We start from the raw sequence: 56,221 nt of genomic DNA, 5'->3' as shown, positions 1-56,221 counted from the left end.
GGTAGCGGCACGACGAGCGGGCCGACTGGGCGACGGCTACTTCCCAGCGCGCGGCTACTCGAGCGAGCTGCGTGACACCCTGTGGCGCGCAGCCGAGACGGCGGGCCGAGATCCTGAACAGATCGAGATCACCGTGAGCATGCCCGACAGTGAGGCCGAGCTCGAAGCGCTGGCATCACTTGGAGTTGATCGTGTCGCAGTACCCGTGACGAGCGAAGCCGGCCTCAAGCAACAGATCGACGGCGCGCACGATCTTCCGAAATGGCAGCGAATCATCGAGAAATACCAGGATTTGTAATCCGCTTCCAATGAGGCCCGATACATCCGGGTCTTGACTAGACATGACACTGATGTCATTGTCATCTCACGAGGCAGCGGCACCCGTGTTCGACATCACACGGCGTCGACCGAAATCACCAGAAGGGCCCTGGAATGAGCGTGAAGTACGCAGTCACCAACCCCGCCACGGGACAGATCGAAAGCACCTTCCCCACCGCAACCGACAACGAGATCGCCGACGTTCTCGCTCGAACGGGTGCGGCGTACGCCTCGTGGCGGCAGGTCCCGGTCGAGGAGCGCGCCGCCGTCCTGGGGCGCGTGAGTGACCTGTACCTCGAACGACAGGACGAGCTCGCGCTGTTGATCACCCGCGAGATGGGCAAGCCCCTCAGCCAGGCGCTCTGGGAACTCGGCCTCGTGGCCGACATCTATCGGTACTACGCCGATCAAGGTCCTGGTTTCCTGCTCGAGACCGAGTTCAACCCGAAGGATGGCGGTCACGCGGTCATCCGCAAGGAGTCCATGGGTTCACTCCTGGGAATCATGCCCTGGAACTTCCCCTACTACCAAGTGTGCCGTTTCGCCGGACCGAACCTTGTCGCCGGCAACGCCATCGTCATCAAGCATGCACCTCAGTGTCCGGAGTCCTCCAAGGCAATAGAGGAGATCTTCCACGACGCAGGTCTCCCCGCCGACGCGTACATCAACGTCTTCGCGTCGAACGAACAGGTTGCGACGATGATCGCCGATCCTCGGATAGCCGGTGTCTCCGTGACCGGCAGCGAACGGGCGGGCTCCGCCGTCGCCGAGGTCGCCGGACGGCACCTGAAGAAGGTCATCCTGGAACTCGGAGGGTCCGATCCGTTCGTCGTCCTCGACTCGGACGACCTGGCCAAGACGGTCCAGGACGCCGTGCTCGGGCGGATCATGAACGCAGGCCAGGCATGTACGTCATCCAAGCGGATGATCGTGGTTGACGACCTCTACGACGAGTTCGTCGCACAACTGGCCAAGTCCTTCGACGCGGTCGAGGTGGGCGACCCCACCAGCCCGGACACCGAGTTCGGGCCGATGTCGTCACAGGGCGCCGTCGACTCGCTCATGTCGCAGATCGACGACGCGATCGCGCACGGTGCGGAGGTGCGAGCAGGCGGCGGCCGGGTCGAGGGCCCGGGTTGTTTCGTCAGGCCGACGGTGCTGACCGGCATCACCCCCGCGATGCGCGCCTACCGTGAGGAGCTCTTCGGGCCGGTCGCCCTGGTCTTCCGCGTCGCTGACGCCGACGAGGCCGCCCAACTGGCCAACGGCACCGAGTTCGGACTCGGCGCCTCGGTCTACAGCAGCGATCCCGCCAAGGCCGCGGCATTCGCAGCGCGCCTGGACACCGGGATGGTGTGGATCAACAGCCCCGAGAGTTCCGCGGCGGACCTTCCGTTCGGTGGAACCAAACGATCGGGGATCGGGCGTGAGCTCGGTTCACTGGGAATCGACGAGTTCGTCAACAAGAAGACCATCTACACGCCTGCGGCCACACCCCTTGACTAAACATGACACGCGCGTCATTGTCGATGCAGCACACTCGTTGAAGCACTGAAAAGGAAGCCCCTCATGCCAAGAGTCGACGGCAAGGTCTGCATCGTCACGGGAGCGGCGTCCGGCATCGGTGCGGCCACCCGAAGCGTCCTGCAGGACGAAGGCGCGACGGTCATCGGATTCGATCGTCAGACCGGCGAGCACCCCGATGACCTCCTCTGGACCGTGGACATCAGTGACCAGGACGCGGTCTCAGCGGCAGTCGAACGCGTCGCCGACGCCCACGGTCACATCGACGTGCTCGTCAACAACGCCGGCATCCCCGGACCGAAGAAGCCGTCGCACGAAGTCACCCTCGAGGAGTTCGAGCACGTCTTCGGTGTCAACGTTCGCGGCACGTGGCTGTGCACCAAGTACGTCGTTCCCCACATGCTCGCAGCGGGGCGCGGCAGCATCGTCAACATGTCGTCCATGTACGGCCTCGTGGGGAATTCGCTGATTCCGACCTACCACGCGACCAAGGGCGCGATCCGACTGATGACCAAGGCCGACGCTGCGACGTATGCCGCCGGCGGGATCCGGGTCAACTCGGTGCATCCCGGCTCCATCGACACCGGATCGAAGGCATCCGTCCGGGCCGACACCTCCGAGAAGGCTCAGGAATACAACCGCCGAGTCCTCTCCTCGATCCCGGTCGGTCACCGTGGCGAGCCGAAGGACATTGCGTATGGCGTGCTCTATCTCGCCTCCGACGAATCCCGTTACATGACCGGCTCCGAGCTGGTCATCGACGGCGGATACACGGCGGTGTGAGCGATGGACAACCTGTATCCCCCGGACGAGGGCATCTACCGCCAGACGCTCGGCCACTATCCGACGGGTGTCGCGGTCGTCACCGCGATGAAGCCCGATGGGACGCCGACCGGTATGACGGTCGGATCCTTCACCTCCGTGTCGCTGGACCCACCGCTGATCGCGTTCCTGCCCTCGAAGACCTCCAGCTCCTGGGCGGCACTGCGCGAGTGCGGTGACACCTTCGGCGTCAACATCCTCGCTGCCGACCAGGAAGTCGTGTGCCGCCGCATCGCCTCCTCGGGCAACGACAAGTTCAACGCGGTCGCCTGGCACGAATCTCCGCTCGGGCTACCGATTCTCGACGGTTGCGTGGCGTATCTGGAGTGCCGGGTCTCCGAGGTCCGCGACGCAGGCGACCACGACCTGGTGCTCGGTGAGGTCGTGCAGATGGGTGTGCAGCGTCCCACCGAGTCACTGCTGTTCTTCCGTGGCGGTTACGGCTCGTTCCGGCCACGGTCGCTGGCGATCGGCACGCCGCAACTGTTCGAACAACTCCGCTTCGTCGATGCCGCCCGGCCGATCATCGAACGCCTCGCCTCCGACAGCGGGCACGAGATCACGGCACTCGTCCTGCACGAGGGCGACCTCATCACCACCGCAGCGGCGAACGACGGGTCACACATGTCACGGCTCCGCGTCGGGCGCCGGACGCCGTTCCTGCCGCCGGTCGGCGCGGTGCACGCGGCATACAGCCCGGAGAGCGTCCGCAACTACTGGCTGTCCCAACTCCCCAAGGACGCGACCGACGAGGCGCAGCGCGCCGAGCGGATGCTGGACACGATCCGCGAGCGCGGATTCGGCTTCACCGTCGGGCACACGGTCGGCAGGGCGATCGAGTCGATGGGCCAACGCAGGTCCCGGGACCCCAGCCCGGAGGCGCTACGCGAGTTCCGCGAGGTGATCCGTCGCGCTAGCGCCAACTACAACATCGAATTCCTCAGCCCGCAAAGGGAACACGAGTTCCACGCGGCGACCGCACCGGTCTTCCATCCGCAGCACGGACTCGCCTTCACGCTGACGTTGTGGGGCCACGGCGGTTCGGTGTCCTACGACACGATGCGGGCCACCATCGACCAGTTGGTGCACACCGCACGCGTGTGCTCCGATGCCCTGTCGTATGTCGACAGCGAGAGCTGACCGGAGCCTGTTGGCTCCGGCCGGCTCCGCCGGGTCACCAGGGACTGACGGTGATGTTCGATCGACCGCCGTCGACCGCGATGTCCTCCGCGGTGAGGAAGCCCGCGGCAGGCGACGCCAGGTAACCCACCAGGGATGCGATGTCCTCGGGCTCGCCGAGCCGGCCCACCGGGATCAACTTCTCCCATCGCTCGCGCACGGCGTCGTCCTCCCACGAGTCGCGGTTGATGCCGGTGCGGACCACGCCCGGGTTGACACAGTTGACAGTGATGCCGAGCGGCGCGAGCTCGCAGGCGATCTGCCGGGTCAGTGCCGTCACACCGCCCTTGGACGCGCTGTACGCCGGGTAGTGGTAGCCGCGGGTCGCCGCCCCCGACGCGATGTTGATGATGCGCCGCTGCGCCGTGTCGCTGCCGTCCCGCAGGTGCGGCAGCGCCGCCTGGATCACCTGGAAGGTTCCCTTCAGGTTGACGTCGACCACGCGGTCCCAGATGTCCGACGTCGTGTCGTCGGCGTCCGCGCGCACCAGGATGCCGGCCCCGTTCACGACGACGTCGAGCCCACCACCCCATGCCACGACCGACTCGACGACCGCGCGCACCGCGTCGGCGTCGACGACGTCGCAGGTCGCCGTCATCACCATGGCGTCCCCGACCGACCCTGCGACCGTCGCGAGTCCATCCGCGTCACGGTCCACTGCGGCGACGGCGAGCCCGTCGTTGCACAGCTGCCGTACGACGGCAGCACCGATGCCTGAAGCGGCACCGGTCACGAGCGCGACGCGACGTCGCTGATCAGGAGTAGATCCTTGAATTGTCATTGCTGTGAATCCTTTCCAGTTGCGGTGCGATGCACCAGGGTGAGTCAGGAGATGGTGTCGTGATCGATCTGCAGGAGCTTTCGGACCGCGCCGAGATAGCCGACGTGCTCGCCCGCTATCAGCACGCCTGCGACCGGGGCGATCGCGAGCTGATGCGCGACTGCTACCACGACGACGCCGTCGACAACCACGGGCGGGCCAACGGGCCGGTCGACGAGGTGATGGCGTTCCTCGGTAAATACAGCGCGGATCTGCGCAGCACCTACCACTTCATGGGTCCGCCGCACATCGTCCTGGGCGCGGAGGGCGACGCCGACAAGGCGTTCGCGGAGACCTACTGCCTCTATCGCCGGGAGCTGTTCGACCCGGACGCAGAGATCCTGATGCAGGGCCTGCGCTACTTCGACGTCTTCGAGCGCCGGGACGATGTATGGCGCATCGCCCATCGGACGGTGCTGCTGGACTGGGAGCAGCGCGGGAACGGCGCACCGGGTGTGTCGGCGCCGGAGAGCTGGACCCGTGGGGCGCGGCGTGACGCCGACGTCGCGTGGCCGCTGACCGAGCACCTCGCGAACGCCCAAGGCCTGCGCCACTGAGTGACGCAGGCCTTGGGTGAGTCCCGTCGGCGGATTCGGGTCACAGAACGGCGATCGCATTGCCGGGTGACCCGAGTCCGCCGACGAGGGCCAGCGGGACCGCGTCAAAGACGAAGTCACGACGCCCCTGCCGGGCCAGGCCCTCCCGCAGCGTCTCGAAGTCGAACAGCTCCCCGAGGGGGATGCCGAGCATCGCGAGCACCCGCCGGTGCAGGCTGCCCACCGCTGGATCGCCGGGCGTGGCCTCGACGGCCGGGTTGTCCGCCGCGATCGCGGAAATGTGCCAGTCCCAGAGGAGTTCGGCGATTGCTTCGTCGGCTCGCAGCCCGGCCGAGAAGAGACCGGACTGCTTCTGGGCAATGTCCGCCTTCGCGTCACTGTCGAGTGCTCGGTACGCGGCGAGCCAGCCCGTGCGGATGCACAGGACGTCGCCGGCACGCACCTCGACACCTTGCGCCTCGGCGGCCGCGCGCACCTCGTCCGCGGTGATCGGGCGCTCGGCGAGCGGGTCGTAGTCGGCCCCGCGCAGATGCGCTTCGAGGTCGATCAGCACCCCGCGGCCGACGATCCCGGTGCTGCCCCAGTGGTGGATGCTCAGCCGCTGGTTGCCGGTGCCCGGCTCGTCGGTGACCCCTCCGTAGAAGCCGTGCTGCCGCACGCGGTGGTGCCGGAAACCATCCCACTGCGTCGAGCCCTGCGGGAAGAAGTTGTCCAGGCGGTCGTCATACATGCTGCCGAACTTCTTGATCACGTGCTCGAAGGGTTGCCGCCGGAAGAGCGGTGGGTCGGGCTCGTTGAGCGCGAGACTCAACGAGATCCGTTCACCGGTCTGGACATTCGTCATCGCATCGCGGACCCGTGCTGGTGTCAGCAGGTTGAGCGCGCCGAAGTTGTCGTCGTCACCGAAGACGCCCCACGAATGGTTGGAGCCGATGTCCTCCAGCCGCGGTAGGTCCTGGTATGCCGGCAGGCCGGCCTCGTCAGTAGTGGGCACCCGCAACTCCTACAGGTCGGTGTCGCCGCGCAGCAAGCGCATTGCGATCGTCCGGCGTTGGATCTCGGCGGTGCCGTCGGGGATGCGCAGCGCACGGGCATGCCGCCAGGCCTCCTCGATCCGCAGCTCGTTGGTCAGGCCCATCCCGCCGTGCACCTGGATCGCCTTGTCGGTGACCCGGCCCAGCATCTCGGTGCACAGCGCCTTGGTGATGGACGTCTCCTTGATGCTCTTCTTGCCGCTCTCGACCATCCACGCCGTGCGGGCCACGGTCGACTTGGCGGAGTAGATGTCCATCGCCATCTCGGCGAGCATCATCTGCACCGACTGGTGCTGGCCGATCGGCTTGTCGAAGGTTTCCCGCTGATTGGCGTAGGCGACCGACTGGGCCAGCGCCCAGCGCGCGGTGCCGATGCACAGGGCCGACATCGACAGGCGCCCGCGACTGATGCCGAGCAGCGCCAGCGCCAGGCCGTTGTGCACCTCGCCGATGATGTGCTCGTCCGGGACGCGCAGGTTCTCCAGCGTGAGGATGCCGATGTTCGTGCCACTGTGGCCGAGGATCGGGATCACACCGCTGCAGTCGAAGCCCTCCCACGAGGTGTCGACGAAGAACGCGGTGATGCCGCCGCGCCGTGCCTTGTTGGCCTCCGGATCGGTGACCGCGAAGAGCACGCAGTAGTCGGCGTACGGAGCGTTGGAGATCCACTGCTTGGTGCCGTTGATGACCCACTCGTCACCGTCGCGAACGGCCTTGGTGCGGATGCGTTGCACGTCGGAGCCGGCACCCGGCTCCGACAGGCCGAAGCAGAAGGTCTTCTCGCCGGACCCGATGCCGTCGACGTACTTCGCACGGACCTGCGGCTGCAGGTGCAACAGCAGCGGACTGAGGCCGTTGGTGAACACCGACGGCACGACGTTCTCGTGGATCAGCGGCCGGCTCGGGCCGACGTGGTTGGTCAGTTCCTCCTGCACGTGCACCAGTGCGGTCGGCGACAGGCCACCGCCGCCGAGGTCGGGGTCGCCGAACATCGTGTAGAAGCCGGCCTTCGCCGATTCGACGCGTACCTGCTTGCGCAGCTCGAGCACTTCGGGGCGGTAGCGGCCGGTTTCGTCATACCGGGTGCGCTCGCTGCCGAGCAGGTCCGCGTTCTTCTCCTCGAGCGGGATGACATAGCGGTCGATGAACTCGTTGAGTCCTTTGGCCGCTTCCTGGGCCTCTTCGGGGACTTCGAAGTCCACGGGGGCCTCCTTTCGTTCGCACCCGTCGGGGCGCAGTTCTCCGTCAGTGGGGGTCCGAACCGGGCATGCCGGGATTGCGGTACCGCCCGAATGAGGCGGTACCGCAATCAGTTTCGGATCAATCGATGAGTGGTCGACGGACCGTGCGGTCCGGCGTCAGAGTTGCGGGCGGACCTTCTCGGCGAAGTCGGTCATGGAGCGCAGCACCTGCTCCTGCGGCTGGCTGCCGGCGTCGAACCACGCGACCAGGCCGCCGAGGCCGGTGTGGCTGTGGAAGTCGGCGAGCTCCTGCGCGACGTCGTCGGCCGAGCCCAGGATGAGCGCCTTGCGCTCGATGTACTCGTCGAAGGTCAGCTCGTCGATGCCCAGACCGACCTTGGCCCGGTTGGTCAGGATGCCGACGTACCACATGTAGCCGTCGTGGTACTCCTTGATCGCCTGCTCCCGGTTGTCGGAGACGTGGATCGCCTTCAGCTGCGACGAGCGCGCGATGTTCTCGTCGATCGAGTCGAACGAGTGGCCGGCGGCCCGGCCCTCCTCGCGATAGACCTCCACCAGGCGGCTCACGTCGTCCCGCGTCGGCCGCTGGCCGAGCACGAAGGCGAAGCCGCGGCGGGCGGCCATCCGCAGCGACTCCTCGCTGGCGGAAACCATGACGAACACCGGCGGGGTGGGCTTCTGGTAGACCTCGGGGAACAACTCGATCTCGTCGGCGACGTCACCCGGGCCGGGCACCTGGTAGTGCTTGCCCTTGAACTTCACCTTGCCCGTCGTCCAGGCCTGCATGACGACCTCGAAGACCTCTTCGTACCGCTCGTCACGCTCGGACTCCGGGATGCTGTACGCCTGGAACTCCAGGCGGTCGTACGCCTTGCCGATGCCGAAGTTGAGGCGGCCGTTGCTCAGCTGGTCGACGTAGGCGTACTCCTCGGCCAACCGCAGCGGGTGGTGCATCGGCAGCCGCGAGACGCCGGAGCCGAGGCGGATGCGGGTGGTGGAGGCGGCCGCCGCGGCGAGCAGCAGCTGCGCCGAGGTCATGATGCCGTAGCGGCGGCCGTTGTGCTCGGCGACCCAAGCTTCTTCGAAGCCGAGCTTGTCGGCCACCTGGATCTGCTCGATGGCCTTCTGGACCACCTCGTGGTGGGTGTTCCACGGCGGAACGTTCGAGAGGCTGAAAATGCCGTAGTGCGGCTTCGAGAGGTCGGTCATGTCAACTCCAGTCATTGGTGAGGAGCACGGGTCGAGCGACCCAGCTGCGGCGAGCCCCTTGGATCGGGTGCTGTTTGAGAAGTCGCTCTTGACTAAACATGACACGCGCGTCATTGTCAATGGCGAACACTATTTTTCGCACTCCGCGATCCCGCCGTCCGCGGCGGCCATTCGTTGGTGCCCAAGAGCATTCGATCCGGCCCAACCTCAGCGACCCGAACCACCAAGGAGACACCCAATGGTCAACGTTCCCACCGTTGCCGGCAGCCAGGACAACACCGCCCTCGGTCGCGTCCTGATGCACGAGCACGTCTTCGTTCTCAACCAGGAGTACGAGGTGAACTACCCGGAGAGCTGGGACCACGCCGTCCGGATCGACGACGCGGTCGCCAAACTCGACGCACTCAAGGCGGCCGGCATCGACACCATCGTCGACCTGACCGTGCTGGGCCTCGGCCGCGACATCCGACGGGTCCGCGAGGTCGCCGAACGCACCGAGGTCAACATCATCGCGGCGACCGGCTTCTACACCTTCACCGAGCTGCCCACCTACCTACGGCTGCGCGGCCCGGGGCGCCTGGTCGACGTCGAGGAGCCGATGGTCGACATGTTCGTCCGTGACCTGACCGAAGGCATCGCGGGCACCGGGATCCGGGCCGCGATCCTGAAGTGCGCCACCGACGAGCCCGGCGTGACACCCGACGTCGAGCGCGTGCTGCGCTCCGTCGCACGTGCACATGTCGAGACCGGTGCCCCGATCTCCACGCACACCGACCCGCACAGCGAACGCGGCCTGGAACAGCAGCAGATCTTCGCCGAAGAGGGCGTGGACCTGGGCCGGGTGATCATCGGGCACAGCGGTGACACCGACGACCTGGACTACCTGCAACGCGTCCTGGACAACGGTTCCTACCTCGGCATGGACCGTTTCGGCCTGGACAGCCGGCTCGACTTCGACCGCCGGGTCAAGACCGTGGTCGACCTGATCGAGCGCGGCTACGGCAACCGGCTCGTCCTCTCCCACGACACGTCCTGCCACAGCAGCAACTTCCCCGCGGACTACCGGGCGAAGAACCTGCCCAACTGGCGGTTCGGCCACATCAGCGAGGACGTGCTCCCGGCACTGCGCTCCGCGGGGGTCACCGAGGAGCAGATCGACGCGATGCTCGTCGACACCCCGCGGGCGATCTTCGCCGCCGCCCCGCAGGTATGACGCACCGCCGCAACTCGCATCCGCCACAGACCGAAGGAAGATCCATGTCAGCAGTCCGCACCGAGCAGCACGGCGTCGTCGCCGAGGTCGTGCTCAACCGCCCCGAGAAGCTCAACGCCTTCAACGACGACCTCTTCGACGCCTACGAGCGCACCCTGGCCGACCTCGCGACCGACGACAGCGTCTCCGTCGTCATCGTCCGCGGTGAGGGGCGGGCGTTCAGCGTCGGCTGGGACGTCGGCAAGCAACCCTCCGCGGACCGGGAGGACAGCGGCTACCACCAGCGGATCGCGCACGCTGATTGGTTGCGCCTTCGGCCCCAACTTCGGGCGTTCACAGCAGTTTTCGAGTTTCCGAAGCCCGTTGTCGCCGCCGTTCACGGCTTCTGCATGGGCGGTGCGACCCTCATCCCCAACTGTTCGGACCTCGCAGTGGTCGGCAACGACACCAAGATCGGCTGGCCCGTGCTGCCGATCGGCGGCGGCATGCTCGGCCCGGTCTCGTCATACGCGATCGGCTCCAAGAAGGCCCGTGAGCTCTCCTACACGGCGGGCAGTTTCATGATGGGCCCGGAGGCCGCCCAGCGTGGTTTCGCCAACTACTCGGTGCCCGAGCAGGACGTGCTCAGCAAGGCACGCGAGCTGGCGTACGAGGTCTCCAAGACCCCGCGCGACATGCTCGAGATCAAGAAGCGTGCTGCGAACGACGTCCTGAACCGCCAGGGCTTCCGCGACACCCTGGAGGTGTGCGCGACCTGGGACGCCCTCATCCACACCTCGGCCGGCAACGAGCACATGTCACAGACCCTCGCCGAGCTCGGTATCAAGGCAGCCCGCCAGTGGTATGCCGAGGGTGGTTCCATCCCCCAACCCGCCGAAGCAGCGGCCGGCTCCAGCATCGACTGACCACCCACCAAGGAGAACACCACCACCATGGACCGCCAGCTCATCGCCGTCGTCGGTGCCTCGCCGCGCAACTTCTGGACAACGTGCGCCATTCACAACCTGACCACCCTCAACCCCGACCTGCACGTCGTTCCCGTGACGCCCAATCACGCGGAGATCCAAGGGCTCGCGACCGTGCCCGACGTCTCCGCTCTCCCCGGCACCCCGCGCGCCGCGATCATCGCCATCCGACGCGAGGCAGCGGTCGAGGCGGTGCGCACACTCACCGCAGCCGGGACCCGTGACATCGTCTGTGTCACCGACGGATTCGTCGAACGAGGTGATGAGACCGGCGCGCAGCTGCAGCAGGAGCTCATCGACATCGTCAGCGGAACCCAGACCCGGCTCTGGGGTCCCAACTGCGTCGGTTTCGCCGACTTCGCGGACAAGATCTGCGCCGTCGCGGAGCCGATCTGGCTGGAGTCGAAGGCCGGCCCCGTCTCGATCGTCTCGCAAAGCGGCGCGCTGCTGTCGGCGTTCGTCGCGGCGGCCGCACAGGAGGGCCTCGGTCTCGACTTCTGCGTGTCGACGGGCAACGGCGCGGTCAACGCCGTCCCCGAGGCGCTGCAGATCGCGCTGCAGCGGGACACCACCAAGGTCGTCTGCGCCTACATCGAGGGCGTGCGCGGCGACCAGGTCGAGCGTCTCGCGGCTGCGTTCCGCACGGCGCGGGAGCTCGGCAAGCAGATCATCGTGCTCAAGTCCGGCGTGTCCGAACGCGGCCAGAAGGCCGTCATGTCCCACACCGCGAGCATCGCCGGCACGGACTCGGTCTTCTCCGAGCTGCTGCGCGAGCACGGGGTGCTGCGCGCCGACGGCGTCGACGAGTTCGTGCGCCTTGCCACGCTGGTGCTGCTGGGCGTCAAGGAGGGCCGGGACCGCGCGGTCTCCGTGCTCGGTGGCTCCGGTGGCGCGGCTGCGCTCAGCAGCGACCTGTCCGATCGGTACGGCGTGAAACTGACGACCTTCGCCGACACCACGATCGAGCGGATCCGCGCGCTGGCCGGGCCGGGTTCGCTGATCGACAACCCGCTCGATGTGATCGGTGTCAAACGACGTGAGGGCGACGAGAGCGTCAACGGCTGCGTCTTCTCCGACCCCAACACCGGGCTGGTCCTCATGCCGTGGAGCGTGCAGTTCCCCTCCGAGACCGTCCACGAGTCGGTGCACACCTGGAACTGGGGCGACCTCGCGCGCCTGTCGACCGAGCACGAGATGCCGCTGATCATCACCGCGATGGCTCCCGTGCCGGACACCGACTTCACCCGCAGGTACCGGGAGGAGCATCCGCACGTCGCCGTCCTTGACAACCTGCACCTGACGTTCGCCGCCCTCGGCAAACTCTTCCCGGCACCGGCGCGCGAGAAGTCGTCGTCCGCCACCGCGGCCCCCGAGGCGGGTGTGCTGAGCGAAGCCGACTCGCGTGAGCTCGTCACCGCCGCCGGCGTTCCTGTCGTGGGTGGGGCACGCGTCGCCGCCGGTGAGGACCCGGCGGAAGCGACCGCAGGGCTCAAGCCGCCGTTCGCGGTCAAGGTCATCGCTCCGGTGAGCCACAAGGCGAAGATCGGCGGGGTGCTCCTCGGCGTTGCCGGGCACGCGGGACTGCCTGCAGCTATCGCACAGATCACCGAGAACGTCGTCCAGGCAGGGCTTTCCGCGGATCAGGTGGAAGGCTGTCTGGTCGAGGAGATGGTCTTCGGCCGGGAGATCCTGGTCGGGCTGAACACCGACCCGGTGCTCGGCCGCTACGTGGTCGTCGGTCTGGGTGGATCGGCGACCGAGATCGCGAACCGTTCGACCACTCGACGCCTCCCGCTGGCCGCCGGCGAGGCCGAGCGACTGCTCGCCGCCGTCGGCGTCGTCGACCATCCCAGGGCCGTCTCGGTCGTCGAGTCCGTGTGCACGGCATTCTGCGACGACTCGTTCGAGAAGTACCAGACCGTCGAGATCAACCCGCTCATCGTCGGCGTCGACGACTGCTGGGCCGCCGACGCCGTCGTCACCGTCGCACCCTGAGCAGAGGAGACACCGAGATGTCAGTTACCGAAGCCGCCCTGATCGAGGGCAAGGCATTCATCGGCGGAGCGTGGCGCGACGCCGACTCGGGTGCACGCATCGACGTCACCGATCCGGCAACCGGCGAACTCGTCGGCACGGTGCCGGACATGGGCCGCGACGAGTGCCGTGCGGCGATCCGCGCCGCGGCGGATGCCCTACCCGCCTGGTCGGCCCTCACCGCGAAGGAGCGGGCCACCTTCCTGATGCGGATGTATGACGCCATGACCGCTCGCGCGGACGAGCTGGCCGAACTGCTCACCCGGGAGCAGGGAAAGCCGCTCGCGGAGGCACGGGCCGAGGTGATCAGCGGCGCGACCTTCCTGGAGTACTACGCGGAGGAGGCCCGCCGGGTCAACGGTGAGATCCTCGCGCCGGACGCGCACGGCCGGCGGTTGATGGTGCTGCGCCAGCCGATCGGCGTCGTCGCTGCGATCACGCCGTGGAACTTCCCGAGCTCGATGATCATGCGCAAGATCGCGCCGGCGCTGGCGGCGGGCTGCACCGTGGTGGTGAAACCCGCTGAATTGACACCGTTTTCGGCCTTGGCGTTCGGCAGCATCGCCGAGCAGGCCGGTCTGCCGGCAGGTGTGCTCAACATCGTCACCGGACAGCCGGCACCCATCGGTGAGGAGATAACCTCCAACCCGACGGTCCGCAAGCTGTCCTTCACGGGCTCGACAGCCGTCGGCAAGCTGCTGAGCCGGCAGAGCGCCGACACGGTCAAGCGGGTCACGATGGAGCTGGGCGGCAATGCACCGTTCATCGTGTTCGCCGATGCCGATCTGGACCTCGCGGTGAAAGCCGCGGTGGGCGCGAAGTTCCGCAACGCCGGCCAGACCTGCATCTCGGCCAACCGGATCTATGTCGAGGCCACGGTCCACGACGAGTTCGTCCGCCGGCTGAAGCAGGCCGCCGAGCAGCTCGTGGTGGGCAACGGCCTCGAACCCGGCACCGACGTCGGGCCACTCATCGATGACCGTGCGGTCGCCAAGGTCGAGACGTTGCTCCGGGACGCCGCGGCGAACGGGGCAACCATCGAGACGGGTGGCACCCGGGCAGCTGCCGGCGGCCGCTTCTTCTCCCCCACCATCGTCACGAACGCCCCCGCAACGGCCGACATCGCGTGCACGGAGATCTTCGGACCCGTCGCCTCGATCTACCCGTTCACGACCGAGGACGAGGTCGTGGCGAACGCCAATGCGACGCCGTACGGGCTCTCGGCATACGTCTTCACGGAGGACTACCGACGCGGCTGGCGGGTCGGCGAGGCCCTGGAGTTCGGCATGATCGGCGTGAACGACGTCGCCATCGCGACACCGGTCGCGCCGTTCGGCGGGGTCAAGGAGTCCGGTTCGGGGCGTGAGGGATCCGCTCACGGCATCGACGACTACACCGAGCTGAAGTTGCTCGTCATCGGTGGCCTTCGCTGATCGACGGGCTCGGCGGGACGGTCTGGCGGCCGGTCGGAAAACTGCTCCGGCCGGCCGCCGTTCCGTAGTTGCCCTATGTGGTTGAACTCGTGCAACCGCAACGATTTTCAGATTTCTCTCACAGCAGACACATTGATCTGATACCCGTGTCATAAATTTTGTGCGAAACCCCTTGACGAAACATGACACACGCGTCATGGTTGATCCACGGCAACGACGTGAAACGCGTCACTCCCGCCCACGGTCGGTAGTCCGGCCGGGCAATTACTCACACCGCGGCAGTTCGTGTGCCGCAACGCCTCCAACTCAACATGCCCTCCGCTCGGCACTTTCGGCCGGCGAGAAGAACATCAGGAAGGTCACACCATGCGACGGACGAACGTTCTGGCCACTGTGACGGCAACAGTCCTCGTCACCGGCCTCACGGCCGCGTGCGGCTCCAGCTCGGGCGGGTCCGGTAGCTCCGGAGACTCCAGCGGCAAGATCACGCTGGGCATGCTCGCCCCGCTGACGGGCACCTTCGCCCAGGCCGGTGTCGACATGTCCGATGGCGCCAAGATCGCGGTCAAGCAGATCAACGCGAGCGGCGGGGTCAACGGCCAGAAGATCTCGCTGGACATCCGGGACGACGGCTCCGACGCGACCAAGACCTCCCAGGCCACCCGGGACCTGGCCAGCGCGGGCCACAAGCTGATCATGGGCGCCTACACCAGCACCGAGTGCCTCGCCGTGAAGAGCCTCATCGCGTCCAGCGGCAGCGTCTACGTCGCGCCGACCTGCGTGAGCGGCGACCTGACCGGCGGCCCGGGCCAGAAGGGTGCGGACCGGGTGTACCGGACCGGCCTGCGGTCCGCAGGGGACCAGCCGGTCGACAAGAGCATCCCGAAGATCATGAACGAGCTGGCGCCGGGCACCAAGACCTGGGACTACTTCGGTTACGACTACTCCTACGGCCACGAGCAGTCGGCCACCTTCAAGGCCAACCTGAGTTCACTGCCCGGCAGCCCCAAGCTCGGCTCGAACGTGTTCATCCCGCTCACCTCGCAGAACTTCCGGCCCTACGTCTCCAAGCTCGCCACGGCGGTCGAGAGCGACCCGACCGGCCGTGGCCTGTTCCTCGGCACCTACGGCGTCGGCACCGGCTCCTTCCTGCAGCAGGCGAGCAGCTTCAACTTCCTGTCGAAGTACAAGATGATCTGGACGACCGGCGACCCGTGGGACGTCTTCACCGCGCTCAAGGGCAAGTTCCCGACGGTGTGGAACCAGTACGACTACGTGTGGGCCGCCTACGACAACCCGACCAACAACGCCTTCGTCAAGGACTTCAAGAAGGCGTACGGTCACATGCCGGGCGCGAACGCCGCAGAGTCGTTCAACGCGGTCATGGCGTACGCCGCGGCCATCAAGAAGGCCGGTTCCACGGATCCGCAGAAGGTCTCCGACGCCCTCGCCGGGTTGACCTTCAAGTCCACCCAGGGAACCACCACGATCGACGCGACGACGCACCAGGCCAACAACAACGCCGTGCTGAGCAAGCTGCAGGGTGACCCGTCGTCACCCGACGGCATCAAGATCCTGCGGACGGTCATCGTCCAGCCGAAGGACGCCTCCTACAAGGACGGCTCGAACAGCACCACCAACAGCATCAACAAGGGTCAGTGAGGCCGAGCCGCCATGGTCGAACTACTCAACGCAATCGTCAGCGGGCTGGCGCTCGCCATGCCGCTGTTCCTGGCAGCCAGCGGCCTCACCCTGATCTACGGGGTGATGCGCGTGATCAACTTCGCCCATGGCGGCTTCTTCATGGTCGGTGCGTATGTCGCCACCAGCGCGCTGCGCGGGCAGGTGCACGGTTTCTGGGCCTTCATCGGGGCGGTGATCCTCGCCGGCATCGTGGTGGCGATCTTCTCCGCGGCCTGTGAGGAGATCATCTTCCGCTGGCTGGACCCCTCCGAGCACATGTTGTCGCTGCTGGCGTCATACGCGCTCTCCCTGATCATCGCCGGCGGCGCCGTGCAGATCTGGGGTGCGGCAGCCAAGACCCAGCCGGCACCACCGCTGCTCGCCGGCTCGTGGAGCTTCGGCGGCGTCGTCCTGGCGCAGAACGACGTCTTCATGATCATCATGGGTCTGCTGCTCGCGGCCGGGTTGTGGGCGCTGCTCAACCAGACCTCGTTCGGCAAGCAGGCCACCGCCGTGGCCGGTGACCCGGTCATGGCGGAGGCTCTCGGCATCCGGGTGCGCTGGGTCGCGATCGGCGTGTTCGCCGCCGGAGGCCTGCTCGCCGGTATGGCGGGAGGCCTTGCCTCACCGCAGTATTCGATCGCGCCGGGCCTGGATCAGCTGTTCGTGCTGCAGAGCTTCGCCGTCATCATCCTCGGTGGCTTCGGCTCCATCGGCGGCGCGTTCGGTGCGTCCCTGTTGCTCGGGTTGCTCGAGAGCATCCTCGCCACCTACGCGCCGTCGCTGTCCGGCTACGGCTTCTACGTCGCCATGGCCATCGTGCTGATGCTGCGCCCGCAAGGCCTGGCCATCGCGTTCCGGCCGCGCCGCGCTCCGCAACCGGAGGTCTCCGCATGAACGAGGGAAACGTCAAGACCAGGGTCGACGAGGACAACCCGTCGAGCCCGGCCGCCGAGGGCCTCGCCCCTTCCAGCGGAGCATCTGCCTGGTGGGCACGCGCCGGACGCAACCGGCTGGTGCCCCACGCCGTGCTCGCGATCGTGCTGATCGTGCTGGTGCCGTCGCTGCTGACCGGTTCCAATCTGGCGCTGGCCACCACCGCGGTCATCTACGGACTGTTCGCGCTGAGCGCGCTGGTGCTGTTCGGCTGGGTCGGACTCGGCTCGTTCGGCCAGGCGGCCTTCTTCGGCACGGGTGCGTACACGGCAGCGATGTTGAAGGACCATCAGCTCAATCCGCTGATCGTCATCCTCATCGGTGCCTTCGTCGCGATGCTCCTCGCGCTCGTCGTGGCGATACTGGCCGGGAACAGCAGCGGGATCCAGTTCGCCATGCTGACCCTGGTCCTCGGCGAGGTGCTGCACCAGTTGCTCTTCACCTTCCGCGACGTGTTCCACGGTGACGACGGCATCTTCGGCATCACCGCGCAACCGCTGTTCGGGATGAATCTGTTCGATCAGAAGAACTTCTGGTGGTACTCCGCAGGTGTGGCGGCCGTGTTCGCACTGGTCCTCTACGGGATCCACCGCTCGCAACTGGGCAAGACCTTCACCGCCGTCCGGGACGACCCGGTCAAGGCGGCAGCGCTGGGAACGTCGGTGCGGGTCGCCCGCACGGCAGCCTTCATGATCTCCGGCTTCGTCGGCGGCATCGCGGGAGTGCTCTACTCCCAGCAGCAGACCGGCGCCGCCCCCGGCCTCGTCAGCACCGTCATGTCGGGCAGCGTGATCTTCATGGTCTTCATCGGCGGGACCTCCAACATGTGGGGGCCGTTCGTCGGGGCGTTGGTCTACACCTACCTGACCACCCGCCTCTTCCAGGGATCGAACACCTCGACCATCTGGATCGGCCTGCTGCTCCTCGTGGTCGTCGTGCTGGTGCGCGGCGGCATCATGGGACTGGTCGAGCGCGGTGTCCGGCTGCTCAAGCAACGAGTGACCACGGCAAGGAGCGCGTCATGACATTGCTCGAAACCCACGGTATGTCCAAGGCCTACAACGGGGTTCCCGCGTTGGTCGACGCCACCGCGGCATTCGACTCCGGCCAGGTGACCGCCCTCATCGGACCGAACGGCGCCGGCAAGACGACGTTCTTCGGCACTCTCGCCGGAGAACACCGGGCAACTGCCGGCAGCATCGAGTTCGACGGCCACGACATCACCAAGTGGGACGCCGACCGCCGGGCCCGCGCAGGCATCGCCCGCACCTTCCAGGTCGCCCGGCAGTTCTCCTCACTGTCGGTGTTGGAGAACCTGTTGCTGTCCTACCAGGCCGGACAGGGCCAGTGGTGGCGGCCGTGGCGCACGTTCCTGCCGCGCACCGTCCCGTCATACATCCACGAACTCGCCGAGGTCACCCGGCTGGACAACCTGCTCGGCCGCACGGCCGGCACCCTGCCGCAGGGTGACCGCAAACGGCTCGAACTGGCGATGTCACTGGCGCAGGACCCGCGCGTGCTGCTGCTCGACGAGCCGACCGCGGGTATGACGGATGAGGACTGCGTCGTCACCGTCGACGTCCTCAAGGACGTGATGACCCGCAGCCCCGACCTGTGCCTGATCCTGACCGCCCACGACATGTCGGTCGTCTTCGCGCTCGCACACCGCATCCTGCTCATGGGCCAGGGGCAGATCCTGCTGGACGGCACCCCGGAAGAGGTCGCCGGTCATGAACTCGCCCGCACCACCTATCTGGGAGCCTCCTGATGTCCACTGACGCACTGGTTCTCGACGACGTCACGCTCACCTACGGCTCGGCGACTGCGGTCTTCGGCCTCTCGCTCACGGTCGGAGCCGGCGAAGCCGTCGGCATCCTCGGCCGCAACGGCGCCGGCAAGACCACCACGCTGCGCGGGATCCTCGGCAGCGGGGTACGCCGGAAGGGCTCGATCCGCTACTTCGGCGAGGAGATCGGCGGCATGCGCGCCGATCAGGTGGCCCGCAAGGGCATCGGCTGGGTGCCGGACGACCGCCGGATCTACACCACGCTCACCGTCCGGGAGAACCTCCTGCTCGCCAGCCGCGAGCGCAGCGGCCCGGCCAAGGAGGCGGTCGACGAGGCCGTCGCCGCGGTGCCTCTCGTCGAGAAGCTGCTGCCACGCAAGGGGGTCCAACTCAGTGGCGGCGAGCAGCAGGCGGTGGCGATCGCGCGCGCGGTTGTCGGCCGGCCGAAGGTGTTGCTGCTCGACGAACCGGCCGAAGGACTCGCCCCCATCATCGTGGAATCCCTGCAGCAGAGCGTCATCGAGTTGTCACGGTCGGGTATGACGATCCTCATCGCCGAGCAGAACCTCAATTTCGTCCTGGGTGCGACCCAGCGGGTCTGCGTACTCGACTCAGGGCGGGAGGTGCTGACATGCTCGTCAGAGGAGTTCGGCAACTCGCCCGAGCTCCAGAACCAGCACCTCGCGATCAGCCTGGAGAATCACGGCAAGCGCCGCTGACCGTCCGGGTCGTTGGCAGGGTGTGTAGGCGATGGGCGCGCGAGGAGCGCGAAGGTGCAACCTGAAGGGGAGATGACCGATGGCGACGGCGAAGAAGAGCAGCACGGCGAAGAGGACGAGCGCCGCCACGACCAAGGCGGCAGCCGCCAAGAAGACCGCTGCGGCGCCGAAGCCGGCCAAGAAGGCGGCGGCCGCGAAGAAGCGCGCCGCGGCACCCCGCCCGGTCAGGGTCACGCCGGTGCGCAAGCTGTCGGACTCGTCGCAGGCCGAGCCGGGAACCAAGCGCGGTCGCGCGACCCGCGAGCGGCTTCTCGCCGCGGCGCTGGTCGTCTTCGAACGAAAAGGCTTCCTCGAGACCAACGTCAGCGACATCTGCAAGGAGGCCGGGGCGGCACACGGGACGTTCTACATCTACTTCAAGAGCAAGGAAGACGTCTGGTACGTCCTGGTCGACCGGAGCGCCACGAAGCGCCAGGCGGTGACGACCGCTCCGGCGGAGATCGGTGGCACGGCGTACGAGCGTTTCGCTTACACCCTGCAGAACTACTTCCACGACATCCTGGAGCACCCTGCCTGGACTCGGACCCAGGAGCAGGCGGCGACGATCGACGACAAGACACGCATACACCGCTTGGAGATCCGCCGGGTGTTCCGCAACCGGATCCTGCACGGCATCGAGCGACTGCAGGACGCCGGTCTGGCCGATCCCGGAGCGCACGCCGAGATCGTCGCCGAGGCCATCGTGTCCATGCTGCACAACTTCGCGTACATGAACATCGTGCTCGCCGACAAACCGAAGTACGACATCGATGAGGTCGTCGAGACGATGGCGATGATCTGGGCTCGCTCGATCGGTCTGGACGTCGAACACCTTCCCGCGCGCCAGCGGGATGCCGCAGTCTGACCGACGAAGGAGGAAGCCATGGCTGACCGGTCTGCGCTCATGCGGCGCTATCTCGCGGACGGCCGCGGGCCGGTGACGCCACGGAACTCCGCGACCGTGCTGCTCATTCGCGACGGCGCGGATGACGTCGAAGTATTCATGCTGCGGCGGCATCGCGGGATGAAATTCGCCCCCGGCGTCTTCGTCTACCCCGGCGGATCGGTGGAGCCGCACGACCGGCTCCCGGCCGAACGCCTCGGCGGCCCGACCCCCGGCCAGTGGGCACGGGCGCTCGACACGACGCCGGAGTTGGCCGAGGCGCTCGTCTGCGCGGCCGTCCGGGAGACCTTCGAGGAGTGTGGCGTGCTGCTGGCCGGCCCCGACGCGGCATCCACCTGCCGGACCGAGGGCGCCGACTGGGACCGGCGACGCTCCGCACTCGCCCGAGGCGAGACAACGCTCCCCTCGCTGCTGCAGGAGGAGGACCTGGTGGCCCGCACCGACCTGCTGCGGCCGTTCGGACGCTGGATCACGCCGATCTTCTCGGCCCGCCGCTACGACACCCGCTTCTTCCTGGCGGCTCTGCCGCAGGGAGCCCGGTGCCGCGACTTCCGCGAGGAGAGCGACACCGCGGCCTGGCTGCCGGTGCGGGAGACCCTGACGCGGTACGAACAGGGGACCATCCCGATGATGCTCGCGACCGCGGACGCCCTGAACACCCTGGCACCGCACGACTCCGTGGCCGCGGCCCTCGCCGCGGTCCCGCCGACGAACATCCCGCGGGTGGTGCGAGGCATCCCCGACGGCGCCGACTTCCGCTGGGTCGTCGACGGCGCTGACGAAGGCATCCCGATCGAGGACTACCTGCACACGACCCGCCGGGCCTGCTGACGCGCGATCCAGATGCTGGTGCGATCAGTGATGGGATGATTGATCGCATGATCGACACGAAGTCCCTCCAGGTCTTCGTGGCCGTCGCGGAGGAGCTGCACTTCGGGCGGGCCGCGGAGCGGCTGCACCTGGCACAACCACCGGTGAGCCAACGGATCCGGGCGCTGGAACGCCAGCTGCGGGTGCAGCTCTTCGAGCGCACCACCCGCTCGGTCCGTCTCACCGACGCCGGTGAGGCCCTGCTGGACCACTCGCGCCGGATCCTGGCCTCCATCGAGGAGGCGGAGACCATCTGCCGCGCCGCCGGCACGGGAGCCGTGGGCAAGGTACGCATCGGCTTCGCCGGCGCCTCCAGCCACGACGACCTCCCGCGACTGACCCGGGCCGTGCGGCGCAGCTACCCGGGCATCGAGCTGGAGCTGCACGGCCAGACCTACGCCGAGGAGGCCAGCGCCCGGGTCGCGTCCGGCGAGCTCGATCTCGGATTCGCCCGCCTGCCGATCGAGGCGCCCGGGCTCGACTATCGCGTCGTCAACACCGAGCAACTGCTGTGTGCCCTGCCGACCCAACACCCTGCGGCCAGGAGCAAGACCATCGACCTCGCCGCCCTGGCCGATGAACCGTTCGTCACCTTCCCGGCCTACCGCGGATCATCACTGCGGGCCGTGACCATCCATGCCTGCGCCGAGGCCGGGTTCACCCCTCGCATCGTGCAGGAGGCGCCCGACTCGGCGACCATCCTGGCCCTGGTCGCCGCGGGTGTGGGCGTCACACTCACCCTCTCCTCCGTCCGCCACGTACAGCGCACCGGTGTCGCCTACCGCCCGGTGCGCGGACAGGTGGCGGACCTGCAGGCCGTGCTGGTCTGGCGGGCCGACAACCCGTCCAAGGCATTGCGTCGCGTGCTCGACGTGGCAGCGGATGCGCTACCTGGCATCGCGAGCAACTAATTCTCTGCTGCTCTCAATCCGAGACAGAATCAATACTTCAACTGACACAGCGACCGCTCTAGGCTGACCACACGACACCCCTGCCCCGAACGCGAGAGAGACCTATGCCCGCCACCTTCGTCAGCCTGCGCACCGAGGACGGGGTCGGCATCGTCACGATCGACCGCCCGGAGGCCCGCAACGCCCTCAGCCTGGAAGTGCAGGACTGTCTGCGCTCCGCACTGGACGAGGCGGCCGGGAACGACGCGATCCGGTGCGTCGTCATCACCGGCGCCGGGGAGAAGGTCTTCGTCGCGGGTGCGGATGTCGGCCAGCTGAAGGGCTACACGAAGCTCGACGGGCTCCGCGGGCGGCTGCAGCGTCTTTTCGACGACATCGAGCAGTTCGACAAGCCGACGATCGCGGCCGTCAACGGTTACGCCCTCGGCGGCGGTTGCGAGCTCGCGCTCGCCTGCGACGTGCGCATCGCGGCGGACACCGCGAAGTTCGGTTTCCCCGAGACCGGCCTGTCCGTCATACCGGGCGCCGGCGGGACCCAGCGACTGCGCCGACTGGTCGGACAGGGACACGCGCTCGACCTGATCCTCACCGGCCGCTTCATCACCGCCACCGAGGCGCACGCCATCGGACTGGTCTCGCGGGTCGTCCCGCAGGCCGACCTGCTGGCCGAGGCCACCCGGGTGGCGCAGGCGATCGCCGCGAAGGGGCCCCTGGCAACCCGACTTGCCCGCATCGCGGTGAAGTCCGGGGCCGACACGGACCTGGCCACCGGGCTCACCATCGAGCGGCTCGCCCAGGCGCTGCTGCACGAGTCGGCCGACAAGCAGGAAGGCATCAGCGCGATGCTGGAGAAACGCACCCCACAGTTCGTGGGCAACTGAACGAGGAGACTCATGACTGACATTTCCCGCATCCTGGTCGTCGGCTCGGGCGCCATGGGATCCCAGATCGGCATGGTGTGTGCCCTCTCCGGCTACGAGGTGCGTGTGCAGGACATCAGCACCGACAGCCTGGACCGCGCTGAGGCACAACTGCATTCGCGGATCGACCGCAATGTCGAGAAGGGACGCCTGTCTGCGGAGGAGCGCGATGCCGCGTTCGCCCGGATGACCTTCACCACCGACCTCGCCGAGGCGGCCAAGGACGTCGACTTCGTGATCGAGGCCGCGGTCGAGAAGCTCGACATCAAGCGCGAGCTGTTCGCCCGCCTCGACGAGCTGTGCCCCGAGCACGCCATACTCACCTCCAACTCCTCCAGCTTCGTCCCGTCACGCATCGCCGACGCGACCGGGCGCCCCGACCGCGTCTGCAACATGCACTTCTTCAACCCGGCGCTGGTCATGAAGTGCGTCGAGGTGGTCCGCGGTGAGCAGACCTCGGACGCCACGATCGAGGCGACGGTCGAGTTGACCAAGAGCCTGGGCAAGCTGCCGGTGCTGCTGGAGAAGGAGATCAACGGTTTCGTGGCCAACCGGATCCTGACCGAGATCCGCCGGGAAGCCCTGTTCCTCGTCGACGGCGGGTACGCGTCGGTGGAGGCGGTGGACATCGCCTGCAAGAGCGCGCTCGGGCACCCGATGGGCCCGTTCGAGCTGCAGGACCTCACCGGTCTGGACATCGGCTACTACGCGGCCATGGGTCGCTTCGCGGACAGCGGCGACCCGGCCGACAAGCCCGCGGAGTCGCTCGCCAAGCGCGTCGAGGCCGGCCACCTGGGGCGCAAGGCCGGACGTGGCTGGTACGTGTACGACGAGAGCGGCAACCGGGTCGGGGTGAACGACGCATGGAGCTGACTCTCACCGAGGAGCAGCGCGACTTCGTCGACCTCGCTCGGGACTTCCTGGAGCGCGAAGCCGTCCCGCACCGCGCGCAGTGGGACCGGGCCGAGTCGATCGACACCGCGTTCATCCCGCGGATGGGCGAGATGGGCTTCTTCGGGCTCACGATCCCTGAGGAGTACGGCGGGATCGGCGGCGACATGCTCAGTTACGCACTGGCGCTGGAGGAGCTCGGTCGCGTCGATTCCTCACTGCGCGGGCTGGTTTCGGTGTCGCTCGGCCTGGTCGGCAAGTCGATCCTCAGCCACGGGACGCAGGAGCAGAAGGAGCGCTGGCTGCCGGGCATCTGTGCCGGCACCGGCCTGGGCTGCTTCGCACTCACCGAGCCCGACACCGGCTCCGATGCCGGTTCACTGCGCACGACGGCGGTGCGGGACGGTGACGACTACGTCGTCAACGGCTCGAAGATCTTCATCACCAACGGCACGTGGGCCCGCGTGTGCCTGCTCTTCGCCCGCACCGGGGAAGCCGGCCCGCGCGGGATCAGCGCGTTCCTGGTCGACACCAGCACGCCTGGGTTCTCGCTGCGCCCGATCGAGGGCAAGCTCGGCCTGCGCGGCCAGGCGACGGCGGAGCTGACCTTCGAGGGGATGCGCGTCCCCGCGGACTGCCTGCTCGACGAGGAGGGCAAGGGTTTCAAGATCGCGATGAGCGCGCTGGACAAGGGCCGCATCTCGGTCGCTTCCGGCTGCGTCGGCATCGTCCAGGCATGTCTGGAGGCGAGCGTCGAGTACGTGAAGCAACGGCACCAGTTCGGCAAGCCGATCGCGAGTTTCCAGCTGGTACAGGAGATGATCGCGGAGATGTCGGTCGACGCCGACGCGGCCCGCATGCTCGTATGGCGAGCCTGCGATCTCGTGATGCGGGACGAACCGTTCGGCACCGCCGCGTCCAAGGCGAAGTACTTCGCCTCCGAGGCCGCCGTCCGCGCCGCCAATCTCGCGGTTCAGGTGCACGGCGGCTACGGCTTCATCGACGAGTTCCCGGTGCAGAAGTTCCTGCGTGACGCCCGCGTCATGACGCTCTACGAGGGCACCAGCCAGATCCAGAAACTGCTCATCGGCCGTGCGGAGACGGGGATCAGCGCGTTCCTCTGAGGACGGCACGTTGCCAGCCGAACTCTCGGCGTAGCAACCGATTCCACCTGTTCGCGGCCAACTCGGGGCGTAGCAGGGCGGTGCCTATCGGGTACTTGCTCATACTCAGCGGCCGGATGCCCCACGCGGCGAGAATGCCGTCCACTCGGCCGCGATTCGTCGTCTTGCTCTCCAGCAGGACCCGATCGGGCCCGACCACGAAGTCGCCGTCACTCGTGGACCACCGTAGGTCGACGTCGCAGGTGAGACGCTCGCCTGCGGCCGGGTCGACCAAGGTCGCCCTGTGGTAGACCGAGTCGAGCATCGCGTGCAGCGGCGGCGCAGTCGTCGCGTACTGTTCGCGAATCACTGATTGCACGAAATCGGCTGCGCTCTCGTCCAATGCGGTGCGCGGACCGTCGGGGTAGGGCATTCGATGCTTGACCGTCTCGCCTCTGCCCGACTTGGTCTTGACCTCGACGAAGCGTGCACCGCTGTCGGCATACGTGCGGATACGCACCTTGAAACGGCAGCGCCTGCCCTGCTGGTGGGACCGGAAGAGCTGTAGGTCGACGGAGTCGAAGTAGACCGAGTCGTAGTTCATCACCCGGCGCCCCTCGAACGGATAGGCCGAGTTTCGCACCGTCCAGACGACGGTTCTGCGCCCCACGACGAAAACGCTCGAAGATGTGCTCGGCGTCCGAGGCGTCGACGCCGGTGCCGCTGTCGTCTACCCACAGCGCCACCTGGCCGTTCCGGTATGACGACCCGATCGCGATGCGGTCACCGTCGTCGGTGTGCCGGGCAGCGTCGGACACGAACTGGATCAGCGCCTGGTGAGACGCTGCCCGTCCGCGAGCACAACGCCTTCGGCGAAGGCGTCGACCACCCACTGATGATCGGCCATGACGCGCACAGTCGTGAGGACGTCAACCGTGAGGTCGGTGAGGTCCACCCCCGATGGCGAGAAAGTCCGGGCGTTCGGATCTCGCGAGATCCACCAGATCGTCGACGATGCGCCGCATCCGGTCCAGTTCGTCGAGCACCAGTGCCTTGGTCTCCTGCTGCTCAGCCGGGTCGTCACCCATGAGTTCCGGGTGTCCGCGGACCACCGTGATCGGCGTTCGCAGCTCGTGCGTCGTGTCGTCGATGGAGCGCCGTGGGCGACGAAGGACGCCTGCAGCCGGTCCAGCATGTGGTTGAAGGTGCGGGCCAGTCGGGCCTCGTCATTGTGGCCACGCACCGGGATGCGCCGGTCCAGGTCCGACTCACTGATCTCATCGGCGGTCTGCCGCATCCATCGCACGGGCTCGAGTACGCGACCGGCGACCGCCCAACTGACTAGATGAGTAATTCCCGGGGTCAGTGGTCGTATGCGGTTAGGGAGCGTAGGACTGGTGCGCCGATGCGGTCGTTGTGCCAGATGGCTGCGGTCATGGCCAGGAGGCGTTGCCAGATGCGGACGATGACGCCGCTGGTGGAGCGTGCGCCGTGGTTTTCCAGGTTGAGTTGGCCTTTGAGGGTGTCGAAGATGGACTCGATGACTTGACGTAACGGTTTGAAGAATTGGCTGCCGGGGCGGTCGGGTTCTCCCTTGCGGGCCGGCCTGAGCAGTTCGATCCCGGCCCGGGTCAAGTGGTCTTCGAAGTCGGCGCCGAAGTAGTTCTTGTCCCCGATCACGGTGTTTCCGACCGCCAGGTCGGCCAGGGCAGGGTCTGCCAGGATGCCCTGCAAAGCGTGGCGTTCGTCGGCTTTGGCGCCGGTCAAGGCGAACCCGATCGGCAGGCCATGTACGGTGGCCAGCAGATGCAACCGCAAACCCCAGAAGAACCTGGAATGGCTTGCACAGTAACCGTATTCGGCGAATCCGGCCAGGTCGGACCGTTTGGCGGTCTCCCGGGACCGGCCACATTCCACCGGGGTGGAGTCAACCACCCATACGTCATCAGACCAGATGCTGGTGTCGCGGCCCAGGACGCGGATCAGCCACCCGATGGTGGCGCTCAGCTTGCGCAGCCGCTTGTTGTACCCCGGCTGTAACGGCAGGTAGGGGAACAGGTGCCGCAAGTGTGTGGTGGCGAACCGCAGCCAGCGTGCTTCACTGGTGAAACCCAGCAGTGCTTGCATCACCGACAACGTCACCAGCTCGGCATCCGTCAGGTGCACCGGGAACCCTGTGCGGGGCCGTGCCGGAAGCCGATCGGGCGCGTCTTTGAAGAGATCGTCAACGCGCGCATAGAGTGCGGTTGCGAGGGTGTCCAGATCGGCGTCCACGGCGGACCTCCAGGTTCGGTGTTGGTTTACGCAACGCCGAGTCTGGGCACCCTCCACCCGAAACATCACACGCCACACCGAAAACACCAGCCACAGCCAGGAATTACTCATCTAGTGCGGCGATGGTGAGCGCGGCCGCGCCGACGATGGCGAAGATGCGCACCGTGGAGAAGGGCGGTTTGGCCTGCTCGTCGCGGAGTTCGGTGATCACGAGCGCGCCGTGTGCGCGGTCACCGTCGACGGTGACCGGGATGACGCCATACCTCACCCATCTGGCGCTGCTGCTCCACCACCTCGACATCGGTTTCCTCGCATCAGCGATATGGGCGACGAACGCGCGGTCGGTGTCCAGCCGCCCCGCCGGGGTGCCCGGGATGCGACGGTGGGGTTTGCCGTTGATCATCGTGAAGAACGTCTTGCCACGATCGGGCACCTTGACGGCGAGGTACCGGGTCAGCAGGGAGTCGACGATGGTCCGCGCCTCCCCGGTCGGGGAAGCCGCGAACGCATGGAAATTGTCCGACTCGTGGTCGTGGGCGCGAGTCGCGAGGGTGTCCGCGCGCACCGACACGATCTGTGCGGGGACCAGGACCGAGCCGCCCAGAGCGATACCCAACAGAGCACCATCCAGCTGACGATGCGGGCGAGCGCTCAACCGCACGTTCGGTCAGTCGTCATCATCGTCGTCGTCATCATCGCCCGCCACCGGCGGTGGCTTGGTGACGCGTAGCGCACCGGTCTTCTGGGCGCGGCAGGGCACCGTTGTCGAGGACGCCGAGGTACCGCCGCCGGCGCGGTACCGGTGGAGGCCGATGCGTTCACAGCACGCCACCGAGGATCCACCGGCTCAATCTCATGCTCCCACCCTGCCGGGCATAACCCGGGTCGGGATGAGACCGAGACGTGAGGTCTCTCATCAAGCGGCTCCGTTCCTGCCGCCACCCTCGCGGTACAGGTACACGGCGCCGAGCGCTTGATCGAGGACTTCTAGGGACGAACGCATCCGCGCGCCCGCGTCACGATGACCAGCCAGATCCGCAAACGCCTCGACCGTTCGGGCCGAGCGATCCGCGTGTTTCTTCGACTGTGGCACGGCTTCCAGCCAAACTCGACACGGAGCGATCGGTGTCGGCGTGGTTCTGCACCGTGATTTGCTAGGTCAGCGACGACGGAGTCGTCGGCTATATCGACCGGCTTCGCGGCCTATGCGAGATTTGACGCGACGCTCCAACTCGCGGATTAGCTCTTCTCCTGTCCAGTCGGCCAGTGTGGGCGGCTTCGGCTGACTCTGCGCTTTGCCACGGCCACCGGTCGGCCCAGTCCGGGATACAAGTTTCTTCGTCAGCGCTACATCCATCATCTTGCTAAGCGCAGATGTGACTGCCTCGACAGAAATCTGTTCGGGGCTGAGGTCCTCTGGGTCCGCTGCGGAAACAGGCGGCAGCAGCAGATCATCGACATTCCCGACGACTCGAACACCAAGGTCTTTGACTTCCTCGACACGCGCGGCGCTGAGACGAGCCAAAGGTTCAATGGACCATTCCGGAAGCTCAGGAATGGCTCGATCGAGGCTTGAGCGTGGAGCGTCGAGAGCTCCCCGCACGTATCCTTGCCGAGTCAATTGCTCGTAGTAGTCGAGTCGCCAGTCCTTCTGTCCACGAATCTCGTTGAGACGACGCAGGACCTCGACCGCGTTGAAACTCAAGGACGAGTTCGCGCCGGTTCCAACCCTCAACATCCCTGAGGGCAACCCCAGCATCTCCTCGAATACGTCGGGAAGCAAAGTTCGGTCCTCATCGCCCAAGACGACCAATGTGTATCGTTCCGGTGCAACTGCGCTGAGCCAAGCCGGCACCGTGCGCGTCACGTTGTGGGAACCAGTAAAAGCCCAGCCGTGGCCATCCGCGGGCGCCGCGTCCAGAACGTCGTGGAGCCACTCCTCGTATGTACGGGTGTCGAAGTTCGTCCGGACCATTTCCTGCCAGTACGACGGCAGGAGGCGGTGATAGGCACGTGCTGCGGAAACAATGTGCACTCGATCGCCGCCCAGACCCCGCACTATCGTCCGTGCCACATCCGCGTTCTGCACCTGTCCGAAATCTTCGGTACTGGCACAGACCCTAAGCCCGCCCATATTCGCCACTCGCTCGCAATATCGACTCCAATAGCCAATATCTGGGACCGGATGACCCGGAGGCGCCCAGCCAATGACAGCCCAACCGGGCTTGAGGACTCGACGGAAAGTCGTCGAGTACGCGACACCGTACTGGCCCAGCTGATCGCGAACTTGATCGAAAGCAATCTGGATAGCTGTCGAACCGGTCTTCGACGGACCGATATGGAGCAGGAGCGCTCCGTCGGGAAGCAGCATGTCGCCTTCGTGCTGAGACTCAACCTCATTGTGTCCTGGCATGCCTTGAGTGTATCCGGTGATCACAAGCACTCTCTGTGTCCGCCGCGTGGCAGGTCGGTCCCGACAGTTCCAATCTCCTTGTAGGAGTTTAAACTTCACCCTCCACAGCTCTCCGTCGGCTTCGGGCACCCCTGACTCCGCTCGCTGCCACCGGGTGTCAGATAACCCGGCCCCGCGGGTGTTCCATATCCTCGCCAACACCGGCGAGCGTTACCTGTCCACCGAGTTCTTCGACCACGTGCGGTCCTGAGCTGGGACGTCCAGTCCGCGTCACGCAGGTCTTGGGCAGAAATTCATTGGGTCCCGCGCAGCAACCGCGATACCGCAGTCCTGGGATTCTCAAGCGCTTCGGGTCGGAATTTCCAGGTGAGCTTATTGACCGGCGAGCGCGTCAGCAGATCGTCCCACAACACATCGGTGATCGGATTGGCTAGCTCCCGTTTAATCGCCAGCGCAGCCCGCGGGTGGAGCGCCAACCCTGCATCCCAGTCCGAGCGGTACCGGTCGTCCACCCAATAGAGCATCTCGACGATGTCGTGAAACATGAAATAGTTGGACCACACCCTCCCTTCGCTCAACCACAGGTCGAGTGCCGCTCTGATCAACTGCAAGCGATAGCTCCCGGGTTCGGCCCACCAGAACCAGTTACCCGTACGCGAGCCGCGGTATCTGAAGAGGAAGAAATCCTCCTGAGATATCTCAGCCAAGAATGACGGAAAGCGCCGATTCACCAGCACAGTCGCGTCCATCCAGAGTCCGCCGTGCTCGGCGAGAAGGTGGGTCCGGATGACATCGGCCACATGTGCCTTGCCCAGTGATGCTGCAGCACCGATGCGTACGGCCTCTGGAGCCGCTCGCCGGGCCGATTCTGCATCGAGGATGACCAGCTCGTAACCATCCGGAAGATGTTTTCGGGCGGCCTCGAAGCACATGCGTGTCAGTGGTGGTGGCTCCGCGTCCCAATACATGTAGATTCGTCGCGCGGTGGATTTCGACTTGGTGACTGCTGCCAGCGCGCGCTCCCGCAACTGGTGGATGTTGGCGTGCAGGAACAACGCCATCTGTTCCCGTTCAGCAGGAGCCTTCGCATAAGCGGCGAATGCTCGGTTCGCCTGGTATATCTCCGACGGAAACAGGTCGTTGGTGATGAAAGTGAGGTGTCGGGCCCGAAACGGTCGCCCAGCACGTTCGTATGCCGAGGCGAGGTGCAGCCAGATGGACCGGCTGTTGTACCCAGCACGTACGCATTGGCTGAAATCCTCAAGGGCGTGCGACCAGTCACCATTGCAAGGCCCATCCAATGCCTGGCAGACGAGGTCCTGATCCCGCTCTTCCTCAACATCGGCTTGAGCAATGTTGTCCCGTCCACCGAGGTTGAGTCGTGACATGGCCTCAGCGTAACCGACTGCGAGCCACCGACTCACCACACCTGCGCGGGTGACATCTTCCGCGCCCAACTGTGGCCGCTGCGGCCTGCAATCGTGCTCAGATGGCATTGCCGGGTATGGCCTGGGTCCGCACTGAGTGTGCGCGCGGCACAGCGCCCGCCGCAGCTGGAGGGCGGGCTGATCAGAGGACAACGTGCGGTGGCAGCGCGCCCTCGAGCTGCGGTTCTAGTCATCGAACGGCAGAACCTGGCAGGTAGGGGTCAGGACACCAATTCGCGATCCGCGAACACAGCGCGGGCTGCGGCCAACTGATCCGTCCCGGCGTTTCCGGAGACTTCGTCTCACGGAAGGATGGATGTCATGGCGATAGGAACGAAGCGGTATCCGGCTGATTTGAAGCGGGACGCGGTGGAGATGGTGTCCCAGTTGGTGGCCGATGGTTCGTCGGAGTGGGCGGCGATGAAGAAGACGGCTGACTTGCTGGGGATCGGTTCGGCCGAGACAGTACGTAAGTGGGTCCGCGGCATCCCGGAGGCGGCTGCTGCGGTGTCGCAAGCGGCTGGTGATGGTGAGGAAGTCACGCGGTTGCGTAAGGAGAACGCTGAGCTCAAACGGGCGAACGGGATCTTGAAGGCCGCAGCAAGTTTCTTCGCGGCCGAGATCGACCGGCCACACCGCTGATCGTGGGGTTCATCCGCACTCACCAGGGCGACCGGGTGGGTGCGGATGGTCTTGTCTGGGGCGTCGATCCGATGTGCCGGGTGCTCAGCGAGCATGGCCTACACATCGCCCCGTCCACGTACTACGAGCACATCCGCAAGAGGCCGACGGCTCGCATGTTCGCTGACGCGGCGGTGATCGACGCGATCTGGAAGCTGCGTCAGAAGATGATGTTTTACAAGGGTTTGGGCTCACGGAAGATGTGGATTGTGTTGCGCCGTAGCGAGGATTGATGTTGCCCGGTGCACGGTCGAACGGGTGATGCGCGAGATGGGCTGGCATGGCGCGTTGAAGAAGAAGAGTCCGCGCACCACGTGTGCTGATCCTGGCCATGACCGGGCGAAGGACCTGGTCGACCGCCAGTTCTGGGCGGCGGAGCCGAACCGTTTATGGGTGGCCGATTTCACCTACTGCCGGACCCGTTCGGGGTGGGCGTACACGGCGTTCGTGATCGATGTCTTCGCCCGCAAGATTGTCGGGTGGAAGGTTTCCACGCAGATGACAGTGAGTCTGGTGACTGCTGCGATCGATAACGCTATCGCGGCCCGAATGCGTTCTGGGGTAACGGATTTGGCCGGTTTGATCCATCACAACGATGCCGGATCCCAATACACGGCGTTGGCGTTCACTCAGCAGCTGATCGGGGCCGGTATCGCTGCCTCGGTCGGCAGTGTCGGCGATAGCTACGACAACGCCCTGGCCGAGTCAGTGAACTCCGACTACAAGAACGAGCTGGTCGATAACCAGCCCCTCTTCCCAGGAGCCGCCGAATTGTCCCTGGCGACAGCCGAATGGGTCACGTTCTACAACCAAGAACGACCGCACAGCTACTGCGACGACATGACCCCAGACCAGGCCGAGCAGTTCCACTACGATCACAAACGTGCCCTCATACCGGAGGCAGCACTCACAAATTGAGGTCTCCGGAAACGCCGGGATGGATCACGGAATACGTTGCAAGGCTGTGCGCCCCGGCGAGGCATCCAGGCACGCCGCACCACCGGTTGACCCATTTGCCACACCGCGCTCGCCGTACCCGTGCTCGCACTCGACGACGTCGTGCGCGAGCGCACCAGGTTCTACGACCCGTCCTTCGTCTCGTCCGATCCACGGTTCGCACACACACATCACCGTGCTCGGTCCGTGAATCCCCGACCCGACGCGGAAGGGTCTCGACGTTGTTGCCGAGATCGCTTCGACGACACCGCTGAGGCTTAGTGAGGCACGGCCCACCCCGGCTTCAGGACACGGCGAAACGTCGTGGAATAGCCGACCCCGTACTGGCCGAGTTGATCACGAACTTGATCAAAGGCGATCTGGATGGCCGTCGAACCGGTCTTCGACGGGCCGATGTGGAGGAGAAGCGACCCTTCGGGGAGGAGCAATTCGTGGTCGTGCGGAAGTTCAGCCGGGGTGGATCCACGCATATTCGGAGTGTAACTGGTACTCATCCGCACAATCACTGTGCAGAATCTGTGTCTGTGCGATGCAACCGCGCGAAGCAGCCCACCCGAATTCGCCGACTCTCCCCTGGCGTAAAGTCCACACGCAACTACCCGTTGTCCAGGACGTGTTCTGCTGAATAGAATTCGGCTACCGTCACATCGATCAGGGACCTCCATGAAGCCACCTCCGCCGTCCGGCACCGCCGAGGGCACGCAGCCGCCATACCTCATCGAGTCGATCGACAACGGGTCGCGGATCCTGCTCATGTTGCAGGACCGTCCGACCATCCGCGCCGCCGAGGTGGCCCGCGAGCTCGGCGTCGCCCGCTCGACCGCTCACCGCATGGTGTCGACGCTCGTCCACCGCGGGATGTTGCGGCAGAACCCCGCCGACAAGTCGTACAGCGCCGGCTTCGCGCTGGTGAAGCTCGGGCTTGCGGTGATGGGCGCAGGGGACCTGAAGGCGGAGGTCCAGCCCTACCTGGACCGGCTGACCGCCATCACCGGTGAGACCGCACAGTTCCTGGTGCGCGAGGACGATGAGGTGCTGTTCGTGTCGGGTTCCGAGAGCCCACAGGTGGTGCGCGCCGGCGTCCGGATCGGCACCCGGATGCCCGCCCACGTCACCGCGAGCGGTCGGTGCCTGCTGGCACTGACCTCCGAGGACCGCCTGAAGCAGCTCTACCCGTCGCAGCGCCTGCACGGCGGCACCGACACCGCGATCCGGACCCGCAAGGCGTTGTTCGATGACCTGCAGCAGGTGCGCTCCGACGGATTCGCGGTCAACGATGCGGCCAGCGAAGCGGCGCTGATCTCGGTGGCAATGCCGCTGCTGGACTCCCACGACATGGCGCAGGGCGCGATCAGTGTCTCGGGACCGGCAGAGCGGATGCGCGACAAGGTGGAAGCGGTCCGCACCGACCTCGCCGCGGTGGTGGGCGATCTGGAGACCACGTTGTTCCGGCGCTCCGTATCGCACCCTGCTGACCCCGACGGCCCCGCCTGATCGGCGCCCTCGTCCGGCCCGTTCAGGCGGGGGCCACCACCTGTGCCGGTGCGACGACGCCGAGATCCGTCGCAAGGGTCTCCACCAGGGTGACGAGGTCGTGGCTGTCGACGGCCACGCCGTACAAATACCCGTCCGGGCGCACCAACGCTGCCAGACAGCCGGCAGCCGCCAGCCAGGATCCGAAGCGCCGGTCCGGTTCCGCCACTTCGACGACGTCGGAATCGAGTGACGTCGTGCCACCGGGACCGTGGACGATCACGGTTGTCACCCTTGCCGAACGGAGCAGACCCGCAGTGGGTTCCGGGAGTCCGGCCAGCGCGTCCCGATCGGCGATCAGCAACCGGAGTCCGGTGACGACGTCGTCGAGCAGCCGTCCGTCGGCGAGGCGCGGCTGGATCGACAGCCGTCCCGCATCGTCCTGCCCGGGACGCAGCAACGCGGTGACCGGAGGCTGGAAGGGTGGGGCCTCGCCATCGTTCTCCAGCTGCACCGCCTTTGCCTGCGCCAGCACCGGATCCGTCTCACAGATGATCCGGCCGACGTCCACCGACTGCTCGATGTAGGCGATGACGTGCGCCGATCTGCTCGCCGTGTACGCGCCGAGCAGCTCCGTGGGGGACTCACCCCGCAAGACCCGGTCCAGGAGCCAGGAAAGCGTTGCGACGTCTCGCAATCCGCTGACCATGCCCTGTCCCATGAACGGTGGCATCAGATGCCCCGAGTCGCCGGCGAGCAGCACGTGACCCTTGTTGAGCGTCTCGGCCACCACCGACCGGAAGGTGTATGCCGTGCTGCGCACCAGTTCCGCAGTGTCCGGGGTAACCCAGCGGGCGAGCTTCGCCCAGACGTTGTCGGGTCGCTGTGCCGTTTCGGGAGCCACGTCGTCGACGAGCATGAACTCCCACCGGTAGTGCCGGCCACCCAGCCAGGCCATGTGGGTCGGCTGCGCGGGATCACACACCTGACCCGTGTCCGGCACGCCGAGCGGCTCCTCCCCCTCGTTCAACAGCAGATCGGTGACCACCCAGGTTGCCTCGAAACCGAGATCCTGTTGAGCGATACCGGCCGCCCGGCGGACGACGCTGTTGGCGCCGTCGGCGCCGATCACGTAGCGCGCGCAGACGACTTCGCGTGTGCCATCGGCGGAGGTCGCGTCCAACTCGACTCCGTCGACCTGATCGCGCACGTCCGTCACTGCGACACCGCGACGCAGTTCGACTCCCGTGGTGGACAGGGCCGTGCGGTCCAGGATGCCCTCCACGTCCGGTTGGTAGAAGTGGTAGGACGGCTCCCATCCGGACGGCGTCTCCCAGATGCGTGGCAGGCTGGCCAGCACCGACAGGTCGCCACGCAACAGTTGGTAGTCACGCGCCGGAACGATCACCTCCGACACCTGCTCGGCGATCCCCATGTTCTGGAAGATCCGCATCGCCTCGTGATCGAGGTGGCAGGCCCTCGGCAGCGGATAGATCTCCGACTGCTTCTCGAGGACGACGGTGCGCCAACCCGCCTGCCCGAGCATGATCGCCAGGCTCTGCCCGACCGGGCCGTAGCCGACGATCGCGACGTCATACACGTCCATCTTCACAGTGACCAATTCCTTTCGATGCCAGCGCCGTCCGCGCGTCAGCGCAGCGGCTGCACTTCCTCGGCCTTGACCACGACATTGCGCAGGCTGCCCAGCCCCTCGATGGAGGCGACGACCTCGTCCCCGGGCTCCAGCCACGGGAACCGGTCACCGTCCACGCCACGGGAGATCTCGAGAATGCACCCTGTGCCACACGTGCCCGAGCCGATGACATCGCCAGGGCGGACCTCGGTGCCGCGCGATGCATAGGAGACCATCTCCGGGAACGACCAGTAGACGTCCGCCCAGTTCGCCTCGGAATAGACGACCCCATTGACGGTCAGTGACATCTTCCGGTCGAAGCCGTTGTCCTTGCTGTATGGCGTGAGCTCGTCGGCGGTCACCAACCAGGGGCCGAGTCCGGTGGCGGTGTCCTTGCCCTTGACGGGGCCCATCGACAGCTTCATCTCCTGCTGCTGGATGTCACGACCGCTCCAGTCGTTGAGCACGCAGTAACCGATGATCGCATCGGCGGCCTCGTCGACGCTGAGGTTCTTGCCGCCCTTGCCGACGACGGCGGCGACCTCGAGCTCGAAGTCGAACTTCTCGGCACCCGTCATCGGGACGTCGCCCTCGCCGCGGAACGCGTAGGGGTTGGAGAAGTAGAAGACCGGGATCTCGTACCACAGCGGGTCCATCTCCAGGCCGCGCCAGGATCGTCCGGCCTTGACGTGTTGCTCGAAGGCGTAGAAATCGCGGAAGGTCGGTGGTGTCGCCAGGGGCGACAGCGTCTGCACGGTGGCCGGGTCCACCAGCCCGCCCGACCGGACCGCCTGTTCACCGGCCCTGGCCAGTGCGTCGCGGCCCTGCTCGATCAGCGGCAACAGGTCGGTGGCGCCGTCGATGCGCCGGTATCCCTCGTCGGTCACGACGCCGACACCCGGTGTGCCGTCGGCGGATTCGAATCGTACGAACTTCATGGTGGTTGCTCCTTCGTGATGCTGACGGATCAGTCGACGAGCGCAGACTCGTCAGTGGCATCGATGCCGGCCTGCTCCCGGGTCCACTGCAGGTAGCTGTCCTCGGTGAATCCGGTGGCGCCGTACTTCTCGACGGAGGCGCGGATGGCGTCCAGCAGTTGCTCGGGCGGGGTCTCGATGTCGATGTGCTCGATGAACGGTTGCTTGGCGACCAGCCCGGTCTGCCAGTAGACCTCCGCACGGTTGCCCTCGGAGTCGTAGAAGTAGACACCGACGGCGTTGCCGTGGGAAACGATCATGTCGAGTTTCGTGTCGTTCTCCTTGAACCGGCGGTAGAAGCCGAGCACGTCCTCGAAGTTGTTGCAACGGAACGACACCTGCTGGATCAGCTTGCCGTCGAGTGGCACGTCCCTGCCCTTGGCGAGCAGGAACTCGTGGTGCTCCTGCTCCGGCCGGGCCGACAGGAAGTAGTTGCCGAGGTTCGGGTCGTGGTCGGTGACGGTCAGGCCGAGCACTCGCGTGTAGAAGTCGAGTTGCAGATCGACGTCGAAGCAGCGGACCCCGACGTGTCCGAGCTCGGCGATGCTGGGGGCGTTCGTGTCGCTCATGTTTCACTCCTCATGATTCGTTCTGTTCATCAGAACATGTTCCGTACCATAGGACGCCTAGATCGGAGTCGTCAAGGCACTCGGCCAGGAATACTCATGGCCTTCTACGCAGAACGCGTTCTACCCACGAGTACAAAATTCTTGATCCGAGCCGTTGAATTTGTTCCTCCCATCAGAATATGATCCGTTGTACAGAACGATGATCCGCATCACAGAACACCGGCATCTCCTGGCGAAGGGCAGACCATGACCACCCCACCTACGACGACGGCCGCGGAACGCCGCAAGGTCGCGGCCGCGACGATGATCGGCACGACCGTCGAGTGGTACGACTTCTTCATCTACTCGAACGCCGCGGCACTCGTCCTCGGGCCGGCGTTCTTCAAACCGGTCGGCGGCACACTCGCCACCCTCATCTCCTACGCGACCGTCGGCATCAGCTTCCTGTTCCGACCGCTGGGTGCAGTGGTGATGGGCCGCATCGGGGACCGTCACGGCCGGCGGATCGTGCTGCTGGTGACCTTGTTGCTGATGGGCCTGGGCACCACGTTGGTCGGGCTCCTGCCGACATACGACTCGATCGGCCTCTGGGCACCGATCCTGCTGATGTTCCTGCGCATCGTGCGAGGCTTCTCAGCCGGCGGCGAGTGGGGCGGCGCCGCACTGCTCGCGGTCGAGCACGCACCCAACAAGAAGCGCGGCTTCTTCGGCGCCTTCCCCCAGTTGGGAGTCCCTGCGGGCATGCTGCTCGCGTCCGGCGCAACCTCGCTGCTCACCTGGAAACTGACCGACGGCCAGTTCACCAGCTGGGGCTGGCGTGTGCCGTTCCTGCTGAGCTTCGTGCTGATCATCATCGGCCACGTCATCCGGCAGAAGGTGGCAGAGAGCCCGGTCTTCGAACAGATCCAAGAAGCCAAGGAAAGTGAATCCGCACCACTGACAACTCTTTTCCGCGAGTACCCTGGCAAGGCGATCCAGGCGACGCTGGTCTTCATGGGCAACAACTGCGCGGGCTACATGCTCACCGGAGGGTTCGTCCTCGGCTACGCGACGAACAAGCTGGGACTGCACACCAGCACCATGCTCGACATCATCACCGTCGGCTCGGCCGTCTGGCTGGTCTCCTCGTGGGCCTCCGGTTGGATCTCTGACTACATCGGCCGTCGTCGGACGTTCGTGATCGGTTGGGTCCTGATGCTGGCCTTGATCTACCCGCTGTTCCTCCTGATCGACACCGCCAGGGTGGGCCCGGTCTTCCTGTCACTGATCGTGTTCGCTGCTATCGAAGGCATCACCGCCGGGCCACTGCCGGCGTTGTATGCCGAGATCTTCCCGGCGAGGATCCGCTTCAGCGGATCATCCATCAGCTACGCCATGGGCGCCGTACTCGGCGGTGCCTTCGCACCGACGATCGCCGAAACGCTGGTCGGCCACTTCGGCAGTACGGTCGCCGTCTCCACCTATCTGTTCGTCGTCGTCGCGATCAGCCTCATCGCCACGCTGACCGTCAAGGACCGCACGGGCTGCGACCTCATGCCCGAGCACACCGCGGGCGAGCGGCCAGGGACGACGGCAGCACCCGGCGCACGCACCCCCGCCTTCGCGGTGGACCTCCCGATCGTCAGCACCGGGAAGGGACGCGCGTGAGCGCGGGACCACTCCGCCAGCCCCAACTGCGGCCGGATGACCTCGACCCGGAGCAACGGACGCTCTACGACTCGATCGTGTCCGGACCGCGCAAAGGCGGCGCGTTCGAGCTGGTCGACGAGGACGGCGTGCTGCAGGGACCGTTCGGCGGGTTCCTGCTCTCACCGCCGGTCGGTGACGCACTGCAGCGGTTGGGTGCGGCGATCCGTTACCGGACGTCACTCAGCGGACGGATGCGGGAGCTGGCGATCCTGCTCGTGGCGGCGCACCACCACAGCGGCTTCGAGCGGCATGCGCACGAGGCCACCGGCACGGTCGTCGGACTCACCGCCGCCGAGATGCACGCAATACACAGCGGATCGATCCCGGACGGGCTGGAGCCCGCGGAACTCGCTGTCGCGGAACTGACCCGGGCGATGCTCGCCGGGGATGTGGACGACCGGCTCTGGGCACGCTGCGTGCCGGAGCTGGGCGCCCGCACGGCATACGAGCTCCTGGTGCTGGTGGGCTATTACTCCACGCTCGCGCTGCAGATGCGCGTGCTGCGGACCGACCTGCCGGACTGATCCCACGCCGGTCACCGCGCAGCGACCAGCTCGATCTCGACGCGCGCTTCCAGCGGCAGGCCGGCGACTGCGACGGTGGTCCGGGCGGGTCGCGGCTGGCTGAAGTAGGCCGCGTAGGCCTCGTTCATCTCGGCGAAGTCGGCCATGTCGGTCAGGTAGATGTTGCACTTGACCACGTCATCGCTGGACAGTCCGGCCTCGGCGAGCACTGCGAGCAGGTTGTCCATGCACCGACGCGTCTGCTGCGTGATGCCGCCCTCGACGAGTGCGCCCGTTTCCGGGTCGATCGGGCTCTGCCCGGACAGGAAGACGAACTGCCCCGCGTCGATGCCGTGCGAATACGGTCCGACGGCGATGCCTTCCTCCGAGGCAACGGCCTTGCGCGTCATACCAGGCTCCGATCTCCGTGCGAACGTGTGAGGTTCACCCTCCCACAGCGCTCCGTCGGCGTCGGGCACCGCTGACTCCGCCCACTCCCACTGGGTGTCAGATAACCCGGTCCGCGGGTGTTCCATAATTGGCTGTAATCCCCATCCTTCTGACGCAAGGTCCGCAGATGCCCGTTTACCAGAACCTGACCGAGGTCGTCGGTCGCACCCCGCTGCTCGCGCTCGGCCGCCTCGCGACGGACAACCCGGCGCGTCTGCTCGCCAAACTCGAGTACTTCAACCCCCTCGGCAGCGTCAAGGACCGCACCGGCCTCGCGATCATCCGCGCGGCGGAGGCCGACGGGCGCCTGAAGCCCGGCGGGACGATCGTCGAGGCGACCTCGAGCAACACCGGCATCGCGCTCGCCTGGGTCGGGGTGTCACTGGGCTACCGGGTCGTGATCGTGATGCCGGACGACTCGTCCATGGAGCGGCTGATGCTGCTGCGGGCGTTGGGTGCCGAGGTCGAGTTCACGCCGGGAGCAGATGGTATGGCGGGCGCCAACCAGCGGGCCGGCGAGATCATCGAGGCCGACCCCACCGCGTTCCTGTCCGGGCAGGGCGGCAACCCGGCCAACCCGGGGATCCACGAAGCCACCACCGGCCCGGAGATCTGGGCGGACACCGACGGCACCGTCGACGCGATCGTCGGCTCGACCGGGACGGGCGGCAGCCTGTCGGGGACCGGCCGCTTCCTGCGCAGCGTGAACCCCGACGTGAAGGTGTTCGGGGTCGAGCCCGACGAGGCACCGGTGCTGAACGGCGGTGAATGGCAGCCGCACAAGATCCAGGGCATCACCGGCGGCAACGGCATCCCACCGACGACCGACATGGAGCTCATCGACGAGGTCGTCCGGATCCCGCAGGACACCGCCATCGAGGTGGCCCGCGAGGCGATGCGCACCGAGGGCCTGATGGTCGGCATCTCCTCGGGCGCAGTGCTGGAAGCGATGCGCCGCCTCGGCCGGCGCCCGGAGCTCGCGGGCAAGACGATCGTCGGCATCCTCGCCGACACCGGCGAGCGTTACCTGTCCACCGAGCTCTTCGACCACGTGCGGTCCTGAGCCCGGCCGCTCGGTTCGTCGCTGGAGCTCAGCCGGCGGTGGCGGGCTCCGGGGGCAGGTCGGTGCGTGCCGTGACGTTCATGCGGTTCCACACGTTGATGACCGCAATCGCCATCAGCAGGTGCACCGTCTCCTTCTCGTCGTAGACGGCCGACACACGCGCCCACACGTCATCGGTTACGCCCTCGTGGTGCAGCAGCGTGACCTGCTCGGTCAGCGCCAGCGCAGCCGGCTCGCGCTCGGTGAAGAGAGCGGGAGCCTCGTGCCATGCGGCGATCAGGTCGATCTTGCGCTGCTCGACACCTGCCTTGCGCGCGTCGGCAGTATGCATGTCCAGGCACCACGCACAGCGATTGATCTGCGAGGCGCGGATATCGACGATCGCCAGCAGGTCGGCGCCCAAACCGCCTGAGTTCACGTACTTCTGCAACGGGAAGACCGTCTACGTTCGACGTTACGCCCGGGGCCTCCGGCAGTGCGGCCGGGCAGCCCGCTCTACGGTGGTCCGCATGGGCCACACCGTGCTCGCCATACCAGTGCTTGCGCTCGATGAGGTCGTGCGCGAACGCACCCGGTTCTACGACCCGTCCTTCGTCTCGACCGACGCACGGTTCGCCCACGCCCACATCACCGTGCTCGGTCCATGGGTCCCTGACCCGGCGCCGGCTGATCTTGGAGCACTCGCCGAGATCGCCTCCACGACAACTTGTTTCGAGGTCACGCTCAACGCGCTCGACGAGTTCCCCAATGGCCTCATCCACCTGCGACCCGAGCCCGACGGGGAGGTGCGCCTGTTGACGAAGCGGTTGGCGGCAGCCTTTCCGGCATACCCTCCGTATGGCGGTGAGTTCGCCGATGTGGCACCGCATCTCACCCTCGACCAGCGCTCCGCGACGGTCACGCTCGCCGCGGTGCGGGCACGAGTGGCGCACCTGCTTCCCGTCACCGTCCGGGTGGACCGCATCGATCTGCAATGGTGGGCCAACAACGACTGCCGTCAGCTGCAGTCGTTTCCGTTGGATGACGACACGGAGGAGTCGGCGTGAAGACCCTGATCACCGGCGGGGTCCGCTCCGGCAAGTCCCGGCATGCCGAGGCCCTGCTGGCGCAGTACCCATCCGTCACGTATGTCGCCCCCGGGCCGACGCCGGCCGAGGACGCCGACCCGGACTGGGCCGCCCGGATCGCCGAGCACCGCCGCCGCCGACCGGCCGGGTGGGTCACCCTCGAGACCCGTGACCTGGTGGCAGCCCTCGGCGTCGAGGGGCCGGTCGTCGTGGACTGCCTCGGGACCTGGCTGACCGCTGCGCTGGACGAGCGCTCGCTCTGGGACGCGTCGAGCGAGGCCGCGACGATGGCCGTGCGGGTTCTGCTCGATGACGCGAAAGCCGCACTGGCGAAACGGGATCAGGTTGTTCTGGTCACCAACGAGGTCGGTCTCGGAGTGGTGCCCGCGCATCGCTCCGGCCGGCTCTTCCGCGACCTGCTCGGTCTGGTCAATCAGGAGATCGCCGCGGAGTGCGACGAGGTGCACCTCGTCGTCGCCGGCCGAGTGCTGGTGCTGTGAGGGGCCGCTGCCGGCATACCGCTCAGGACAGCGCCACGAGGAGAGCGACCAGCGAAAGCTCCACGGTCGCCCCGAACACGTCACCGGTGACCCCGCCGAACCGCTGAACCGCCCGGCGCAGCACGACACCCACCACGACCAGCGCCGGCACCGCCGCGACGGCGCCGCGCCACCAGGCCAGCCCGGCCCAGCCGCCCGCGGCAGCGAGCACGACCGCAACGATCACCCAGACGAGCGCGGCCACGGGCACAGGAACCGTCTCGGTGTAGGTGTGCCCGAGACCGTCCGGGCGGGCCGGTGGCACGCCACGGACGCAGCACATCGCGAGTGCCGCACGCGACGCACACACCACGAGTCCGGCGAGGATCGCCGCCTGCCACCAGTGATTCCGCCCGAACAGCGCTGCCAGACCGGCTGCCTGCAAGCCCATCGCGAGGACGACGGCGGCAACCCCTGCGGGCCCGGAGGTGCCGGTCTTCATCACCGCGAGGGACCGTTCGCGATCGAACGACGCCGCCAGACCGTCCACCGTGTCGGAGAGCCCGTCCAGGTGGAAGGCGCGATTTCCGAGGACGACGGCGCCGACCGCGAGGAGCGCGGTGACCAACGTCGAAAGGTGGAGCCAGTGCCCGAGCAGCGCCACGACGGAGACGGCTGCTCCGAGCGGCAGGGCGGCGAGCGGTGCGATGACCATGGCGGTGCCGGCCGTGCGGCGATCCACGTTCGCCGGGGGCCGGACGCGAACGGCGGTCAGCGTCCCGACGGCGAGACGCCAGGCGTCGAGCAACATCAGGCTTCGAGCTCGGACAGCAGGGCGACGTCGCGCAGTAGCGCCACGGCGCTGCGCAGAAGTGGGACAGCGGCGACGGCTCCCGAGCCCTCACCGAGCCGGAGTCCCAGGTCCAGAAGCGGCTCGAGCCCCAGTTTCGCGAGCGCGAGGGACTGTGCCGGTTCGGTGGAGCGGTGGCCGGCGGCGAACCACGCGGACGCGCCGGCATCGATCCGGTCGGCGGTCAGCGCGCACGCCACACTCATCAGGCCGTCCAACAGCACTGGTATGCCGTGCTGTGCAGCTGCCAGCAGGTATCCCGTGGTCGCGGCGAGGTCGGCGCTGCCGAGCGCGGTGAGCGTCTCGATCGGGCTGAGCGTGCGGTCGCCGGCACGGGCGAGCGCGGCGTCGATCACGTCCGCCTTGTGCATCAGGCCCTCGTCGGTGATCCCGGTGCCGCGCCCGACCACCTCCGCACCGGGCAGGCCCAGTGCGGCGGCCACCAGTGCGGCCGCCGGCGTGGTGTTGCCGATCCCCATGTCGCCGCTGATCAGGAGCTGCGCACCCGCCGCGATCTCCTCGCCGGCCACAGCAGCCCCGGCGGCGAGCGCCGCCTCCGTCTCGTCGGCGCTCAGGGCGTCGTCGAGGTGGATGGCGCCGCTTCCCCTGCGGATCTTGTATGCCGTCAGCGCGGCCCGCTGCTGCGCCGAAATGTCCGGGAAGTCTTCTGCGACACCGATGTCCAGCACTCGGACCGCGACGTCGTGTGCGCGGGCGAGGGCGTTGACGCCGGCTCTGCCGGAGAGGAAGGTGCGCACCATCGCACCGGTGATGGCCGCCGGGAACGCCGAGACACCGTGTGCGGCGACACCGTGGTCACCGGCGAAGATCACCAATCGCACGTTGTCGAGGGGACGTGGCGGCACCTGACCCTGGCAGGCCGCGACCCAGACGCCGATCTCGCCGAGTCGGCCCAGGGCACCCGGTGGGGTGGCCAGGGCGGCCAACCGTTCGGTGGCTTCGGCACGGATGGCGGCGGAGGGCGCGGACAGCGAAGGCATGGTGCATTCCTATCCGATCCGCCCCGCCGGCTGCACTCAGCCGTCGGGTGTCTCCTCCGGGGACCCGCCGCCCTCGGCGGAGATCTCCGCCAGCAGCTGCGAACCCGCCACCACCTTGCGTGCGAAGTGCGCGTGCATCCAGTCCAGGTGGTCGTGCCGGCTGCGCATGATGCGCAGCGTGTCCCAGTTGGGGAAGACCTGCTGCAGCACGTGGGTGTCCATCAGCCGTGGGTCGACCTCGAAGACGTGCTGGAAGGTCTCCTGCGCGACGTCACTTGCCCGGTCCGGTGCCGGCGGGGTCATCTGCTCGGCGTAGCGGTAGGCCGCCGCGGCGGTCCGACCCTCCGGGCGTGCGCCGTTCTGATCCGTCATCGGCCCACTCCTTCGACACCGCGGTCGTCATACGCCCGATCCAGTTGGTACTTCCCGGGATTCATGATGTTGTTCGGGTCGAGGGTGCGTTTGATGTCGAGCATCACGTCGAAACCGCGACCCAACTCCTGCGGCACCAGGTCGACCTCACCCTCGCGACACGAACCGTGACAGGTGCTGATCGACCCACCGTGTGCCAGCGCTGCCGCAGCGATGTCCCGCTTGGCGCCGACCCACAGCGCCCACGCCTCGTCGTCCAACCGCTGCTCCCAGATGCCGACGTCGATCTCGGTCAGGTAGTCGACACCGGTGTTGCCGGACGTGTAGCAGAACATCCCCCAGTCATCGAAAATGTCTGTCTTGCGGCGTAGTTCGGCCACGATCCGGTGCCACTCCCGTGACACCGCCGGCAGGTTGGTGTAGTTGACCGCGGCGTCCTCGCAGTGCCAGCTCATCGGGATCACCTGGCCGTCCTTGGTGCGCCCGTGCAGCGGTGTCGCGTAGCGGTCGTGCCTGGCGGCCCAGTCGCCCTCGGAGATCTCGTCGCCCAGGTAACGGGCTCCGTGTTGTTGCGCGATGCGGAACAGGCGGCGCCCGGCGGCACGCACCTCGTCCTCGTACCCGTACATCACCGCGCACACCAGCGCGCGCACGTCCGCCGGCTGCGGGATGTACGCCTCGTCGTCGCGGCGCAGGTAGGCCACCTTGTACTCGTCGAAGAGCACCGCGCCGGCGAACGTCGCGACACCGGCGCGGGCGAGCGCGCCGACGCACCGGTAGGCGTCGTCGTAGTTGTCGAACGCCCAGAACGGGGACAGCTCCGCCTCCGGCTTGGGGAAGAGCTTCAGCGTCGCCTCGGTGGCGATCCCGAGGGTGCCCTGGTGGCCCATGAAGAGGTGCTTGAGCTGGTAGCCGCTGGACGACTTGCTGATCTGGTGTCCGCCGCCGTCGCCCACGTGCATCACGTCGCCGGTCGGCAGCACGTGGTCGAAGCTGAGCACCAGGTCGCGGGTGTGCCCGTAGCGCGACCCGATCAGCGACCAGCCGCTGGTGCCGATGCGGCCGCCCACCAGCGAGCAGGGGTATGACGCGGGGTCGTCCGGGTAGAACAGTCCGTGCGGTGCGAGCTGCTCGTTCAGTTTCAGCATGTTGATGCCGGTGCCGACGGTGACGGTCCGGTTGTCCAGGTCGAGCGAGTGCACCTTGTTCATCGCCTTCAGGTCGACGACGATCCCGCCCCGGAACGGCGAGGCTCCGTCGGTCAGGCCGGTGCCGCCGTCCCGCGGCACGACCGGAACGCGCAGGTCGTTCGTGATCCGGACCACGGCCGAAACCTCGTCGGTCGTGTCGGGCAGCACCGCCAGATCCGGCAGCCGCTCCGACCACAGGTGCACCGGGAACGGCGCCGGCACCCGGGCGCGGTTGTAGCGGTCGGTCTTCGAGGTGAGGATCTGGTCGTCCCGCAGCACGCCGTGCAGCGCCCGGACGACCTCGTCCAGCGCCGAGGTGGTCATGGTCATCTCAGTGCCCTCCGCATCCGCAGCCGCCGCTGCCGCAACCACAGCCGCCTCCGCCGCAGCTCCCACCACCACAGCCGGTGCCGCGGGTCCGACGGGCCCGGCCGGGTACGCCGCTGCGTTCCTCGGCGAGGCGCTTGTCGCCCAGCTCGCCGCGCGAGCCGCCGACACTGATGCCCAGTGACTCGGCCAGCAACTCGTGCAGGTCGAGCACGTCGATGTCCTGCTCGTCACCAGCCGCGGTGAGCGGGCGCTCGGACCAGGGACAGGCACTGACCAGGGTGTCGACGTCGAGTTGCGCTGCCTTCTCCAGGCGCAGGCCGCTGATCGCAGCGGTCAGCTCCGGTTTCTCCACCGGTAGCCCACCACCGCCGCCGGAGCAGTAGGACCACTGGGTGACGCGGTCGACGTCCTCGAAGCGCAGCCCAGGAATGGCGCGCAGGATCTCCCGCGGCTCCTGCCAGATGCCCTTGCGCTTGTTCAGCCGGCACGGGTCGTGGTAGGTGATGGCGCGGTCGACGGGCACGCTCGGGGTGAGCTTCCCCTCGCGGATCAGTTGCGCGAAAACCTCGATGACCAGGACGATTTCGATGTCGTACTCGTCGCCGAAGTACTTCGGGTAATCCTCGGTGAAACTGATGTAGTCGTGCGGGTCGAGGACCAGGATCCGTTTGGTCCCGGATGCCCGCCAGTCGTCCAGGTTGTGCCGCGCGAACCGCTGGGCCTGCTCGACATACCCCATCTCCGCCGCGGGACCACCGCAGCACCACTGCTCCTGCATCAGCCCGAAGTCGTAACCGGCCGACTGCAGGATCTGCGCGACGGCACGCGGCACCGACGTCCGGTAGAAGGCCGCCTCGCAGTCGACGAAGAGCACCGTCTCCCCGCCGATCGGCAGGTCGAGGCCGTGCGCCCAGTCGCGCACCTTCTCCTGGCTGACCGGAGTGTCCCCGAGCACCGGTTCGTGGGTGCGGTCGTTGGTGCGCTCGTTCCAGGTCTGCCAACCCGGCTGATGGATCCCCTTGTCCACTGCGAGCGCGCGCACCGCCTTCACCACGTCGACCGTCCGGGTGCGGAAACGATAGAAGTCACCGGTGAAAAGCGTGTTGGGACAGCGTAGTTCGCAGGCTCCGCACTGGGTGCAGTTGACGTAGTCGGCGGCGATGTCCTCGACCTCCAACTCGCCGCGTTCGAGCGCGACAACGTTGGCGTGGAACGCGGTCGGGGTCCAGGAGTCATTGCGGGCGACCTGGGTCACCGGGCACACCTCGCGGCAGAACTTGTGACCGGAGGAGAAGCAGTTGTATGACGCATTGCGCCACTGCTCGACGAACGCTCGTGTCTTCGGATCGGACGGGGTCGGCGGCCCCGAACCCACCGTGTCCCCGAACGCTTCGAGTCCCAGTGCGGCGGCCGCTGCCGACCCTGGTGTGAACGGTTCATCCAGTGCATCCGGTTCGCGCGGTGTCCGGTCGGAAAGCTCGGTCACGGGATCGCTCCTTGCCTCGCAGGGCTTCGACCCGCCCGACTCTAGTCGCTAAAACATCTAATATCTACGGTTTTAGAGTGGTGGATACTACGCGGTGAAGGAGGCACCTCGATGCGGAAACTGTCAGGGGACGCTCGCCGCGCGGTGTTCGCACCGCTCGACGACGGATTGGTTCGTAGTGAGGCCGTGGTGCGCCGGTTGACCAGCGCCATCCATCTGGGGCTGCTCGCCGACGGTGAGCAACTTCCGGCGGAGACGGCCCTGGCCGACTCCCTCAACGTCTCGACGATGACGTTGCGTGACGCGCTGGCAGAGCTGCGCGACCGTGGCCTGGTGCAGACGCGGCGCGGCCGGTCCGGCGGGAGTTTCGTGCACGTCGACCCAGCGGTGCTGGACGACCTGTCGCGCCGCCGGCTCGAGGAGATCGACTCCAGCGATCTGCGCGAGCTGTCGGACGCCCACTCGGCCACCTGTGGCGCCGCCGCCCGGCTCGCGGCCATCCGTGCCTCGGAGGCGGAGCTGGGCAGGCTCTCCGACATCGTCGACAACCTGGATGCCGCCGGTGACCTGAGCGATCGGCGGCGGCTCGACACCCGGTTCTGCGTGGAGATGGCGGCGTCCTCCCAGTCGGTCCGCCTCACGCTCGCGGAGATTGACATCCAGGCCGAATGTGCGCAATTCCCCTGGCCGGCAGGCGATTCCGACATACGAGCGGCGAAGGTGGCCACGGGCTACCGGGAGGTGGTGACCGCCCTGACCGCACGCGACGGGAACCTGGCCCGTTCCTGGACGGAGGAGACCCTGGCCATGCAGTCGTCGTGGCTCGTCGAGCGACACCTGGCCATGCTCACCAGCAGGCAGCGCCCGGCCTCCCAGGCCGCCGACGACGCCTCCCCGGCACCTCTCACGGTGTCGCCATGACGCCGCAGGTGCAGCCGGTGGCGGACGTGATTGCCGCGGCAGCCGAGCAGGTCTTCGCGGTCGTGGAGACGGTCCGCTCCCGGTCCGTGCGGCTGTACGAGCAGGTCGTCGCGTCCAGCGGACGGCCGTGCGCCGAGGACATCTCGACGCTCCGACCGTTCATCCAGGACCACCTCGCGGCGCAGACCGGCGTGATCGTCGGTCTGGGCCTGATCGTCGCTCCGGACCTGCTCGCCGACCAGCCGTTGCGGCTGGAGTGGTGGCAGTCCGAGCCGGGGCAGGCCGCCCCCGTCGGGCTCGCGGTCGACCTGAAACAGAACAGCCCCGGCTTCTACGACTACGCCGGGACCGAGTGGTTCGCCGTGCCGCACCGGTCGGGTCGTCGGCACATCATGGGTCCGTATGTCGATGTGCACGGCACCGGCCGTTACATCCTGACCTTCACGGTGCCCGTCATGTCCGGCGACGTCTTCGTCGGTGTGGCCGGCGCAGACGTGTCCGCGCCGGCGTTCGAACGCCGGCTGATCGCCGAGTTCGCTTCCGACACAGGAATCCTCGTGGCCAACCCGGAGGGCCGGGTGGTGCTCTCGAACTGTCCGCGCTGGGTCCAGGGTGACCGATTCGCGGCTCCCGCGACGCCGACGTCCGTGACGGCGACGCAGCTGACCGACCTGCCGTGGCGGGTGTGGCAGGACGTCGCAAAACCATTGACATCAGAGGTTTAATCCGGCTAGTTTTGGCCGACCCACTCGTCGCTCTGCGGAGGAGTTTCCATGGGATCGCCTACGACATCCGTGCACGAGGACGACGACGCTCACCTGGCGTCACTCGGGTACACCTCGGACTTCAAGCGGGACATGAACCTCTGGGGCAACTTCTCCCTGGGCTTCACCTACCTGTCCCCGGTAGTCGGCATCTACTCGCTGTTCGCGTTCGCACTGGCCACCGGTGGCCCACCGATGATCTGGGCCGTCGTCATCGCCGGTGTCGGGCAGCTGCTGGTGGCCCTGGTGTTCGGTGAGGTCGTCGCGCAGTTCCCCGTGTCCGGTGGCGTCTATCCCTGGGCCCGGCGGCTGTGGGGGCGCAAGTGGGCGTGGATGACCGGCTGGATCTACATGTGCGCGCTCATCGTCACCATCGCGAGCGTGACCTACGGCGCCGGCCCGTTCGTCGCCATGCTGCTGGGTATCGACCCCTCCGCCAACGTGACCATCCTGTGCGCGCTGGTGCTGATCGCGATCGTCACGCTGGTCAATCTCGGCGGGACGAAGCTGCTGGCCAAGATCGCGTTCTTCGGCTTCGCCGCCGAACTGTGCGGTGCCGTCGTCGTCGGCGGCTGGCTGCTGATCACCGAGCGGCACCACAACCTCGGGGTGCTGTTCGACTCGATGGGTACGGCGGGCACCGGCACCTACACCTCGGCGTTCCTGGCGTCGGCGCTCATCGGCGTCTACCTCTACTACGGCTTCGAGGCGTGCGGCGACGTCGCCGAGGAGGTGCGCAACCCCGGCATCCAGATCCCCCGGGCCATGCGGATGACGATCTACATCGGCGGTGTTGCGTCGCTGTTCATCACCCTCGCGCTGGTCCTGGCTGTCCCCGACTTCGGGGCGGTCATCTCCGGCAAGGACGCCGACCCGGTGTCGACGGTCTTCCAGGACGCGTTCGGGACGGTCGGTTTCCGGATCGTCATGTGCGTCGTGCTGATCTCGTTCTTCTCCTGCGCGCTCAGCCTGCAGGCCGCGGCCAGCCGGCTGGTCTACTCCTACTCGCGCGACGACATGATGCCGGCGAGTCACCTGTTCCGCCGGTTCTCGCAGAGCCGGCACGTCCCGCCGTACGCGCTCGTGCTCGCCGCCCTGGTGCCGGCGCTGATCATCATCGGATCGAAGATCTCCGCCGACGCGCTGACCAAGATCATCTCGTTCGCGTCGCTCGGCATCTACCTGGGCTTCATGATGGTGGTGCTCGCCGCGCTGCGTGCCCGGCTGCGCGGCTGGAAGCCGTCCGGCAAGTTCACGATGGGTCGGTGGGGTCTCGCGGTCAACATCGCCGCGTTCACCTACCAGGTGCTGGCCGCGATCAACATGGCGTGGCCGCGCACCCCGGACGTGCCCTGGTACGACAACTGGATCGTGCTGCTGTCCGCGTGCGTCGTGATCGCCATCGGTCTCGCGTACATGCTGGCGGCGAAGCCGTACGCCCGCCGCGACGACATCGCACACGGCGACGCAGCCTCATCGTCCGAGCCGGCTGCCGAGCCGGCACCCTGAGGACGGTCCCGGACGCGCAGCTTCGTGTAGGTTTTCCGGCTTGCCTCCTCGGCCGCCGCTGCAGTTCGTAAGATCGAGACTGAACCGATCCAGCTCCCGGAGGTACCCATGCCGCAAACCCCGACATACCAGGTGACCGATCCCGTGACCGGCGAGGTGGGACAGACCTTCCCCTTCGCAACCGACGCGGAGATCGAGGAGGCGGTCGCGAAGTCGGCGGCCGCGTTCCGGGAGTGGCGCGATCGCCCGATCGAGGAGCGGGCCGCCGTCGTGAAACGGGTCGGTGAGCTCTTCGCCGAGCGGGCCACCGAGCTCGGTGCGCTGATCACCACCGAGATGGGCAAGCGCCCCGCGCAGGCGGTGGGCGAGGCCGAGTTCAGTGGCGAGATCTTCGGCTACTACGCCGACAACGGCCCCGAACTCCTTGCTCCCACACCGTTGCCCGGCCACGACTCGGCATACGTCGAGCGCCTCCCGATCGGCCCGATCGTGGGCGTGATGCCGTGGAACTACCCCTACTACCAGGTGGCCCGCTTCGCCGGCCCCAACCTCGTCGCGGGCAACACGGTGCTGCTCAAGCACGCCGAGAACTGCCCGACCTCGGCGCTGGCCATCGCCGGCATCATGCGCGACGCCGGCGTCCCGGACGGCGTCTATGTCAACCTGTTCGCGACGCACGAGCAGGTCGCGAACATGATCGCCGACGACCGGGTGCAGGGTGTGTCGGTGACGGGCTCGGAGCGGGCCGGCCGGGCCGTCGCGGAGACCGCGGGCCGCAACCTGAAGAAGGTCGTGCTCGAACTCGGCGGCTCCGACCCCTACATCATCCTGGACAGCGACGACGTCGGCGCGGCGGCCAAGACCGCATGGGTGACGCGGATGGAGAACGTCGGGCAGGCGTGCAACTCCAACAAGCGAATGATCGTCGCCGACGGCGTGTATGACGAATTCGTCTCCCAGCTCATCGAATTGGCGTCCAAGACCACCCCGCGGCAGCCCGGCGACGACTCGCCGAAGAGCTACTCGCCGATGGTGTCGCGGGCCGCGGCCGAGCGCCTGCACGAACAGGTCCAGGACGCCGTCGACAAGGGCGCGACCCTGCACGTCGGTGGTGAGCTGGCGGACGGCAAGAGCGCCTACTACTCCCCCGCCGTGCTGACCGGGGTGACTCCCGAGATGCGCGCCTACACCGAGGAGCTCTTCGGGCCGGTGGCCGTCGTCTACCAGGTCGGCAGCGACGACGAAGCGGTCGAGCTGGCCAACGTCGTCGACTACGGGCTGGGTGGCGCGGTGTTCAGCACCGACGTCGACCGCGCCCGCAAGGTCGCCGGCCGCCTGGAGGTCGGTATGGCGAACGTCAACACCCCCGCCGGTGAGGGCGCCGACCTGCCGTTCGGCGGCACCAAGCGCTCCGGCTTCGGCCGCGAGCTCGGGCCGCTCGGCATCGAGGAGTTCCTCAACAAGCGGCTGTTCTACGTGGAGCAGTAGGTCCTCAGCTCCCCGCTATGCCAAGCGCGCGCTATGACGCGCGCTTGGCATCACGAAGCCGAAGATTCAGCCGGCCAGCATCCCGCTCACCAGGCCCTGCCAGGTCATCGGGCCGACGACCCCGTCGACGACGACGGTCGGCACGTCGGCATGCAGGCTCTGCTGGAAGCCGCGCACCGCCTGGTCGGTCTTGGGGCCGAACACGCCGTCGACGGCCAGGTAGGTGGCCGGGTTGCCGGACAGGTTGCGGTAGTTGATCTCCACCTGCACACCCTTGACCGCATCGCCGTGGTTGCCGAGGCTGCAGGTGACGATCACGTGCTGCCAGGTCTTCGGCCCCACGATGCCGTCCACCGCGAGCCCGGCGCTGTGCTGGTAGTGGCGGACCGCGGCATCGGTGAGCGGACCGAACGCACCGTCCGCGACCAGCTTCGCGCCGTGCGCGTTGAGCAGGTGCTGCAGGGTGGGGACCGGATGCCCGCCCGCGCCCTGATGCAGGACGGGCCACGGCTGCAGCGTCCCCACGGTGACGGTCGTCGGGTGACGCACCCACGCCTCCTGGGTGATCGCGACCATCGACGGGTGGTCGATGATGCCGATCGAGTTCCAGGTGAACATCGCATAGCCCGCAGCGCCGGCGTTGACGGATGCCGGCACGCTCACGCCGAGTTGCGCGGCGAGCCAGCCGATCGTGCCGTAGCCACACAGCGAGGTGCAGTGGTCCTCGTTGTCGTCGTGGTGGAAGCCGGTGGCGAACCAGCCGTTCTGCCCCCCGGTGCTCAGCCAGGCGTCCTCGAGCTGATCCGCCGCGACGCCGATCTTCACCGGACCTTGTGCGATGGCGCCGTGCAGGCGGGACGGGTTCGTCCAGTCCACGCTGGAGTGGCCGCCGTCGTCATACACGGTGCCGTTGCGGCGGAAGCCGTCGTGCTCCATCCAGGTCAGCACATCCGGCAGGTACGCGCCTTCCAGGACGCCGTGCCCGGTCGCCCAGCCGATCGCCTCGCTGTCGGTGATGAAGATCTCCGGGTCGTGGCAGGCCTTGGCGAACGCCTCCTCGGCCGTGACGCAGTCACCGTGGACGTCGTTGCCCCACATGGAGATCTGCGCCGGCCGGGTGAAGAACTGCGGCGGCGCTGCCACCGGCGGCTCGAACGCCCTCGCCGCCGCGAGCACGTGCCGCGGCGTGGGTATGGCGCCCCGACGTGGACGGGGTGGCGTGACGGTCTGGTCGGACATGGTGATCTCCTCGCGTGAACGCCGCGGTGCAGCGCTGCCGGTGGCCGGATACCGAGAAGGAGGGTCCGATCGCGGGTTTGATACAGCCCGTCGCGGCCCGGCCTACTCCGCCAGTTCCATGGTCGGGGTGGGCCGGCGGAACAGCCGGGTGAGCCACAGCAGGTAGCACGCGCCGACGAAGGCCCAGCACAGGCCGACGATCAGCGAGTCCTTCGGCAGCGACGTCCACAGCCACACGGTGAGCGCGAAGCCGATCACCGGCAGCACGATGTGCGGGATCAGGGCTCGGCCGCGCCAGTCCCGGCCGTCGATCGCGTGCGACTTGATGACGCTCAGGTTGACGCAGGAGAACGCCACGAGTGCACCGAACGAGATGATCGACGCGGCCACGTCGAGGGAGATGAACAGTGCCGCGAGCGAGATCACCCCGACGAGCACGGCGGCGTTCGCCGGCGAGCCGAACCGCGGGTTCAGCCGGCCGAAGAACGACTCGGGCAACACGCGGTCGCGGCCCATCGTGTAGAGGATGCGGGAGACGGAGGCCTGGGAGGCGAGCGCCGACGCGGATGCGCCGCCGATGTAGGCGGCGGTGAAGAACGAGGTGAACGCCGCGCCGCCGATGGCCTTCATCACGTCGAGCGATGCGGTGTCGACGTCGGTGAACGAGTGCCAGTCGGGCACCACGAGCGTTGCGACATACGACAGCAGGATGAAGACCACCCCGCCAGCGATCGTCGTCGCCAGGATGGCTCGCGGGATGTCCTTCCTCGGGTTGCGGGCCTCCTCCGAAAGCGTTGATACAGCGTCGAATCCGAGGAAGGACAGGCACAGCACCGATGCACCCGTCGCCAGTGAACCGAACGATGTCCCGGAGTCGACGAACGGCGCCGACATCGACGGGAGCGTGCCGCCCACGAGGAACCGGATGGCGAGCGCGACGAACACTACGATGAAGATGGCCTGCGCGGCGACGAGCACGAAGTTGATGCGGGCGACCGACTTGATGCCGAGCACGTTCAGCACCGTCACGAGCACGATCGCGGCGATGACCCAGACGGCCTGGGGCACGGCGGGGAAGGACTCGTTCAGGTAGAGCCCGATCACCAGGTAGTTGATCATCGGCAGCAGGATGTAGTCGAGCAACAGGGCCCAACCGGCGAGGAAGCCCACACTGCCGCCGAACGACTGCTGGGTGTAGGTGTATGCCGAGCCCGCCACCGGGTAGCGGCGTGACATCCGGCCATAGCTGATCGCGGTGAACATCATCGCGGCCAGGGTGAGGACATAGGCGCCGGGCACGTGGCCGTCGGTGATCTTGTCGACGGGTCCGAACGTCGTGAAGACGGTGAGCGGCACCATGTAGGCCAGCCCGAAGAGGACGAGCGAGGGCACCTTGAGCACACGGCGCAGGTGCGGGGCTTCGGTCGCCGCGCCGGGCGGCGCGGCGGCGGTGGATTCGGTCATGGTCGGGTCCCTTGCATCATGCGGGTGCGGTGTGGACGACGCGGCCGGAGGCCATCGTCAGGGTCACGTGGGCATCGGCGACGCGGGTGGGGTCGGTGAAGATGTCACGGTCGAGCACGGCGAGGTCGGCGCGGCGGCCCACGGCGAGCCGGCCGGCGTCGTCGTCGCCGTTGATGTGGGCGCTGCCGGCGGTGAAGGCGCGCAGCGCCCCGGACAAGGTCAGGGCCTCGTGCGGCAGGAGCGGTGCGGCGTCGCGGTCACCGGGGTCCTTCCGGTTGACCGCGACCTCGATCTGTGCGAGCGGATCCGGTGTCGACACCGGCCAGTCGCTGCCCATGGCGAGGGTCGCGCCCGCGGCTGCCAGTGACCCGAAGGGGTACTGCCAGCCGGAGCGTTCCGCGCCGAGGTAGGGGAGGGTCAGCTGGGTCATCTGCCGGTCGTTGCAGGCCCACAGCGCCTGCGCGTTCACGGTGACGCCGAGCTGCTGGAAGCGCGGCACGTCGTCCGGGTGCACCAGTTGCACGTGCGCGATGTGGTGCCGGGTGTCGCGGTACCCGTGATCCAGCCGGGCCGCCTCGACCGCGTCCAGGCAGCGCCGTACCGCGGCATCGCCGATGGCGTGCATGTGCACCGAGAAGCCGAGCCGGTCCAGCTCGGTGACGGCACGCTTCAGGATCTCCGGATCGACATACGTCAGACCGCGATTGGGCCCGTCGGCGGACATCAGGTAGCCGCCGCAGCCGTCGCAGTACGGCTCCTGCAGCGAACCGGTGTGGTTCTCCAGGACGCCGTCGACCATGATCTTCACCCGGCTGGGGTCGAAACCCGGTGCGCCGAGGTCGCGCTGCGCGACGAAGCGGTCGATCTGCTCCAGGCCCTC

The 56,221-nt window shown here is 67.2% G+C and carries 54 protein-coding genes and 2 pseudogenes (2 of these 56 cut by a window edge); 31 read left to right on the top strand and 25 right to left on the bottom strand.

Going from position 1 to position 56,221, the window contains the following annotated elements:
- From FHU39_RS19070 to FHU39_RS19055, 4 genes are all read left to right on the top strand, one after another.
- Positions 1-298, top strand: partial view of a TIGR03619 family F420-dependent LLM class oxidoreductase gene (locus FHU39_RS19070; protein WP_183322275.1) — the 3' end only. 569 nt of this gene lie to the left of the window's left edge; 298 of the gene's 867 nt are visible here — the last part of the coding sequence; the start codon falls outside the window, past its left edge; it ends in the stop codon at positions 296-298.
- Between the two features lie 134 nt (positions 299-432).
- Positions 433-1,824, top strand: coding sequence for an NAD-dependent succinate-semialdehyde dehydrogenase (locus FHU39_RS19065; RefSeq protein WP_183322274.1), 1,392 nt, complete (start codon positions 433-435; stop codon positions 1,822-1,824).
- A gap of 63 nt (positions 1,825-1,887) precedes the next feature.
- Positions 1,888-2,625 (top strand): SDR family NAD(P)-dependent oxidoreductase, encoded by a 738-nt coding sequence (locus FHU39_RS19060; protein ID WP_183322273.1) that lies wholly within the window; start codon positions 1,888-1,890, stop codon positions 2,623-2,625.
- Between the two features lie 3 nt (positions 2,626-2,628).
- Positions 2,629-3,804, top strand: a complete 1,176-nt coding sequence (locus tag FHU39_RS19055) for a flavin reductase (RefSeq protein WP_183322272.1) — start codon at positions 2,629-2,631, stop codon at positions 3,802-3,804.
- 34 nt (positions 3,805-3,838) lie between these two features.
- Here FHU39_RS19055 and FHU39_RS19050 read toward each other — a convergent pair whose 3' ends face one another.
- Entirely contained in the window at positions 3,839-4,624 is a 786-nt protein-coding gene (locus FHU39_RS19050; protein ID WP_183322271.1) for an SDR family NAD(P)-dependent oxidoreductase, read from the bottom strand.
- A gap of 59 nt (positions 4,625-4,683) precedes the next feature.
- Here FHU39_RS19050 and FHU39_RS19045 point away from each other — a divergent pair, with 59 nt between their 5' ends.
- On the top strand, positions 4,684-5,220 hold the full coding sequence (locus FHU39_RS19045; protein WP_183322270.1) for a nuclear transport factor 2 family protein: 537 nt from the start codon (positions 4,684-4,686) through the stop codon (positions 5,218-5,220).
- 40 nt (positions 5,221-5,260) lie between these two features.
- On the opposite strand, the gene FHU39_RS19040 is transcribed toward FHU39_RS19045, so the two are convergent.
- From FHU39_RS19040 to FHU39_RS19030, 3 genes are all read right to left on the bottom strand, one after another.
- Positions 5,261-6,214 carry a cyclase family protein gene (locus FHU39_RS19040; protein WP_183322269.1) on the bottom strand — a complete coding sequence of 318 codons (954 nt, stop codon included), beginning with the start codon at positions 6,212-6,214 and terminating at the stop codon, positions 5,261-5,263.
- A 9-nt stretch (positions 6,215-6,223) separates the two neighbouring features.
- On the bottom strand, positions 6,224-7,456 hold the full coding sequence (locus tag FHU39_RS19035) for an acyl-CoA dehydrogenase family protein (protein ID WP_183322268.1): 1,233 nt from the start codon (positions 7,454-7,456) through the stop codon (positions 6,224-6,226).
- A gap of 156 nt (positions 7,457-7,612) precedes the next feature.
- The gene (locus tag FHU39_RS19030; RefSeq protein ID WP_183322267.1) at positions 7,613-8,665 is read right to left on the bottom strand and encodes an LLM class flavin-dependent oxidoreductase; all 1,053 of its coding nucleotides are present in this window, start codon (positions 8,663-8,665) and stop codon (positions 7,613-7,615) included.
- 238 nt (positions 8,666-8,903) lie between these two features.
- On the opposite strand from FHU39_RS19030, the gene FHU39_RS19025 reads away from it, so the two are divergent.
- From FHU39_RS19025 to FHU39_RS18955, 15 genes are all read left to right on the top strand, one after another.
- On the top strand, positions 8,904-9,878 hold the full coding sequence (locus tag FHU39_RS19025) for a phosphotriesterase family protein (protein WP_183322266.1): 975 nt from the start codon (positions 8,904-8,906) through the stop codon (positions 9,876-9,878).
- 44 nt (positions 9,879-9,922) lie between these two features.
- Positions 9,923-10,783 carry an enoyl-CoA hydratase/isomerase family protein gene (locus FHU39_RS19020; protein WP_183322265.1) on the top strand — a complete coding sequence of 287 codons (861 nt, stop codon included), beginning with the start codon at positions 9,923-9,925 and terminating at the stop codon, positions 10,781-10,783.
- A 27-nt stretch (positions 10,784-10,810) separates the two neighbouring features.
- On the top strand, positions 10,811-12,838 hold the full coding sequence (locus FHU39_RS19015) for an acetate--CoA ligase family protein (RefSeq protein ID WP_183322264.1): 2,028 nt from the start codon (positions 10,811-10,813) through the stop codon (positions 12,836-12,838).
- Positions 12,839-12,855: 17 nt separating this feature from the next.
- Positions 12,856-14,310, top strand: a complete 1,455-nt coding sequence (locus tag FHU39_RS19010; protein ID WP_183322263.1) for an NAD-dependent succinate-semialdehyde dehydrogenase — start codon at positions 12,856-12,858, stop codon at positions 14,308-14,310.
- A 366-nt stretch (positions 14,311-14,676) separates the two neighbouring features.
- Positions 14,677-15,972, top strand: coding sequence for an ABC transporter substrate-binding protein (locus FHU39_RS19005; RefSeq protein ID WP_183322262.1), 1,296 nt, complete (start codon positions 14,677-14,679; stop codon positions 15,970-15,972).
- Positions 15,973-15,984: 12 nt separating this feature from the next.
- Entirely contained in the window at positions 15,985-16,890 is a 906-nt protein-coding gene (locus FHU39_RS19000; RefSeq protein WP_183322261.1) for a branched-chain amino acid ABC transporter permease, read from the top strand.
- Complete coding sequence (locus FHU39_RS18995) at positions 16,887-17,954, top strand: branched-chain amino acid ABC transporter permease (protein WP_183322260.1); 1,068 nt, start codon at positions 16,887-16,889, stop codon at positions 17,952-17,954. Before FHU39_RS19000 ends, FHU39_RS18995 begins: the two co-directional genes overlap by 4 nt.
- Positions 17,951-18,697, top strand: a complete 747-nt coding sequence (locus FHU39_RS18990) for an ABC transporter ATP-binding protein (protein ID WP_183322259.1) — start codon at positions 17,951-17,953, stop codon at positions 18,695-18,697. The genes FHU39_RS18995 and FHU39_RS18990 overlap by 4 nt, the downstream gene beginning before the upstream one ends.
- Positions 18,697-19,434: an ABC transporter ATP-binding protein gene (locus FHU39_RS18985; RefSeq protein WP_183322258.1), complete on the top strand. Its 738-nt coding sequence runs from the start codon at positions 18,697-18,699 to the stop codon at positions 19,432-19,434. The genes FHU39_RS18990 and FHU39_RS18985 overlap by 1 nt, the downstream gene beginning before the upstream one ends.
- A 79-nt stretch (positions 19,435-19,513) precedes the next feature.
- The gene (locus tag FHU39_RS18980; protein ID WP_183322257.1) at positions 19,514-20,338 is read left to right on the top strand and encodes a TetR/AcrR family transcriptional regulator; all 825 of its coding nucleotides are present in this window, start codon (positions 19,514-19,516) and stop codon (positions 20,336-20,338) included.
- An 18-nt stretch (positions 20,339-20,356) separates the two neighbouring features.
- Positions 20,357-21,208 (top strand): NUDIX hydrolase, encoded by an 852-nt coding sequence (locus FHU39_RS18975; RefSeq protein WP_183322256.1) that lies wholly within the window; start codon positions 20,357-20,359, stop codon positions 21,206-21,208.
- A gap of 47 nt (positions 21,209-21,255) precedes the next feature.
- Positions 21,256-22,158 (top strand): LysR family transcriptional regulator, encoded by a 903-nt coding sequence (locus FHU39_RS18970; protein WP_221185685.1) that lies wholly within the window; start codon positions 21,256-21,258, stop codon positions 22,156-22,158.
- Between the two features lie 104 nt (positions 22,159-22,262).
- Complete coding sequence (locus FHU39_RS18965) at positions 22,263-23,039, top strand: enoyl-CoA hydratase/isomerase family protein (RefSeq protein ID WP_183322255.1); 777 nt, start codon at positions 22,263-22,265, stop codon at positions 23,037-23,039.
- A gap of 12 nt (positions 23,040-23,051) precedes the next feature.
- Positions 23,052-23,951, top strand: a complete 900-nt coding sequence (locus FHU39_RS18960) for a 3-hydroxyacyl-CoA dehydrogenase family protein (RefSeq protein WP_183322254.1) — start codon at positions 23,052-23,054, stop codon at positions 23,949-23,951.
- Positions 23,942-25,093, top strand: coding sequence for an acyl-CoA dehydrogenase family protein (locus FHU39_RS18955; protein ID WP_183322253.1), 1,152 nt, complete (start codon positions 23,942-23,944; stop codon positions 25,091-25,093). The genes FHU39_RS18960 and FHU39_RS18955 overlap by 10 nt, the downstream gene beginning before the upstream one ends.
- Here FHU39_RS18955 and FHU39_RS18950 read toward each other — a convergent pair.
- From FHU39_RS18950 to FHU39_RS18925, 7 genes and pseudogenes are all read right to left on the bottom strand, one after another.
- A complete protein-coding gene (locus tag FHU39_RS18950; RefSeq protein WP_183322252.1) occupies positions 25,077-25,742 on the bottom strand; it encodes a VTC domain-containing protein in 666 nt (221 codons plus the stop codon). The two genes, FHU39_RS18955 and FHU39_RS18950, sit on opposite strands and share 17 nt — an antisense overlap.
- A 10-nt stretch (positions 25,743-25,752) precedes the next feature.
- Positions 25,753-25,890: pseudogene (locus tag FHU39_RS25260) on the bottom strand (sensor histidine kinase); the annotation flags it as partial.
- A gap of 8 nt (positions 25,891-25,898) precedes the next feature.
- Positions 25,899-26,426 (bottom strand): HAMP domain-containing protein, encoded by a 528-nt coding sequence (locus tag FHU39_RS18945; protein WP_343066019.1) that lies wholly within the window; start codon positions 26,424-26,426, stop codon positions 25,899-25,901.
- Between the two features lie 8 nt (positions 26,427-26,434).
- Entirely contained in the window at positions 26,435-27,346 is a 912-nt protein-coding gene (locus FHU39_RS18940; protein WP_183322251.1) for an IS982 family transposase, read from the bottom strand.
- Positions 27,347-27,449: 103 nt separating this feature from the next.
- A complete protein-coding gene (locus tag FHU39_RS18935; RefSeq protein ID WP_183322250.1) occupies positions 27,450-27,962 on the bottom strand; it encodes a hypothetical protein in 513 nt (170 codons plus the stop codon).
- 543 nt (positions 27,963-28,505) lie between these two features.
- Positions 28,506-29,759, bottom strand: coding sequence for a hypothetical protein (locus FHU39_RS18930; protein WP_183322249.1), 1,254 nt, complete (start codon positions 29,757-29,759; stop codon positions 28,506-28,508).
- A 293-nt stretch (positions 29,760-30,052) separates the two neighbouring features.
- Complete coding sequence (locus tag FHU39_RS18925; protein WP_183322248.1) at positions 30,053-31,147, bottom strand: capsular polysaccharide synthesis protein; 1,095 nt, start codon at positions 31,145-31,147, stop codon at positions 30,053-30,055.
- 414 nt (positions 31,148-31,561) lie between these two features.
- Here FHU39_RS18925 and FHU39_RS18920 point away from each other — a divergent pair.
- Positions 31,562-32,785: pseudogene (locus tag FHU39_RS18920) on the top strand (IS3 family transposase).
- Positions 32,786-33,081: 296 nt separating this feature from the next.
- On the opposite strand, the gene FHU39_RS18915 reads toward FHU39_RS18920, so the two are convergent.
- Positions 33,082-33,294 (bottom strand): hypothetical protein, encoded by a 213-nt coding sequence (locus FHU39_RS18915; RefSeq protein WP_183322247.1) that lies wholly within the window; start codon positions 33,292-33,294, stop codon positions 33,082-33,084.
- Between the two features lie 193 nt (positions 33,295-33,487).
- Between FHU39_RS18915 and FHU39_RS18910 the strand changes: the two genes are divergently transcribed.
- On the top strand, positions 33,488-34,318 hold the full coding sequence (locus FHU39_RS18910) for an IclR family transcriptional regulator (RefSeq protein ID WP_183322246.1): 831 nt from the start codon (positions 33,488-33,490) through the stop codon (positions 34,316-34,318).
- A 22-nt stretch (positions 34,319-34,340) separates the two neighbouring features.
- Here FHU39_RS18910 and FHU39_RS18905 read toward each other — a convergent pair whose 3' ends face one another.
- The 3 genes from FHU39_RS18905 to FHU39_RS18895 are packed head-to-tail and all read right to left on the bottom strand — an operon-like array spanning position 34,341 to position 37,476.
- Positions 34,341-35,903 (bottom strand): bifunctional 3-(3-hydroxy-phenyl)propionate/3-hydroxycinnamic acid hydroxylase, encoded by a 1,563-nt coding sequence (locus FHU39_RS18905; protein WP_246336761.1) that lies wholly within the window; start codon positions 35,901-35,903, stop codon positions 34,341-34,343.
- Positions 35,904-35,947: 44 nt separating this feature from the next.
- Positions 35,948-36,868, bottom strand: a complete 921-nt coding sequence (locus FHU39_RS18900; RefSeq protein ID WP_183322244.1) for a fumarylacetoacetate hydrolase family protein — start codon at positions 36,866-36,868, stop codon at positions 35,948-35,950.
- 29 nt (positions 36,869-36,897) lie between these two features.
- Positions 36,898-37,476: a VOC family protein gene (locus FHU39_RS18895; protein ID WP_183322243.1), complete on the bottom strand. Its 579-nt coding sequence runs from the start codon at positions 37,474-37,476 to the stop codon at positions 36,898-36,900.
- A 246-nt stretch (positions 37,477-37,722) separates the two neighbouring features.
- Here FHU39_RS18895 and FHU39_RS18890 point away from each other — a divergent pair, with 246 nt between their 5' ends.
- Positions 37,723-39,123, top strand: a complete 1,401-nt coding sequence (locus FHU39_RS18890) for an MFS transporter (RefSeq protein ID WP_183322242.1) — start codon at positions 37,723-37,725, stop codon at positions 39,121-39,123.
- The gene (locus FHU39_RS18885) at positions 39,120-39,689 is read left to right on the top strand and encodes a carboxymuconolactone decarboxylase family protein (RefSeq protein ID WP_183322241.1); all 570 of its coding nucleotides are present in this window, start codon (positions 39,120-39,122) and stop codon (positions 39,687-39,689) included. The genes FHU39_RS18890 and FHU39_RS18885 overlap by 4 nt, the downstream gene beginning before the upstream one ends.
- 11 nt (positions 39,690-39,700) lie before the next feature.
- On the opposite strand, the gene FHU39_RS18880 is transcribed toward FHU39_RS18885, so the two are convergent.
- Positions 39,701-40,078 (bottom strand): RidA family protein, encoded by a 378-nt coding sequence (locus FHU39_RS18880; protein ID WP_183322240.1) that lies wholly within the window; start codon positions 40,076-40,078, stop codon positions 39,701-39,703.
- A 167-nt stretch (positions 40,079-40,245) separates the two neighbouring features.
- Between FHU39_RS18880 and cysK the strand changes: the two genes are divergently transcribed.
- Positions 40,246-41,181, top strand: coding sequence for a cysteine synthase A (cysK, locus tag FHU39_RS18875; protein ID WP_183322239.1), 936 nt, complete (start codon positions 40,246-40,248; stop codon positions 41,179-41,181).
- Between the two features lie 28 nt (positions 41,182-41,209).
- Here the strand turns inward: cysK and FHU39_RS18870 are convergent, their stop codons facing one another.
- Positions 41,210-41,584: a carboxymuconolactone decarboxylase family protein gene (locus tag FHU39_RS18870; RefSeq protein ID WP_221185683.1), complete on the bottom strand. Its 375-nt coding sequence runs from the start codon at positions 41,582-41,584 to the stop codon at positions 41,210-41,212.
- Positions 41,585-41,690: 106 nt separating this feature from the next.
- Here FHU39_RS18870 and FHU39_RS18865 point away from each other — a divergent pair, with 106 nt between their 5' ends.
- Positions 41,691-42,227, top strand: a complete 537-nt coding sequence (locus FHU39_RS18865) for a 2'-5' RNA ligase family protein (RefSeq protein WP_183322237.1) — start codon at positions 41,691-41,693, stop codon at positions 42,225-42,227.
- Positions 42,224-42,748, top strand: coding sequence for a bifunctional adenosylcobinamide kinase/adenosylcobinamide-phosphate guanylyltransferase (locus FHU39_RS18860; RefSeq protein WP_183322236.1), 525 nt, complete (start codon positions 42,224-42,226; stop codon positions 42,746-42,748). The genes FHU39_RS18865 and FHU39_RS18860 overlap by 4 nt, the downstream gene beginning before the upstream one ends.
- Positions 42,749-42,770: 22 nt before the next feature.
- Here FHU39_RS18860 and FHU39_RS18855 read toward each other — a convergent pair whose 3' ends face one another.
- From FHU39_RS18855 to FHU39_RS18835, 5 genes are read right to left on the bottom strand one after another with little or no spacing between them, the layout of a single operon-like run.
- Positions 42,771-43,538, bottom strand: coding sequence for an adenosylcobinamide-GDP ribazoletransferase (locus FHU39_RS18855; protein WP_183322235.1), 768 nt, complete (start codon positions 43,536-43,538; stop codon positions 42,771-42,773).
- On the bottom strand, positions 43,538-44,578 hold the full coding sequence (gene cobT / locus FHU39_RS18850; RefSeq protein ID WP_183322234.1) for a nicotinate-nucleotide--dimethylbenzimidazole phosphoribosyltransferase: 1,041 nt from the start codon (positions 44,576-44,578) through the stop codon (positions 43,538-43,540). Before cobT ends, FHU39_RS18855 begins: the two co-directional genes overlap by 1 nt.
- A gap of 36 nt (positions 44,579-44,614) precedes the next feature.
- On the bottom strand, positions 44,615-44,950 hold the full coding sequence (locus FHU39_RS18845; protein ID WP_183322233.1) for a hypothetical protein: 336 nt from the start codon (positions 44,948-44,950) through the stop codon (positions 44,615-44,617).
- Positions 44,947-46,470, bottom strand: coding sequence for an FAD-binding oxidoreductase (locus tag FHU39_RS18840; RefSeq protein ID WP_183322232.1), 1,524 nt, complete (start codon positions 46,468-46,470; stop codon positions 44,947-44,949). Before FHU39_RS18840 ends, FHU39_RS18845 begins: the two co-directional genes overlap by 4 nt.
- Before the next feature lies 1 nt (position 46,471).
- A complete protein-coding gene (locus FHU39_RS18835) occupies positions 46,472-47,956 on the bottom strand; it encodes a heterodisulfide reductase-related iron-sulfur binding cluster (protein WP_221185682.1) in 1,485 nt (494 codons plus the stop codon).
- 111 nt (positions 47,957-48,067) lie between these two features.
- Between FHU39_RS18835 and FHU39_RS18830 the strand changes: the two genes are divergently transcribed.
- From FHU39_RS18830 to FHU39_RS18815, 4 genes are all read left to right on the top strand, one after another.
- Complete coding sequence (locus FHU39_RS18830; protein ID WP_183322231.1) at positions 48,068-48,877, top strand: FadR/GntR family transcriptional regulator; 810 nt, start codon at positions 48,068-48,070, stop codon at positions 48,875-48,877.
- Positions 48,874-49,602, top strand: coding sequence for a cache domain-containing protein (locus tag FHU39_RS18825; protein ID WP_183322230.1), 729 nt, complete (start codon positions 48,874-48,876; stop codon positions 49,600-49,602). The genes FHU39_RS18830 and FHU39_RS18825 overlap by 4 nt, the downstream gene beginning before the upstream one ends.
- 48 nt (positions 49,603-49,650) lie before the next feature.
- Positions 49,651-51,150 carry an APC family permease gene (locus tag FHU39_RS18820; protein ID WP_183322229.1) on the top strand — a complete coding sequence of 500 codons (1,500 nt, stop codon included), beginning with the start codon at positions 49,651-49,653 and terminating at the stop codon, positions 51,148-51,150.
- A gap of 108 nt (positions 51,151-51,258) precedes the next feature.
- Positions 51,259-52,638, top strand: coding sequence for an NAD-dependent succinate-semialdehyde dehydrogenase (locus FHU39_RS18815; RefSeq protein ID WP_183322228.1), 1,380 nt, complete (start codon positions 51,259-51,261; stop codon positions 52,636-52,638).
- Between the two features lie 66 nt (positions 52,639-52,704).
- Here the strand turns inward: FHU39_RS18815 and FHU39_RS23870 are convergent, their stop codons facing one another.
- The 3 genes from FHU39_RS23870 to FHU39_RS18800 all read right to left on the bottom strand — a co-directional run.
- The gene (locus FHU39_RS23870; RefSeq protein WP_221185681.1) at positions 52,705-53,877 is read right to left on the bottom strand and encodes a peptidoglycan-binding domain-containing protein; all 1,173 of its coding nucleotides are present in this window, start codon (positions 53,875-53,877) and stop codon (positions 52,705-52,707) included.
- 102 nt (positions 53,878-53,979) lie between these two features.
- Positions 53,980-55,341 (bottom strand): APC family permease, encoded by a 1,362-nt coding sequence (locus tag FHU39_RS18805; RefSeq protein ID WP_183322227.1) that lies wholly within the window; start codon positions 55,339-55,341, stop codon positions 53,980-53,982.
- 16 nt (positions 55,342-55,357) lie between these two features.
- Positions 55,358-56,221: the 3' portion of an amidohydrolase gene (locus FHU39_RS18800; protein ID WP_183322226.1), read on the bottom strand. It continues 768 nt past the right edge of the window; only the last 864 of its 1,632 coding nucleotides appear in the window; its start codon lies beyond the right edge, outside the window — the gene reads right to left on this strand; its stop codon occupies positions 55,358-55,360.

Source organism: Flexivirga oryzae, from assembly GCF_014190805.1.
GTDB lineage: Bacteria > Actinomycetota > Actinomycetes > Actinomycetales > Dermatophilaceae > Flexivirga > Flexivirga oryzae.
This window is presented reverse-complemented; position numbering and strand designations above follow the sequence as displayed.

Excerpts from the sequence above, each read along its gene's own strand:
- FHU39_RS18930 (WP_183322249.1), bottom strand. The coding sequence starts at position 29,759 with ATGCCAGGACACAATGAGGTTGAGTCTCAGCACGAAGGCGACATGCTG.
- FHU39_RS18970 (WP_221185685.1), top strand. The coding sequence starts at position 21,256 with ATGATCGACACGAAGTCCCTCCAGGTCTTCGTGGCCGTCGCGGAGGAG.
- FHU39_RS19015 (WP_183322264.1), top strand. The coding sequence starts at position 10,811 with ATGGACCGCCAGCTCATCGCCGTCGTCGGTGCCTCGCCGCGCAACTTC.
- FHU39_RS18855 (WP_183322235.1), bottom strand. The coding sequence starts at position 43,538 with ATGTTGCTCGACGCCTGGCGTCTCGCCGTCGGGACGCTGACCGCCGTT.
- FHU39_RS18880 (WP_183322240.1), bottom strand. The coding sequence starts at position 40,078 with ATGACGCGCAAGGCCGTTGCCTCGGAGGAAGGCATCGCCGTCGGACCG.
- FHU39_RS18805 (WP_183322227.1), bottom strand. The coding sequence starts at position 55,341 with ATGACCGAATCCACCGCCGCCGCGCCGCCCGGCGCGGCGACCGAAGCC.
- FHU39_RS18990 (WP_183322259.1), top strand. The coding sequence starts at position 17,951 with ATGACATTGCTCGAAACCCACGGTATGTCCAAGGCCTACAACGGGGTT.
- FHU39_RS19060 (WP_183322273.1), top strand. The coding sequence starts at position 1,888 with ATGCCAAGAGTCGACGGCAAGGTCTGCATCGTCACGGGAGCGGCGTCC.
- FHU39_RS18985 (WP_183322258.1), top strand. The coding sequence starts at position 18,697 with ATGTCCACTGACGCACTGGTTCTCGACGACGTCACGCTCACCTACGGC.
- FHU39_RS18915 (WP_183322247.1), bottom strand. The coding sequence starts at position 33,294 with ATGCGTGGATCCACCCCGGCTGAACTTCCGCACGACCACGAATTGCTC.
- FHU39_RS18895 (WP_183322243.1), bottom strand. The coding sequence starts at position 37,476 with ATGAGCGACACGAACGCCCCCAGCATCGCCGAGCTCGGACACGTCGGG.
- FHU39_RS19005 (WP_183322262.1), top strand. The coding sequence starts at position 14,677 with ATGCGACGGACGAACGTTCTGGCCACTGTGACGGCAACAGTCCTCGTC.
- FHU39_RS18900 (WP_183322244.1), bottom strand. The coding sequence starts at position 36,868 with ATGAAGTTCGTACGATTCGAATCCGCCGACGGCACACCGGGTGTCGGC.
- FHU39_RS18965 (WP_183322255.1), top strand. The coding sequence starts at position 22,263 with ATGCCCGCCACCTTCGTCAGCCTGCGCACCGAGGACGGGGTCGGCATC.
- FHU39_RS18840 (WP_183322232.1), bottom strand. The coding sequence starts at position 46,470 with ATGACCATGACCACCTCGGCGCTGGACGAGGTCGTCCGGGCGCTGCAC.
- FHU39_RS18820 (WP_183322229.1), top strand. The coding sequence starts at position 49,651 with ATGGGATCGCCTACGACATCCGTGCACGAGGACGACGACGCTCACCTG.
- FHU39_RS18825 (WP_183322230.1), top strand. The coding sequence starts at position 48,874 with ATGACGCCGCAGGTGCAGCCGGTGGCGGACGTGATTGCCGCGGCAGCC.
- FHU39_RS18925 (WP_183322248.1), bottom strand. The coding sequence starts at position 31,147 with ATGTCACGACTCAACCTCGGTGGACGGGACAACATTGCTCAAGCCGAT.
- FHU39_RS19020 (WP_183322265.1), top strand. The coding sequence starts at position 9,923 with ATGTCAGCAGTCCGCACCGAGCAGCACGGCGTCGTCGCCGAGGTCGTG.
- FHU39_RS23870 (WP_221185681.1), bottom strand. The coding sequence starts at position 53,877 with ATGTCCGACCAGACCGTCACGCCACCCCGTCCACGTCGGGGCGCCATA.
- FHU39_RS18865 (WP_183322237.1), top strand. The coding sequence starts at position 41,691 with ATGGGCCACACCGTGCTCGCCATACCAGTGCTTGCGCTCGATGAGGTC.
- FHU39_RS18955 (WP_183322253.1), top strand. The coding sequence starts at position 23,942 with ATGGAGCTGACTCTCACCGAGGAGCAGCGCGACTTCGTCGACCTCGCT.
- FHU39_RS19025 (WP_183322266.1), top strand. The coding sequence starts at position 8,904 with ATGGTCAACGTTCCCACCGTTGCCGGCAGCCAGGACAACACCGCCCTC.
- FHU39_RS19055 (WP_183322272.1), top strand. The coding sequence starts at position 2,629 with ATGGACAACCTGTATCCCCCGGACGAGGGCATCTACCGCCAGACGCTC.
- FHU39_RS18890 (WP_183322242.1), top strand. The coding sequence starts at position 37,723 with ATGACCACCCCACCTACGACGACGGCCGCGGAACGCCGCAAGGTCGCG.
- FHU39_RS18815 (WP_183322228.1), top strand. The coding sequence starts at position 51,259 with ATGCCGCAAACCCCGACATACCAGGTGACCGATCCCGTGACCGGCGAG.
- FHU39_RS19000 (WP_183322261.1), top strand. The coding sequence starts at position 15,985 with ATGGTCGAACTACTCAACGCAATCGTCAGCGGGCTGGCGCTCGCCATG.
- FHU39_RS19050 (WP_183322271.1), bottom strand. The coding sequence starts at position 4,624 with ATGACAATTCAAGGATCTACTCCTGATCAGCGACGTCGCGTCGCGCTC.
- FHU39_RS18975 (WP_183322256.1), top strand. The coding sequence starts at position 20,357 with ATGGCTGACCGGTCTGCGCTCATGCGGCGCTATCTCGCGGACGGCCGC.
- FHU39_RS19010 (WP_183322263.1), top strand. The coding sequence starts at position 12,856 with ATGTCAGTTACCGAAGCCGCCCTGATCGAGGGCAAGGCATTCATCGGC.
- FHU39_RS18845 (WP_183322233.1), bottom strand. The coding sequence starts at position 44,950 with ATGACGGATCAGAACGGCGCACGCCCGGAGGGTCGGACCGCCGCGGCG.
- FHU39_RS19065 (WP_183322274.1), top strand. The coding sequence starts at position 433 with ATGAGCGTGAAGTACGCAGTCACCAACCCCGCCACGGGACAGATCGAA.
- FHU39_RS18905 (WP_246336761.1), bottom strand. The coding sequence starts at position 35,903 with ATGGACGTGTATGACGTCGCGATCGTCGGCTACGGCCCGGTCGGGCAG.
- cysK (WP_183322239.1), top strand. The coding sequence starts at position 40,246 with ATGCCCGTTTACCAGAACCTGACCGAGGTCGTCGGTCGCACCCCGCTG.
- FHU39_RS18910 (WP_183322246.1), top strand. The coding sequence starts at position 33,488 with ATGAAGCCACCTCCGCCGTCCGGCACCGCCGAGGGCACGCAGCCGCCA.
- FHU39_RS18960 (WP_183322254.1), top strand. The coding sequence starts at position 23,052 with ATGACTGACATTTCCCGCATCCTGGTCGTCGGCTCGGGCGCCATGGGA.
- FHU39_RS18995 (WP_183322260.1), top strand. The coding sequence starts at position 16,887 with ATGAACGAGGGAAACGTCAAGACCAGGGTCGACGAGGACAACCCGTCG.
- FHU39_RS18980 (WP_183322257.1), top strand. The coding sequence starts at position 19,514 with ATGGCGACGGCGAAGAAGAGCAGCACGGCGAAGAGGACGAGCGCCGCC.
- cobT (WP_183322234.1), bottom strand. The coding sequence starts at position 44,578 with ATGCCTTCGCTGTCCGCGCCCTCCGCCGCCATCCGTGCCGAAGCCACC.
- FHU39_RS18830 (WP_183322231.1), top strand. The coding sequence starts at position 48,068 with ATGCGGAAACTGTCAGGGGACGCTCGCCGCGCGGTGTTCGCACCGCTC.
- FHU39_RS19030 (WP_183322267.1), bottom strand. The coding sequence starts at position 8,665 with ATGACCGACCTCTCGAAGCCGCACTACGGCATTTTCAGCCTCTCGAAC.